The sequence below is a fragment of the Aliidongia sp. genome, from assembly GCF_035943795.1.
In the GTDB taxonomy this organism is placed as follows: Bacteria; Pseudomonadota; Alphaproteobacteria; order ATCC43930; family CGMCC-115725; genus Aliidongia.
The window spans coordinates 52,409-104,361 of the sequence record NZ_DASZBY010000036.1; the positions used below are offsets into that span (position 1 = coordinate 52,409).

Sequence of the window (51,953 nt, forward strand, 5' to 3'; positions counted from 1 at the left end):
GAATATTTCCTTGGTCAATGGGTTCAGGTCGTGCTCGTTCGCCACGAGCAGAAAGGCGGCGAACTCCTCGCGGGTCGGCGGTTGCTGATTATTGCCGGCCGGCATGCAGGTGGCGCGCACAGTGGCCTCGAATGCCTGGGGCTCCATGCCGTAGCGGGTCGCCATGGTGATCAGAATGGAGCGCGGTGGCGTGATGGTCGCGACGGACATGGAGCGTTCCTCAGCGGATGACGGTGGTCGAAGATTCGGTGACGGTGGCGCCGGGAAGATCACGGACGCCCGCCCGAACCTGCCGGTCGAAGATCTTCTGGACGGCATCGCGCACTGCGGCTTCGTCGATTTTTCGGGCGTGGCGGATCGCGGCGGTCAGATCGATGATTTCTGCGGTGAACACCTTCCGGCCCGATGCCTTGATGCCGTAATCGGACGCGATCGGGGCCGCCGTCGTGGCTTGGGCCTGGCGCACAAGTTCTTCGGCGGCGTCCCGGGCGTTGCGGTTATCGATCTCGGCCTGCAGGGCGCGCTGGCGCGCTGCGGCGTTCTCGCTGTCGATCTTTGCCTGCGCCTGGGCGGCCTCGCGCTGGGCCTGTTCCCGCGCGGCGCGGTCCTCGCTGGCCGCAGCCTCGCGCTGCGCCTTCTCCATCAGGCGCTGGGCTTCGTCCCGCTCGCGCTGGGCCTGCGCTTCGGCGGCGATCCGGGCACGCTCTGCGGCCTCGGCCGCCTCGCGCTGGCGCCGGGCTTCTTCCTCGAGCCGGCGACGTTCGGCCGCCGCCTTCGCCTCTTCCTCGCGACGGAACTGATCGATCATCTTGACGACCCTGTCGGCCGCCTCGACGACCGGCGCGGCCAGGGCCTGGAAATGCCGATCGACCGTCCGGCCATCCTCCAGAAACGGCTCCTTGCGGACCTTCCGCGTCTCGTCGATCTTCTTGGCATGCTCCTTGAGCATCTTCGCGAGCGTGGTCGCCCGGCCGGCGGTGTCGGCGTCGGAGACCTTGGCGCGTTCGGTGGCGGCAACCAATTCGTTCGACCGGGCGGCAAGGCCGCTGGTCTCTTCGGTCAGCATCTCGGACAGCGGCGCGGCGCCGGAATTGTGGCCAATAGTCGGGGAAATCTTGGGCAGGGCGGACATGTTCAATTCCTCCTATTCGTCGATGTCGTCGAAAATCGAGCGATTGCCGCGCTCGTCGAGTAGCGTTCCATCCGATGCCCAAAGCGGGCTGCCGTTCGAATGCTTCTGATCCCGCCAGCCCGGATGAACCTCATCAAGACGCGCTGCTTTTTCGGCGATTTCCTGTTCGGAATTGGACATATTCTTTCCTCCTCAGAAGGGCAGCGGGATTGCAGACATCTCGACGCGCTGCTTGGGGTTGGCTTCGGGCGAAGACGGCGCGAACTCGGAAGCCCATCTCCGATCCGCCAGCAGAAATTCGTATTCCGATCGGTCCAGCGGCCGGCCGAGCAGCAGGTGCGGCCGCACTGCAGGCGAGCAGTAGTCGGGCTCTTCCGTATCGGGCTTGTTGATCCAGATCGACCACATCGGCGATCGGTCCAGCGTCTCGCCGGTGAGCGGATCCCGCGAAGGTCCGTATGCGACCTTGCACGCGACCTCGACCGCCCCCTTGCGCATGCGAACCGCATAGAGGCCCGGCGCATCATGGGCGTAGACGAGAGTCGATCCCGTCTTCACCGCCCGATCCCCGCCATCTGCACGATCTCCCGGGCGATCCAGCAGACGAACACTGCGGAGACCAGGGATAGGGACAGCTTCTCGATGAGGCTGGGCTTCTGACGGTCGAGCCAGGAGGCTTCGTCGGGGGTGCGGAGGTCGGTCATGGCGAGGGGAAACCTTCCGGATTGTGGCAGGTCGGGCATTCTCGGAAATGCGGATCACCTCGACCGAGGCCGTAGCATTCCCAGCCGCCGCCCTCGCAGGCGGCGCAGACCGCTGGCTCTGCCTGGGCCGGACGTGGCAAGCGGATCTCGTCGGCGATCATAATTTCCACCCAAAGCCATGCACGCTGATGAGGACGCCGAAGACCGCGACCACCAGGGCCGGGCCGTACCATTCCCGGACGACCTGGCGCATGCGGGACCGATGACGGCGGGTGCGGTTGGTCACCATTGGTCGTCCATCCACTTGTCGGATTCCGCCTTGGTCATGGTCTCCGAGGGCTCGTCCATACGGGTGAGCCAGAGCCAGAGGCGAGTGAGGAGGCGCTTCATTCCGCGGCACTCCTGAACTCGACCGCATCCCGCTCCCGCATGCGCTCATGGGCGGCGTAGAGGCCGTCGCGGATCTCGGTCATCCATTCGCTGTCGCCCGGCGCCAGGAAGTCCTTGTTCTCGATCATCGCGAGGTCGTAGCGCAGGTCGTCGATCTCGGCCTGGATCGGGTCGGACGATCGCGTCGGGACGAATTTCGGCAGCAGCTTCGGCGCCGGGAAGACCTGATTGGCGAGTGTCTTGATGTTGGTGTCGAGCGCCGCCGCAATGCCGACCAGGTAGTCGAGCCGTGGCAAGCGCGTGCCGGCCTCGTATTCCTTCAGCAGCTTGCAGGGGATCGCGGCGGCCTTCGCCAGATGTGCCTGGGAGAGACCCTTGCGGGCTCGCAGGATGGCGATGCTGTTGAGGGCGCTCACGACCGGCCCTCGGCTTTGGCGATGGCGGCGCGCGCGGCCGTGAGCGCCTCACGCCAAACATCCATCGTGTCGCCCTGGTCGGTGATGTCGACCAGTTCTTTGATCGCGGCGAGCAGATCCGGCGCGGCTGCGATCAGGTCGGCATTCGCCAACGCCTCGTCATGCTGTTCAGCGGGCCAATCCGACGCATCGAAGATATCGATGCTGACAGAATGGCTGCCAGGACGACGAAATCTTGGCCTGGTCTCGATGCCATTGACGAGACCGTCATCATTCGACCAAGGCCCCGGCGTGTGCTTCGCGACGCTCACGACAGCCACCACCAGACAAACCCGACGATGCAGGCCATCAGCGCGAGGATCCGCCCCGCCGCGACATCGGCCGCGCGCTGGGTCGCCGCCGCCATCTCGTCTTCCGCGCCGTCGGCCATGACATCGCTATCGGGCCATTCCGAGAGCAGGGTGAAGCCGTTGCTCCCATCGGAGACGGGCTCGCAGATATAGGGGGTGCGAGGGGCCATCATGCGGCCTCCACGCCGAGGGTTGCCGCGATCAGATCGGGCGTCCAGTTGGCGAGCGGCAGGCTGGAGATGTAGGACAGGGCCTCGTCGTAGGTCTTGAACCACACGGAGTCGCTGGCAGAGATCCCGCGCTTGTAGACGCCGATACCGCGGGTCCCCATGGAGACGAGGGCCTTCTTGTAGCCCTTCTCCTTCATCGCCCCCAGCATGTCGGTCTGGTATCGGGTCAGCGTGGTCATCGCATCGGCGACGCGGAGGGATTCGGCGGACGGGATCATCTTCGTGTGCCTCACATCGGAGCGCCGGTGCGCTGGGGATGAGAGGATATTGCGATAATCGCAATTAGAATGTCAATGCGTTTTTCGCAATTTAATTCGCGCAGGTTTTGCGGGAACATGGAGCCACTGTTATCTCAGAGGTTCTCAGCATGATCATCAACGGTGTCTATGCGATGCCGCGACCCACTTTGCGCGGAGCGGCCTTCCTGGCCTTTCTCAATCCAATGACCGAAACAGCCGCAGATGCGCCATGGGCGCGCATCTCCTCATATCCAGCAGAAGTGGCCTTCGGCTACGCGGCCGGTTTCTTATCTCAAGGGGCGGTAAAGGGGCTCATTCTTGGAATTGTTGTTTACTGGATTGGCAGGCTTCTGGTGAGATTAAAACCAAAATTCCCAAATAATTTCGCCAAAATAGTCGGAAAAGGAGTTTATTTTATCGCCATAGCTCTCGGATTTTACGTTGCTGCCATGGCAGTAAGTATGATTATATTTATGTTTAACAACAATGATTCGTCCATTGTTGGAATTTACAGCGTATCTCTTTTAATACAGATAGGTTTTTGGTACTGGTTTCTTGGCGCTGGAGTAAAATATTTTATTAGCAAATGACATTTAAGCGTCACCACCAAGCACAACGCGATGTTTAGATAATATCTGTGAAGACTCTAGTTTAATTTCTTTTGACGGATTGAATTGGCTAAGTATTAGAATTCCTCCGCCTTCCCGGACGAAGCGCTTCACCAATGCGCGCGGTGGCTCGCCATCAGCTTTCGGCTTGATCTGCACCACTACGAAGCAGCCTGGCACCACAGCTTTTCCAGGATGAACATACAATGTCTCGCCGGGCATGTATCGAGGGACCATGGAGGTTCCCGCCACGTAGACCGCATAGGCCTCGGCGGACCCTGTAAGGATGCTCGGACGCTCGATGATATCAAGAGTTTGCCCGTTCATCTCGAACCAGTCGTCTTCACCTCCGACAGCTCGGCCGCGCACGGGCAAATCTTTGGCGAGGCCTCCTAGGCGGTAAGGTGATTGTTCGGCGGCGGTAGTTTTGTTCACGCCGCGCTTTCCGTTTTTGGTCGGAACATAGGGATCGATGGCTTCACCTGGCGGTCCGTACATCACGTACTCAAGCGGTACCTGCAGAAAGTCGGATACCAGAATAGGCTCACGCCCTTTCAATTGACGCATGCCACCGATCATCCGGTTCACGCCGGACGGCTCAATACCCAACACCGCCGCCATCTCAGCCTGCGTCTTATTGAGTTCCTGCAGGCGCTTCAAAATCCACTTCCTATTCATGGCTTCCAGTGTTGCGGGATTCGCAAAATTTGTCCGTTGCGAAGATCGCAAGTTTCTCTTGACGGCGAGATTGCGATTATCGCAATATTACGGCCATGAAAGCTCCAGCCGAAATTGTCATCGAAAAGCTGGGCGGCCATCAGGCCGTCGCATCGATCTTGGGGATTCACGTTTCACAAATATTCCGATGGACCTACCCGACCGAGCGCGGAGGAACGGGCGGTTTCGTGCCGACGAAGCATCAGCAACCGCTTCTTGATTTTTCGCGACGAAAAGGGAAGGGGCTTGAACCTGGAGATTTTTTTCTCACGGCCGACCGCGTACCTAGCGGAGCCGCAGCATGACGACCGTCCTCTGGATCCTCGGCATCGCGATCGTCGCGGCACTGATCTTCCGTCACTGCATCAATTTCGGAGATTTCTGGGGAGGCAACTGGCCGTGACCGGATCAGTCGTCCTCACGTGTGCGTGCAGGCGCACGGAGCAGCTTCGACGGCTCGTTGTCGTTGGCGCACATTCCGGCCTGCAGCTTTCGGATCAGCTCGTCGGCGAGTTCGCCCAGCGATCTGAAACCCACCCGGCGATACGGCCCGCGTCCATCCGCCAAGATTTCGCGGTCCGCATCGTCTCTGGGTTTGTCCATCTGAACCTCATCCGCCGGCAGCGCTCGCCGAACGCCCTCAACATGAAGGTGTTCGATGAGCATTCCAATGCGACCGGGTACGACGAGATTGCGCGCCATGTCTGACTCGATGTCGGCGGCGATCGGCCAGAGCGTGAGCCAAGCCCTGCGGTCGGCGAGGCCCAAGGACACGGCAAAGCACGTGGCGCGGGACATCGGCGCCGACGTGCGGACGGTCGAGCGCTGGCTGGCCGGGAACGCACCGCTGGCGGGCCATCTGGCCGAGCTCGTCAAATGCTATGGCCAGCGCTTCGCCGGCATCGTCCTGGCGCCCTGCGGTTCCTGGACCGAACGCCTGCGGATGGAGGCCGAGATCGATGTCCGGATCGCCGAGGCCGACGCCATGCTGGCAGAGCTCAAGCAGATGCGTGACGCCAGGAAGGCGGAGCCGCTGTGACATGGCTCATCTCCTGGACTGCATGGGCTTTGGCCTGGATCTCCAAGCACTCCGGCTGCGCGGCCAAGTGGCTGCTGCGGCGGATACGGAAGGACTGAACCCCAGCGGGCCGTGGGTATCCGGCCTTTCCTCCCAGGACTCTGCGGGGCGCTTGAGGCGCTGTGAACCGAAGGCGCCCGCAGCCTTTTGAGAGGGTAGGGGAAGACCTCCCCGAACGCACCAACCCACGACACGGCGCCCGGTTGCGGCTGTGTCAAAGATTTTCCGGAGAGCCAGATGACCCGTCAGATCCGCACCGTCGAAACCCTGGCAGCGCACCGCGAGAAGATGGACCGGAAGCGGCATGCCCGATCGCTCAAGGGTCGCCGGAACATGTCGTATGTCGCGCCCAAGGAATGGGTCCGCGTCACGCCTTGCTCGGCATAGGGGTTGGTCGCCATGACCCAGACCAAGCCCTCAGACGTCGGCGGCATCGCGGGCGAGCAGCTGCGATCGATCATCGACCGGGTCGAGCGCCTCGACGAGGAGATCAAGGCCCTCAACGAGGACAAAAAGGACGTGTTCGCCGAAGCCAAGGGCAACGGCTTCGACACCAAGATCATCAAGCGGATCATCCAGATCCGGCGCCGCGATCGATCCGAGCTCGACGAGGAAGAGACCATGCTCGAAATCTACATGCGCGCGCTCGGCATGCTGCCCGACTTCGACGAGCAGGAGGCGGCATAGGCCATGGAGCCGATCGTCATCACCCTCGACGGCGTGCCCTGCGGTAAGGGGCGCCCGCGTTTCTCGCGCAAGACCGGAGGCTGCTTCACGCCGGCGAAGACCCGGAATTACGAGAGCGACCTGAAGGTGATGGCCCAGATCGCCATGGTGGGCAAGAACCCGCTCGAAGGCGCGCTCCAGATTTCCATCTATGCCGCGTTTCCGGTGCCGGCCAGCTGGTCGCAGAAGAAGCGCGCCGCGGCGCTCGCCGGCGAGATCCGTCCGGCCGGCAAGCCCGACTACGACAACGTGGCAAAGATCGTCGGCGACGCGCTGAACCAGATCGTCTGGCGCGACGACTCCCAGATCGTCTCGGCCGCCGTCCACAAGCATTACAGCGAAAAGCCGACGCTCAAGCTGGCCGTATGGGGAGCATCTTCATGACCGCCCGTCTCGTCACCCGCATCCGCCAGATCCAGCTTGAGCGCATCGCCGCCACCCTGGTCTGCGAGCGCTTTCCACAGGCCGAGGTCAGCTCGGTGAAAGACCTGATCGTCGTCAAAAACGGCGACCGGGTCGGCTGCCTCTACTTCCGCGCCTCCGAGCGTCACCTGTCTAAGGAAAAGCGCGCCGAGCATGGTCGGCTGCGGGCGCACAAGCTGCAGGTCTTCGTCTGCCAGTCCGAGATGGACATCCGGTTCGCGCTCGATGCTCTGCCCCGGTTGCGGAGGATCGAGGCATGAAACCCATGACCAAGACCCAGGCCCGCGCGGCCGGCCTCGCCGTGTACCAGGGTGCTCCCTGCATCCGTGGGCACGCCGGCAAACGATTTGCGGGGAACGGCGAATGCGTCGATTGCCATCATGACCGCAATCACGTCCCGAGCCGCTTTCGTGCCGTAAGTGCGGACCGCCCGAAGTCCGTCGCCCATCCCCACGTGATCGAGAGCGACTTCATCCAGGTCCCGACCCTCGCTCGTCTCAAGGCGGGGAAGTGATGGCCGATCGTCAGTCCCAGAACGCGCGTCTCCAGGGATCACCCTGCGCCCGATGCAGCGGCACCGAACGCTATGCCAACGGGCATCGCTGTGTGGCCTGCCAGTCGGCACGGCGACCACGCTCGATGAAGATCAAGCTGGAGCCGGCCGCATCCCGCGCCGAAGCGATCAAACTCGGCCGCGTCCATTATTACGGCGCCCCCTGCAAGCGCTGCGGAGGGACGAAGCGCTACAAGCAGAGCTGGGGCTGCGTCGCCTGCGCGATCGCGGCCAGCACCGCCCGCCAGCACGGCCTGCGGGAGGCCAAGTGGCTGCCCAACGGCGAGCCCGTCCCTGCCGGGTGGGTCGAGCGCGAACCCCTTGGCCATCACGCTCACTATGGGCGACTGATCTGCCGGCAGGTGCCGGCATGACCGACTCCCCCACCTATCCCAAATACTTCGCCCAGGTCGGCACCAAGGCCAGATGCATCCAGGGCCATGACGTTGCTCTGTTCATCGAGCCCTTGATGGACGGGGAGACGTTCCTGATCGACCGGCACCTGGGCTCCTGGCTCATCCCGATTGAATCCCGTCACCACGGGCTCTGCACCTGCGGGAAGCCGTTCTCGATCGGGCATGGCGTGGCGGCTCAGGTCATGGTCGGAAATGACTGGGTGCCGCACCGGGGCGGGGTGCTGTGATCGCGATCGATCTCTTCTCGTGCATCGGGTGCCATGTGATCGGCTTCCAGCGCGCAGGCATCGAGACGATAGCCCTTTGCGAAAAGCGCCCGGCACGCCGCGCCATTCTGGCCAAGAATTTCCCGGAGATCGACATCTATGAGGCCGTCGAGTGGTTTCCTTCCATCCCTGCGGACATCATCATCGGCGGTCCGCCCTGCCAACGAACAAGCGTCGCTTCAGCCATTCACGGCTATCGGAGTGGCGCGAGCCTCTGGCCGTGGATGCTCAGTGCCGGGATCAACGCCTGCGCAGAATGGTTTGTCGTGGAGCAGCCGCCCGGAAATTCGTCGTGGGAAGCCGAAGTCTCTGCAGATCTTTCGGGAATTGGCTACCACGTCGCGCGATTTGAGTTTGGCGCTCACGATATTGGTGCGCCGTATATTCGCCGGCGAGTGTTCCTGGTTGCCTGCACCAGCCTGCAGAGACTGGCGCTCACCCGGGCTGCGCTCCCATCCGCGATTGACACAGTCAAGAGGGCAGCAGATGCCCGAGGTTCTTGGTCAGCGGATCAGCTCGGAACTCTACGAGTGGATGCTCAATCTGCCGGAGAGATGGACCGAGACTCCCGAGCCAACAGGGTCAGAACCGAGCGCATAGAGGCCCTTGGCGACAGCAACCCTCCGGAGATGGCCGAGGTCATCGGGCGCGCAATCATGGCCTCGGTGTCAGCATGATCGTCTGCATCCCCCATCCCCTCCGCCACACCCTGCACAAGGCATGGCACTTCCTGGCCCACAAGCACCGCGCCGCCATGGTGGTCAGCGTCTCGTGCTTCGTGTTGCCCGGCGCCGCAATTCTTGGGGTGATCCTAGACGCCTACATCGCTCCGGACTGGTCTCAGCCGATGGATGGGTTTGCGGAGCGGGGCGTTCCGATGTCGGTCCCGGAGCCATCGACGATCGCTCTGCTGCTGCCGGGGATCCTGGTCGTGGGCTGGATGATGCGGGGGCGCAAGTGACCCGACGCATGAACGGGAACCAATGGAAGCGCGCCGCGAATGCGGATGAGGAGCCGTGCATAGTCTGCGGTGGATCGCTCGACTGCGATCAATGCGATGGATCGGGATGCGATTATGGCGAGACCTGCATTCTGTGCGGGGGCTCCGGTCTTTGCTGGATGTGCCAAGAAAAGATCGAGCCATGACCCCTCTCAACGACTCCCAGATAGCCCAGAGGGTGGCGGCAGAGCCCGAAGCCGAATTCAGCCTGCGCGCTGCGGGGAAATTCGCGGAGAAGCAGTACGAGATCGCCCTCTCGAAGCTCCAGTGGACGCCCTCGTCACCTTCCATAGACGGCGTCATCGCGCTGCTGCGGACCTATCTCGAATTCGGGCCATGGACTCCCGAGCAGATCGACCGCATGTGCGCCGCCAAGCGCAAGCATCTTTCAGGCCGAGGCGCCCGATGAGCGCTGTGCAGGATCTCGTCACCCTCCAGAACCCCTTGCTGCGGGAGATGCCGAACAGCCTGGAGGCCGAGCAGTGCATCCTCGGAACGGTGCTGTTCAACAATGCCGTTCTGGAGCGGGTCGATTTCCTGTCGCCCCTGCATTTCTACGTGCCGGCGCATCAGCGGATCTTCGAAGCCATCCTGTCGATCGTCGGGGAAGGCAAGGTCGCGACGCCGATCTCTCTGGGCCCCTATTTCTCCAACGATGCGGGGCTCCGCGACGCAGGCGGCACCAAATACCTGATCGACCTCTACAAGAACAACATGGGGCCGATGAACGCCGCCCAATATGGCCGGATGATTGTCGACGCCCACACCAGACGGGAGATCATCGAGGCCATTACCGATGCTCAGGCCGACGCGATCGAGCCGGCCCTGGAGGACGGCGCCGACAAGGTGCTGGAGCGCCTGCAGGAGCGCCTGGCGCTGATCGAGGCTGCAAGGGACACCACGGGCGAGCTGGGTCACGTCGCATCCGCCGTTGATGAGTCGATCGCCGCCGCCGAGCATGCCTACCAGAACCGCGGCAAGGTGACGGGCATCAGCACCGGCATCCGCATCCTGGACAATCGCATCGGCGGCCTGCAGCGGGGCGACCTGCTGATTATCGCCGGCCGCCCGGGCATGGCCAAGACGGCACTCGCCACCAACATAGCCCAGAGCGCCGCCAGGGCCTATGCGGCGCATGTGGATGAGCGGGGCAAGCGCATCCTCGACAGCGGCGGTGTCGTCGCGTTCTTCAGCCTGGAAATGTCCGGCCGCCAGCTGGTCGACCGCATGCTGGCCGGCGAGTGCAATATCTCGACCGATCGCATTCGCGGCGGCGGCATCAGTCAGGAGGACTTCCAGGCCCTCTACGAAGAGAGCGCCCGGGTGCGCCGCCTGCCGTTATTCATCGACGACCAGACCTCGATCACGATCGGCAGCATGAAATCCCGGGCCCGGAACGTCCGGCGCAAGCATGGCCTGGACCTGATCATCGTGGACTATCTCCAGCTCATGCGCGGCACCAGCAACCGGCGGGACGAGAACCGCACCCAGGAGATTTCCGAGATCACCCGCGGCCTCAAGACGATCGCGAAGGAACTCGACGTTCCGGTGATCGCACTCTCGCAATTGAGCCGCGATGTCGAGCGCCGGGAAGACAAGCGCCCAGTCCTGGCCGACCTGCGGGACAGCGGCTCGATCGAGCAGGATGCCGACATCGTCATGTTCGTCTACCGCGAGGAATATTACCTCGCCAACACCGAGCCGGCGAAGCGCGAGAACGAGAGCCAGGACAAGTTCGAGGCGCGGCGGGTGGAATATTTCGAGCGCCTGACCGCGTCGGCAGGCAAGGGGGAAATCATCATCGCCAAGCAGCGCCACGGTGCGACCGGCAGCCTCAGCCTCCGGTTCGATGGCCCGCGCACCAAGTGGTACGACCAGTATGAGCAGGGAGCAGATTATGAGTGATTCAGCGCTGCCGGATCCGCCCGTGTCGCCAGACATCGATATCACCGGACTAGACGGGTTCATGTTGAACGTCCAACGCCTGTTCGCCTCCGAGCTTTGGGCACTCTCGACCGGGGACGAATTCAAGGCGGCCTTGGGCCTGTGGGGCAGGGCGTGGCAGCAGTCGCCGGCCGGCTCTCTGCCCGACGACGAGCGCGTTCTGTCGGCATTCTCTGGAGCAGGAAGCAAGTGGAAGAAGGTTAGGGACGTCGCGCTCCGGGGGTTCGTCAAGTGCTCCGATGGTCGCCTCTACCACGCCGTACTGTGCGAAGATGTGCGTAATGCCGCCAAGAAGAGGGAGGCATTCAAAGAGCGTACGAAAGCCGCTACGGAGGCAAGAAAGAGCCGCGTAGCGCAACGTGGCGACGACGTAACGTTGACGATAGACGATGACGTAACGTTGAACGTAACGAGCGTTCAGGGACAGGGACAGTTAAGTAAGAAGGAAGAACAGGGCAAGGCATTGGCACTTGTACCGGTAGCCGCGAGCGCCGGGTCGCCTCCTGCCCAGCCGATGCCCAGACCAGACATCGTCTCGATGGCAGATCGAGGAGCCGCGATCGTGGCGGCCGATCCTGAGTTGGCTGCAGCGAAAGCCATCATCGCCGCATTCGACGAGGTTCAGGAGGAGGTTTTCGCCGAGCGCCGTCGGCCATACCCGGCATCGTCGGACCTGACTGCGGCAAGGCTTTGGCTGGAAGCCGGCGCCGATCTGGAGCTCTGCCGGTGGGTGTTTTCCGCCCAGGCCCAGAAGATGCTTTCTGCAGGCAAAGAGCCGCCCAAGTCGTTGAATTTTCACAACGAAGATATCCGGAATGCCATCGCGTCGCCGCCGAAGCGAGATTTTCCGACCGGGATATCGCCTGCCGAGCAACCCCGCACCGACCCGGTCCGAGAGAAGTGGTTCGGCCGTCTGGAGAACTATTTCAAGACCGGCCTGTGGCTCCCGTCCTGGGGAGAGAAGCCCTGCGCTCCAGGCGGCATCCGCAGCGAGCGGGCCGAGTATCCGGAGGACCTGGCGAACGAGCTTCGCCCAACCTCATCCCGAGACGACAAGACGGAGGCGGCATGATGACCGACTACTACGCCCAGGCCATGCGGGAGTCCGAGAAGCGCATCGAGGAGTTGGAGCGCAAGGCAAGGATCGCCGACGTGGCCGCGGTCTTCGGGCTCGCGTTCGTTGGAATGATCGCGGCCGCCCTGTCGTGGTGGTGTCTGGCATGATCCCGATCCGATCCAACCTTGCACGCATCACCTCGAGCGGCTTCACGGACGACCAGAAGCGCCAGAGCGAATTCGAGATCGCCCGGCAGCTCTTCACCGAGCGCAAGGCGGTGGTGATCCCGTTCGACCATCCGCAAATGCAGGGGGCATTCCGGGCGATCGTCGAGGGGTTTGGGGAACAGCATTACGGGGCGAGACGCAAGTGAATTTGGGGGTGAAGATGACCGAGGTTTATGCGCTTCCCGCCGCGGCCGAACCGCATCCCATGTCGGCGATGGAACGGGTTCTGCAGTGGGTGTTCGCGGAGCAAAGGTGTAGAATGCCATGGCGGGTCGACCCGTCGATCTGCTTCGATGGCGGCCTAACCGCGAAGCCCCGCCGACGCGCTCAAGGGGGATGGGCGAATGCCGAGGCGAGTGCTGGCATGAAGGCGGGACGAGGCAGTGTCACGCTGACCAAGAATATCCACCCCCAAACCCACATCGTGATGGACGCGGTGAAAAACCTGCCGCCCCGACAGGCAGCGCTGGTCATCACCCACGGTCGCAAGCTCACCCGGCCGGACGAACTGCGCGGGCTGGAGCCGCGGTTGCGTCCCGTGTGGCGCCGGCCGGAAATCCGCCAGCCCCGCATCCAGGGCAAGGACCGGAACGGCCACTACGGATTCTGCGTGCTGGAGTGGGAGATCTCCCCGGCGACGATCGCGGATGCCCGGGAAGCCGGCAGGCTGTGGCGCGAGGCCGTGGCGAAGCTGGAGCGGGAATTGGACGGATTGACGATCAACGGCTGGCTCATCGAGTCGGCGGAACGGAGGGTGGCGTGATGGTACATGCGCTGGATATGCGAACCGAAGATCTGCTGAAGATGCTGAAGGCTTGTTATGGGAAGGATCGGGTCGAGGTGGAGATTTCTGCTTGCGACGACGAGTCAGCCCAGACCATCCGCGCCTTGACCCAATCCCTCACCAGCCTTCGTGCCGTGCTGGCGGCCGAGAAGACCATCTGCGCGCAGCGCCAGGCGATCGTGATGGACCTGTCCGGTCGCCTGAACGCCATGGCCGCCGACATGGACAAGCTCAAGGCGGAGAAAGACGCGTTGGTCCGAGAACTGGCCGACATCAAGCCACGAGAGCCCGCGCCGCCGAAGGACAATCCGTTCGCGCGCCGGCACGATGGAAGGGGAGGGATCTGACTATGGTCGACTACGTACTCCACGCCGAGACCGGCATCATCACGAACACGCCCGTCCCGACGGTCTCTCCCGTGCGCGTGCACAAGCTGGTCGGGATGCGGGACGGCAAGCCTGTCGAGTTCGAGCACCATGACCTGGGCGTTCAAGTCCGCGGGATCAACGGCAAGCCGGCGAGTTACTACGTTAGCCAGTTCACGATCGACGGCGAGACGCTGTGCGTGTGCGACTGCTTCGCGGACATGATCGACCAGGTTGCCGATCCCATTGCGGCGCGGCGCAGCGAGGATATGTCGGCCCTGGCACAGTTCGGCATCGTGGATATTCGGGATGCGTGAAGCCGAGGATCTGAGCTTCCTGGACTACGTCTATCACGATCGAAAGGCGCTCCGGTATCTGGAGACTGGAGATATCGGAACAGCAATGGCCGTCGCGGTGATGGCCGTCAAATATCGCAAGATCTGCAAGGATATCGGCACGGACTTCGATGCGACGGCCGATCGCCTCTATGCAGAGCTTGGGGCCGCTCGGTGGGCTCTGATGACGGGCACTTGAGCGCGATCGGACGTGCTGGGCATGAACAACCCGATCCCCGCCCGCCAAGTTCCTAGGGCAATTTTGTGTCTTGCCATTGCGCAATAATGGATGCACAGTTGCGCGGACCATGACCGATCCTGTTGGGACTAAGAAGCGCACAGCGACGCGCAAGGGCGATGAGGCGCGTCCGGTCGGTAGGCCCAGCGCATACCAAGCGGAATACGCAGAGCAGGCCAAGAAGCTCTGCCTGTTAGGCGCAACGGACGCGCAACTGGCCGATTTCTTCGGCGTGAGCCGTGTGACGATCGACGCATGGAAGAATACGCATCAGGAATTTCTTGACGCCCTAAAAGATGGAAAAGACGCGGCCGACGCAGCCGTCGCGCATTCCCTGTTCCACCGGGCGACCGGCTACAGCCACAAAGCGGTCAAGATCGTGGCCGATGCGAAGACCGGAATGGAGCACATCGTTCCGTTCACCGAGCACTACCCGCCGGACACGACGGCCTGCATTTTCTGGCTGAAGAACCGGCAGCCCAAGGCGTGGCGAGACAAACAGGAAATAGAGCACGGCGGCACGCTCACGCTGAGCGCTCTGGTCGAGTCGAGCTACAAACTCAAGGACTGACATCGTTTGAGCCTTGCGGCGGCGGACAAAATCCGGATCTGGAGAGAGAGGCCGGATGTATTCGTTCGAGAGGTGTTCGGCGTCGAGCCCGATCCTTGGCAAGTGGATGTGCTGCAGGCGTTCGCGACGAACCAACGCCTATCGATGCAGGCATGCAAGGGTCCGGGAAAGACGGCGCTGCTCGCCTGGGTGTGTTGGAACTTCCTGCTGACGCGACCGCACCCGAAGATCGCGGCCACGTCGATCACGGCTGTGAACCTCGCCGACAATCTCTGGACCGAGATGGCGAAGTGGCAGCACAAATCCCCGCTGCTGCTGGCGGCGTTCGAGTGGCAGAAGACGCGCATCTTCTCGCGGCAGCATCCGGAAACGTGGTGGATGTCGGCCCGGTCCTGGTCGCGAACGGCCAGCACCGAGGAACAAGCCCAGACGCTCGCGGGCCTGCATGCCGACTACATCATGTTCGTGCTGGATGAGTCCGGTGGAATGCCGGATGCGGTAATGGTCGCGGCCGACGCGGCACTGTCGAGTTGCATCGAGGGACACATCGTCCAGGCGGGCAACCCGACGAACCTCGAAGGCCCACTCTATCGGGCAAGCACGGTCGAGCGGCGCTTGTGGCATGTGACCCACATCACCGCGGACCCGGACGATCCGAAACGGACGCCGCGCGTCTCGGTGCAGTGGGCTCGGGAGCAAATAGAAAAATACGGGCGCGACAACGCCTGGGTGCTGGTGAACGTGTTCGGCCAATTCCCGCCGGGCTCGCTGAATTCGCTGATCGGTCCGGATCAGGTGGCCGAGGCATCGAAGCGCCACTACCGGGAGAGCGAATACCAGCACGCGGCGCGGATCCTGGGCGTGGACGTGGCGCGGTTCGGTGACGATGGTTCGGTGATCTTCCCCCGACAGGGATTGGTCGCCTTTACACCGCAGCTGCTGCGCAACGTCGATAGCATCCAGGGCGCCGGCGCGGTGGCGCGGAAATGGGCCGACTGGCAAGCCGATGCGTGTTTCGTCGATGACACGGGCGGTTACGGCGCTGGCTGGATTGATGGCTTGCGGCAGCTTGGGCGCAATCCGGTCGGTGTCCCGTTCTCGGGCGCCGCTCGAGATCGCCGATACTACAACAAGCGGTCCGAGATGTATTTCGAATGCGTCGAGTGGATCAAGGCAGGCGGGGCGATTCCGCCCATCCCCGAGCTCGCCGCGGCGCTGACGCAGACCACCTACACATTCAAGGGCGACGCGATGATCCTTGAGCCCAAGGACATCATCAAAGCGAAGCTCGGCTACTCGCCAGATCACGCTGACGCGCTGGTGATGACCTTTGCCCACATCGTGGCGCCGCGACCGGTGGGACCGCTCATCTCGAAGCCGTTCCAGGCCCAACACGAATACGACCCTCTCGCCTGAGGATCACACCGATGCACGAAGAAGCCCTGCGACGCGTGAAGCTGTCGATCGAGCGCCAGATGAGCGGCGATTTCGCCAATGCGTTCGACTACAGCGAAGAGATGGAGATCAAGATCATCATGGGCTCGGCCGTCGTCTGCACCGTGAGCGGCGTGTTCGCGATCGACGAGGCCGGCAACGCTGCGGCGTTCGACCGGCGGAAGCTGCACTGATGGGATTCTCCTCGCCGAAAACGCCGCCCGTTCCCGCCCCGCCGCCGCCCCCGCCCACGCCGCCCACCCTGGCAAGCGATCAGGTGCAACAGAGCGGCAATCAGGCGGCTCAACAGGCCGCCGCCGCTGCAGGGGCGGGATTTGCCGGCACGCTCACCAATTCAGGCGGCGCGCTGGGCCAGACCGGTACGCCCGCCACCGCCTCCAAATCGCTCCTGGGTCAGTAGGACGCCATGAATCCGATGATCGTCGGCACGCTGCTCTACGGTGCGCTCTATCTCGCCGCCGTCTTTGTTGCCGCCTTGGCAACGGGCAAGCACGCCGCGATGGACCTGTGCCTGTTTGCCATGGTCGTGACGTACCTGTCGTTCCTGGCCCAGATCGAGCCGACCGACGACATCATCACCGCGCGGGTGCGGTTCGGGATCGTGCTCGCCAGCCTGTGCGCCGGCCTCGCCGCGGGATTGGCGCTGCTCTGATGTCAGCCGTGAAGCAGGACGGTTTCGCCTACTACGAAACTGCATCTGCCACGCTCCTCGCCCAGCAGCCGCCGACCGCGTCCAACGACGAGACGGCCGGCGCCAACTGGACGGACATCTACAGCACGCTTGAATCGCGTCTCGGCGGATTGAGGAACTGGCGCCATAGCTGGTGGACGCATTGGTCCCAGCTCGCCGAATACATCCTGCCGTTCCGCTATCACTGGCTCGTCACCGCGAACACCATGCGGCGCGGCCAGCAGCTGAACCAGTCGATCAAGGACGGTGTTGCCACCTGGGCCATGCAGATCTGCGCGGCCGGGATGGTCGAAGGGCTCATGCCCTCGACGCGCAAATGGTTCAAGCTCGGCATCGGCCATCCCGGCGTCTCGCTCGACGACGAGGCCAAGGTCTGGCTGGAGGACACCGAGAAGCGCGCCGAGATGGTGCTGGCGCAGTCGAATTTCTACAATGTGATGGCCCAGGCGGCCCAGGACCTGGTCACGTTCGGCACCGCGCCGGTGATCATGTACGAGGACGCGGAGGACGTGATCCGCTGCTACTCGTACTGCGCCGGGGAATATTACCTCGCCGTCGGATCGCGGTTCAGCGTCGACACGCTTTATACCGAAGTCACCATGACGGTCGTGCAGATCGTGGAGAAGTTCGGCCTGGACTCCTGCCCGGTCAGCATCACGAAGCTGTGGGAGACCAAGGGCGGTTCGCTCGAGACCGAGTTCGTCGTCTGCATGGCGATCGAGCCCAACTTCCCGATCTCATCCAGCACCAATTCCAAGATCGAGGTCGTCAAGGGCGGCTTTGCCTATCGCGAAATCTATTGGCTCAGGGGCCAGCAGACCACGCGCGAACTGTCCCGCCGGGGTTTCAACGAAAAGCCGTTCGCCGCCGCGCGCTGGGCCGTGGTCTCGAACAATGCCTACGGCCGTTCCCCTGGCATGGATGCGCTGGCGGACACCAAGCAGCTGCAAGTCGAGACCATGCGCAAGGCCGAGGGCATCGAGAAGCAGGTCCGTCCGCCGATGGGCGCCGACGTGTCGATGAAGAACGAGCCCGCATCGATCCTGCCGGGCCACATCACCTACACGAACACCGAAGCGGGGAAGAAGGGTTTCTATCCCCTGTTCGAAGTCAAGCCAGATCTGGCGGCGCTGTCGGAAGACCTGAAGGAAATCCAGGCCCGGATCGAGAAGTATTTCCTGGTCGACGTGTTCATGGCCATCAGCCAGATGGAAGGCGTGCAGCCGCGCAACAACCTGGAGATCGCCGAGCGCAAGGGCGAGAAGCTCCAGCGCCTGGGGCCGATCATCGGGCTGTGGAAGACCGAGTTTGCCGGCCCGCTGATCGAGCGCCTGCTCGGCATCATGCTGCGCCGGAACATGCTGCTGCCGCGGCCGAAGTCGCTGCTGAACGTGCCGCTGAACATCAGCTACATCGACATGGTCACGATCGCCCAGCAGGGCACGCAGACCGCCTCGATCGAGCGCGTGCTGGCCACGGCAGGCAATCTCTCGGCCGGTGCTCAAGCGGCGGGCGTTCCGGATCCGCTGCGCATCTTCAACCTCGACAAGACGATGCGCGTCTACGGCGAGAATCTCGACTTTCCCGAGGAATGCATGCTGTCGGACGATCAGGTGGCGCAACTGGACCAGGCCAAGGCCGCAGCCGCCCGGCAGCAGCAGGTCCAACAGGCGTCGCTCGCCGCCGTCACGGGTGCCAAGACGCTCAGCCAGGCCGACATCGGCGGCGGCCAGAACGCCCTTGGCGCGATCCTCGGCACCGGCGCCACGCCCGGCGGGCAGACCATTCAATGAGCGACCTGACCGAGCGTGAGATCTTCGCGTGCATGCGGGAGAATTTCTCGGGTGCCGCCGATGATTGCCGCCGTCTCGCAGCCGGGGAGCGGTTCGGGCTCTATCCGGCGTTCCGCGAGAAGATGGAGATGATCGAGGGCTGCTGCCGCCAGGCGTCGATGTGGCGCAGCGATGGCCGGTTCCTTCCTGTCGCCCATCAGGTCGCATTGGCCCAGCAGAAATGCCGGCAATGGCTGGTCGAGAAGCATCCGGCGCTCCGCTACATGGCGCTGGCGACGATCCTCGATGGCTACGCGCACATGTGCGACGAGCTGGAGACCAAGGCGACCGGAACGACGGGGCCGATCCTGCTGAAGCCGCTGGAAGGCGAGCATCGCACGGGCAAGCCGGTCCAGGTCGTGCGTCCGAGCGGGCTGATCGTGCCCGCAGGTGTCTCGGTTTGAACGAAGACGACGACCTGCCGGAAGAGGACGCGCCCGAGTTCGACAGCGCCACCGACCCGAAGCAGCTGAAGCGCAAGGTGCAGCGCAAGAAGTTCGAGGCCGACGAGGCTGGCGATTTCTGGCGCCACGCCCTCTCGGTCGAGACCGGCCGTCGTGAAGTCTGGAAGATCCTTGAGGCGGCCGGGACGTTCAAGACCAATTTCAGCGCCTCGCCGGTCGGTTTCCCGGATCGGGACGCAACGATGTTCATCCTGGGCCAGCGAGAGCTTGGCCAGTGGCTCTGGCGCGCGCTGACGGTCCATGACCGCGACGGCGTGTGGCTCATGCAGAGCGAAAACGACGAAGCCTTCAAGGCGCTGCTGCAGCCGGCGCGCAAATCGAGGACCGTGAATGTCGATTGATCCCGGCGGCGCACCAGCCGTCGCCCAACCCGTTGCCGACGGCGCCGTTGCCCCTGCGGCTCCCGTCGTCGAGCAGGCGCCCGTTGTTGCTGCGGAACCCTCCCCCGTAGCGCCAGCGGATGCCGCGCCGATCGTCGAGACGCCAGTCGAGCCGTCCGACCATACGAAGACCGCGTCCCTGCTGGAAGAGGCCGGCAAGGTCGAGGACCCGGCCAAACCTGCCGAGGAGCCGAAGCCCGGAGAAGAGCCGCCGACCGAACCGCAGGCCGAGAAGCCTGCGATGGTCTACGAGCCGTTCAAGACCCCGGAAGGCGTCACGCTGCTGCCCGAGCAGGTCGACAATTACACCAAGGTTCTGAGCGAGCACGGCATCAGCCAGGAAGCCGGCCAGGCATTGCTCGATCGCCATCTGGCCGCCTGCACCGAATACGCGGCCATGGTTGACAAGGGCGTGCTCGAACGCCAGCACCAGGCCTTTGCCGATTTCCGCGCGAACGAGGCGAAGAAGATCATGGGCGATCCGGTGCTGGGCGGGGCCGGGTTCAACACCACCAAGGTCGCAGTCGCCGAGATGCGGGACCATTTCGTGTCCGACGCGCCGCGCGGCAGCGACCGATACAAGGCCGAGATGGCCGAGTTCAACCAATTCCTTTCGAACACCGGCGCCGGCGACATGCTGCCCCTCTGGCGGCTGCTGAACAACGTCGCGCGCAAGTTCAAGGAACCCGCACCGGCCGCCGTCGACTACCGGCCGCCTGCGGATATCGGGCGACCCCCGAAGCTTTCGGGCCGAGCCATGCTCTACGACAAGTCGGGCCAATAACGGCCCATTGATCGCCTACCCCACACTGAAATCAGGAGAGCCTAAATGAGCGGTCAGTGGCCGACGCTTCTCGACGTGTCCCTGCGTCTCGACCCCCAGGGCAAGATCCATCACCTGGCCGAGATGCTGAGCCAGAGCAACGACTACTTCAACGACGCGGTCTGGATGGAAGCGAACGAGATGGCCGGCCATCAGTTCGCCTTCCGCACCTCGATCCCGGCGGGTTCGTGGCGTCAGATCAACCAGGGCGTGCCCTACAGCAAGTCGACCAGCGCGCGCGCAACCGTCGGCGTCGCCTCGCTGGAGGATTACAGCCAGGTCGATCGCCTGCTGGCCGAGCAGTCCGGCGACATCGAGGGCTTCCGCTATTCGGAAGACGTGGCGTTCCTGGAAGGCATGGCCCAGACCATGGTCCAGACCCAGTTCTACGGTAACACGGCTGCGACGCCGGCCGAGTTCATGGGCCTCTCGCCGTTCTACAACACGGTCTCGACCGCGACCGCGCAGAACGCCGCGAACGTGCTCGACGCCGGTGGTGTGAACAGCGCCAACGCCTCGATCTGGCTGATCTGCCATGGCGCCGGCAAGATGTACAACGTCTATCCGCGCGGGTCGAAGGCCGGCCTGAACATGGAAGACAAGGGCGACATCGTGCCCGGCTATGACAGCTTCGGCAACCGCTTCGAGGCCTTTACCTCGTGGTTCCGTCAACAGGCCGGCTTCGTGCCGCATGACTGGCGCTATGGCGGGCGCATCGCGAACATCGATGTCACGGCGGCGGGCCTCGCCGGGCCGAACGCCTACGACATCTTCGCCGGCATCCGCCAGATGTTCATGCTGCCGCCCAACATGACGGCGGAATCTTCGGGCATCACCTCGACCGATGCGCCGAACGATCCGGGCACCGGCATCCGCCCGGTCCTCTACTGCAACCGTACCGTCCGCTTCCGCATGGACATCCAGGCGATCCGCGACCGGAACGTGCTGCTGACCTCGACCGACTATGCGGGCAAGCCGGTCATGAAGTTCAACGATGTGCCGATCCGTGTCGTCGACCAGCTTCTGAACACCGAAGCCCGCGTCGTCTAAGCCGTCGCACCAGCAAAAGGATCAGTCCCATGTTTCTCGACGGTCAGCTCCAGTTCGTCACGCTCGCCGGCCAGTCCCTGGTCGGCGCGGCGGGCGTCGCAATCCCCTCGAACGGCGTCATCGATCTGCTCGGTGAAGGCGTCGGCATGCCGCCGGCCAACATCATCGGCAATGCCTCGACCTTCGGCGAAGACCCGGGCGTCGGCATCGGCAGCGCGGCGCCGATCATCCAGTGCTCGGTCGGCACCGCCTTCGCCACCGGCAACGCGGCGACCCTCAATGTCGCGCTGCAGCTGGCGGCCGACACCGGTGCCGCCGGCAATTACCAGCCGAGCACCTGGACCACCATCGAAGAGACCGGCCCGCTCGCCGTGTCGCTGCTGACGGCGAACCAGATCATCGCCCGGCTCAACTGGTCGCCGACCCTTCCCGGTCTGCGTCCGCGGTATGCGCGCCTGCTGTTCCAGGTCCCGTCGGGCACGAACTTCACGGCGGGCTCGATCGCCTTCGCCGGTGTCGTGATCGCCCGCGACGACCAGGCGAACAAGCAGGCCGCCAAGAATTACACGGTCTGAGGCGATGGACATGGACACCACCCCCGAAGAAGTCACGGAAGCGACGGCGAAGCGCGGCCCGGGTCGGCCGCCTTCCGCCAAGCCGGTCGACGTGGCCGATCTGCTTTCCACTCGGGAAGCGCAGGCCGCGATCGAACGGGCCGCGTCGGCGCAGATTGCGCTGTTCATGGAGAAACTTGCCATCGAGCAAGCCAAACTCCAGCCGGCCCATCAGACCGGCATCGTCTCGGCCGAAGTGCTGATGCTGGCCCAGACGATGGCGGTCGAGATCGCCAAGCTGACGGACCAGGGCTCGAACCACAAGATCGAGCGCGTCGACCCCGCCGAGCAGCAACGCCGTGAAAACGCGTTCGCCCGCATGGAAGACCTGATCATCGAGGCGCTCGAACAGGGCCTGGAGCCCGAGTACGAGGCGACGAAGGCGGTCTACCTAGACGAGGTTCTGGTCCAGCCGATCTTCAAGGACCTGAACACGCACCGCAACATGAACACGCGTCTGGTCTGGCAGTATGCGCCGAACGAGGCGTTGAAGCCGGTCAATGACATCGCCCGGAAAATCCATGCCGCGTTCATGGAATCGATCGGCGGCCCGACGCAGCTGATGAATTCCATCGGCGGTCGGTCGATCGAAAGCCGCATTCCGAAGCGTCAGGCCGCAGTCGTCGTGCTGGGCCAGAACCAGGAAGTCCCGCATGTCGGCCGGGCGCGTGCCGGCCTGAAGTTGCGCGGGCAGGGCGTGCCGGGTGAGGTGCCGAACCTGCCGATCCTGGGCACGATCGCCACGCCCGAGCGCCGGAGCGCCTGATCGTGGCCCAGCGCACGCTCGACTCCATAGGGGACGAGAACGCGCGCCTCAAGCTTCAGCTCATGCGCTATGAGCGGGCAGAAGAGCGCGAGCTTGTTCAAGAGGTTCGCCAGAAAGCGGCCGACAAACTGCGCCGTCTTCTGGCAGCCAAGGGGGAAGTGCCAAAATACGAAGTTCTTTCCCCGCTCTATATAGGTGAAAAGCTGGTTCAGTCGAGGATCCATGACCACACCACATGGCCTCGCTGGCAGCCCAACGTGATCGAGTTTTCCGGCGTTCCCAATGATGCCCTGAAGCCGGTCAACGTAAGAGCCAAACGAATCATGGAGGCTTATGTCACTTCGGTCGGTCCTGAGGCGATGTTCTTCTATGACGGAGCCCCAAATCCGGGGACTTCAGTCGATCGTCCCCGCAAGTCAGTGGTTGATTGGATCAGGGCATACTTCTCGGCGCGCGCCAGCGCTCGTCGCATGAAGAAAGCCAAGATGGCCCTCTATGATCACCCTTCGAACAGATCCGTAGCTCGGAGGGTTCACTGATGGGCATCCCCGCCGGCCCCGGCATCTCGGCGACTGGGACCAAACCCGCTGGCGACAAGGCCAATGCGGTCCTGTCGGGGATCATTGCGGGCGTCGGCCCGACAGCGCCATTCGCGTTTGTCGGGCCGTTCAACGCGCTGATCTGGGGTTCGATCAATACCGCGCTCACGACCACGGCCGGCAGCAATGCCGCGACGGTAGTGTCCGGGACCGGGCTTGCGATCGGCCAGACGATCAACAGCGTCAACGTCCCGTCCGGCACCACGATCCTCACCGTCACCGGCACGGCCATCACCATGGCCTTCCCGCCGGTCATCGCGGGATCGACGGCGCTCGCCACCGCGCTCGGCGGCACCGATGCGTTGGCCCTGTTCAACAGCACGGCTTGGGCGGGCACCATCAACCTGGAGCGTTCGTTCGACGGCGGCTCGACTTGGCTCACCTGCAACATCGGCGGTTCCGGCACGGCGGCATCCTACATCGGCGCCACCCAGGCCGGCGTTCCGGTGTCGCTCACCGTGGCCGAGCCGGAACGGCAGGTGCTCTACCGCTGGAACTGCGTCGCCTACGCGTCGGGCGTCATCAATTTCCGCATCTCCGAGACCGGCGCCGCTGCGACGGGCTGGGGCATCATTCCAACCTGAGGGTCACGACCATGAAAATGAAATGGGCCTTCGGGCTTCTGGGGCTGCTCGGTCTTGCCGGCGTCGCCGCCGCGCAGACGATGCCCGGGCTGTTCATCGCCTCGCCGACCGGCAACGAGCAGATCAACGTCATCAACGGCGGCCCGGCAATCGCCACGGTCACGCTGCGGCAGATCCGGGATGCCTCCGGCTACCAGATCGTCACCCAGGCCACGAGCCAGACGGTTCAGGTGGCCAACACCAGCTCGGTCCTGGACCTGACCGGCGCCACGGTGGCCACGACCGCGACCGTGAACCTGCCGCTGGCTCCGATCGACGGCCAGCGCATCCAGGTCTTCAGCCAGGCCGGCGTCACCACCCTGACGCTCGCGGCACCGGGCGGCCAGACCATCGTTGGCGGCGCCACCGCTTTGGCCGCGAACGGCTCGGTCGAATACATCTACCAGCTTTCCACCACGACCTACTTCCGCATCCAATAGCGCCCGCTGGGCAGGAGAATCACGATGAAGAAGCTTCTTTCCCTGGCGCTTGCCGGGTTGCTGCTGGTTGCCGGCGGGGCGTTCGCGCAGCAGATCCCGGTGCCGCAGGTCCAGTCCCTGGGCTCGACCGATCTGGTTCCGGTCATTCCCGGCGGCCAGCCGCAGGCCGCGACCTATTACGCCACGGCCGGCCAGGTCGCGGGCGTGTTCGCCTATTCAATCCAGGCCCCGCTGACCGCGTTCACCATCACCGATGGGAATGGCGTCTCGTTCCTGTTCCTCAACCCGGCTGGCACGCTCGCGACCGGCACGCTCACGATGATGGCGGTTCCGAGCGATGGGCAGAATTTCTGCCTGGAATCGACCCAGACCCAGACCGCCATCACGATCTCGGCGAACACCGGCCAGTCGCTCGGCGGCACGCTCGCCACCCCGACCGCACTCGTGGCGAACACCCGGTACTGCTGGCTTTACAGCAGGTCGGCCGCGACCTGGTACCGCTACGCCTAGACCCACACTGGTCGATCTCGGGAGCAGGCCGATGACGGACAAACCCAAGCGCTGGATCAAGTCCGCCACGGCCGGCGCCCACGGCCAATTTCGGGCCAAGGCGGAAGCGGCCGGCGAATCCACCGCCGAGTTCGCGAAGGAAAAGGCCGATGCGCCGGGCGTCCTGGGCAAACAGGCGCGCCTCGCGGAAACGCTGATGGGCATGCACCACAAGCGCCGCGCCGCGCTCTACACCAAGGGAAAGTGACCATGGCCGAGGAAAAGCAGCCCGAGGGCAAGCGCATGAGCGGCAAGGAAGCGCTCTACGGCAAGAAGGACAAGGGCGAGAAGAAGCCCGAGGCCAAATCCGAGGACAAGCCGGCGGAGAAGAAATCCGAAGGCGACAAGCCCGAGGGCAACGAGCGATCGGACATGGCCAAGCGCCACGAGACCGAGATGAAGGACATGCACCGTTCCCATCTCGAACAGCGCCGGGCCATGTTCTCGCGCCATGAGACCGAGGTATCGGCCATGAACGCCAAGGACCCGCAGAGCGCCGGGGAAACCTCGGCCCCCGCGAACGAGCCGGCGGACGACGGCCAGCCCGCACCGGCGGCGGCCTGATCATGGCGTGGTCTAACCTCGTCGATCTCGCCCAGACGCCGGACGAGCAGGAGGACGCCTACCCAGGCATCCCCTCATCCTCCGGATCAATCTATCCCTATGGCTTGCGGATCGCGCTCTGCGACGAAGAGATGGCCAAGCTGAAGCTGGATCCCGAGGACTGCAAGATCGGCGACCTCGTCGACTTCCGCGCGTTCGGCGTGATCACCAGCATCAGCCAGAACGATGGTCCGTCCGGTCCGTGTGCCCGGGTGGAAATCCAGATCCAGAAGATGGCCCTTGAGGAAGAAATGACCGGAGACGATGCGGTGTCGCAGTCGCCGGCCAAGTCGCGTCGGAGCGCGCTCTATCGTGGCTGAAACCATCCTCGGCACCCGCGACGACAGTCTGTTGACCCATGTGGAGCGCCTGAACGGCTTTCGCCAGTTCCAGGGCCTGGAGGACGAACCCATGAACGAAGCGCAATTCGCCCAATTGATCGCGATCCTCACCCCGATCTCGGAATTTGCCCAGAAGGCGCTCGACCAGATCAATACCGGCCGCCTGCCGGAGCCGAACGACGAGCCGCTGGCACCGCTCGCGTCGGACCACGCCGGCACCGAATTGACCGACGTGCATTCCATGGCGGCCGGCGAATCCCTGCCGGTTCCGACCCATGAGGAAGTCGTGAACGAGCCGGTCGTGCTGGCGCCCCGGGCCGAGACGATCGTTCCTCCGGTTCCGGTCGAAGAGCCGCATCCCAACGCCGTCGCCGACAATCCGGCCTGACGCGATCTCCCACGTCTTCGGTCTGGCACAGGGGCGCTTCGGGCGCCCCTTTTGCTATGCGCATCAGCCCTCGCTGACATGATCGGATTTTCCATGAAAATCTTCCGCCGCATCCTGGCCACGGTCGGCGCGGCTATTCTTTCGGGCGTCGTGTTCATCGGCTCGGGCTCGATCGGCGCGTTCAATCCGCAAACGCCATCCATTCCCTACGCGGTGCAGGCGTATCGGGCGACGGCGATGCTCTCGTCGAACATCCTGCTCAATTACATCGACGTGACGTGGCTGGGTGCTGATCCGACCGGCACGGTTTCGTCTTCTGCGGCCTTCGCGGCGGCAGAATTGGCGTGCACGACCGGCCTCGGGGCGACGATCTACGCGCCGCCGGGGAAATATCGCGCCTATCTGGATGTGTCGCACAACAACCAGGCGCCGTGCATCTGGCGGGCCGACAATGCGGCGTGGCTCCCGATCAACACCTCGCAGACCAATAGCACGCTGGTCTACGCCAACGACTGCGACATCACCTATTCCGGGACCGGCATCAAGTTCATCGGCTGGAATTTCGATGGTCGGGTGAACGGTTCGGGCGCCGGCGACATCAATTATCTCCTCTACCTGAACTGCGCCAAGATCGAGCTGCAAGGCACGGTCATCGGCGTTTCCAAGGCCGCCGGCATCTACGGGTTCTTCGCGCAATATTTCCGCGACCAGGATTCGACGATCACGACCGGCACCGGTGCGATTGCCTGCCCGGTAGGCGGCCCGGTCAGCGGTTGCCCGTGGGGCGCCTATTTCACCGGCAACGGCACCGGCCAATCATCGAACGAGTTGTCGTTCCTGCGCACCCGGTTCAACACAGGATATAACGGGGTCGGTATCTTCGGCACGGCGACCGCCACGTCTTTCAATCGGGTCGAATTCCAGAATTGGACCGTCTGCGGCGCATCGGTCGGCGCAGATCCTGGGGGCGCCGAAGCCAGCAATGTCGCGTTCTACTCGCCGTATTTCGAGCTGAACACGACCCACCTCTGCATCGGTGCTGCCCAGAACATCAGCGTCTATTCGCCGACGTTCCTGGGCGATGTCGCGATCACGGCGGCGCTGACGAGCAATCTCACCGTGGTCAATCCCTACGGGATCACGACCAGCGCAACGCTCAACCATCCCTCCGGCAACACCGATACGGTCTCATTAAATTGGATCGGCGGCACGTTCGGCCCGACCCTGAACGTCGGGCACCCCGGTCCGACCCAGATCAACATCGTACCGGGCACCTATGCCACCGCCTCAACCGGCATGACCTTCGGCGCCGGCGCGAACCTGCACTCGGGCACGGTCACGCCGAACAGCAATATCACCGGCAACGTCGGCGACACCTACGTCAACCAGGCCGGGGGCACATCGACGACCTTTTACGTCAAGGAAACCGGCAACGGCACCAACACCGGATGGGTGGCGAAATGAGCATGACCCGCTTCAAGCTCGCGCTCGCGGCGGCGCTCCTGTGGTCATCGCCGGTCCTGGCCCAACAGACCTTGCTCCAGGGTGGCCCGACCACTTCCGGTCATGTGCCGATGTACAGCACCGGCAGCAGCTACCAGCCGGTCGTCCAGGACAGCGGCACGGCGGCGGGCGGTGCTCCGGGTGTCGGGCTCGGGGAATTGGCGCTGGCGGCCCGCGGTACGGGAACTGCACCCTATTCCGGGCTCGGCACCGGACCCTTGGGCACGAACCTCTGCGATTACGATGCGCCGACGACCAATCCGACCGGCTACCATTACCTGTGCTTCAGCGCCAATGCGCAGGGGGGCGGCCTCATCGCCTATGGCGCGGGTGGAGGTGCCTCGTCCCTTCCGCTGAACATGAACATCAATGGGGCCTCCTACTCGTTCCCATTCACCCTGAGCGGTGTGGTCGGTCCGAATTCATCGGCGATCGGCGACATCACCCTGTTCAACAACACGGCAGGGAGCCTGCTCGCCGATAGCGGCGTGCAACTGTCGGCTCTGGCCCGGCTCGCCTCGCCCAATTTCACGGGCATCCCGACGGCGCCCACGGCCACCCCAGGCACCTCCACCACCCAGATCGCGACCACGGCCTTCGCATCGTCGTTCCTGGCCTCTCCGGCTTTCACCGGCACTCCAACGGCGCCCACCGCACCGGCCGGCACGTCGACCACGCAACTGGCGACTACGGCGTTCGTGACTAGCGTGGCCAACAACGTGACGATGACCCCTGTTACTGCAACCGGAACCACGACGCTTTCAGCCGCGCCGCAATATGTCGCCGTCAACAAGGCGGTGGGTTCCGCAACGCCGATCGTCTTGCCGGCCTCATCGAATTTCCCGAACTGCCCGAGCGTCGCTCGATCCTGTCCGCAGATCATCGTGACCGACCAGGGGATGACGTTCTCCGCAACGAACGGTGCTGCCGTCAGTGCGGCCGACGGAAAGACGGTCGGCGGCCTCTCGTCCTATTCGATGCTGAACGCAGGCCAGTCGAACATCTTCACTTTGACGGGCGCTGCCTGGATCGTGAACTGATGGCCGTCACCGCGACGGACATCGTCAACCAGGCCCTGCAGCTGGTCGGCGGTGATATTCAGCCCGTGACGGGTGTGTCGCCATCGTTCGATGATTCCGATGCCGGCCTCGCGGCGCAGCGGCTCTATGTGCCTGCCGTCTCGACCGTGGCCCGTTCGTTCGGCTTCGATTTCTCACGCAACGCGGTCCAGCTCCAGCCCAGCGGCAACACGCCGCCGGCACCCTGGGCGTTCGAATATCTCTACCCGCCGATCAGCATCGAAATCCGCCAATTGATGCCGACGGCGATCGATCCGAACGACCCGATCCCGGTCGATTGGGTCACGGACAACAATATCGTGAATGGCCGCTCGACCAAGGTCATCCAAACCAATTTCAGCCCGGTCATGGCCGTCTACACGAACCAGCCCCCGGAATCGCTCTGGGATCCGCTGTTCCGTGAGGCGGTGGTTCGGCTGCTCGCGAACGAATTCTCGATGGCGCTCGATGGCAAGCCGGACATCGCGAACATGTCGCTCGAGCAATACACCGACTTCATGCAAGTCGCCGTGACCCGGCAGGACTAGACCATGGCCTTCAGTGTCAATTCTCCGTCCGACATCATCAACAATGCCCTGGTCAAGATCGGCCATCAGCAGCAGCTGGGCTCGCTCTGGGATGGCTCGGACGAGGCGCAGAAAGCCTTGGCGATTTACGGCCAGACCCGGGATCAGCTGCTGCGCACCGGCGATTGGGATTTCGCCCGCCGGGATATCTCGGTCACGGCGACCAAGACCGCGCCGCAGATCCCGGGCGGCTACGGCTACATCCCGCCGACCCTGTGGGATCCGACCGTCAATCCGCCGCTGCCGTTCCTGTTCCAATACGCCTATCCGGACAATTGCCTGAAGGTCCGGTCGATCCGGCCGACGCCGCTGTTCGTACCGAACTTCGACCCATGGCCGCGGGTGTTCTCGACCACGAACGACAACAGCGCCGCGTCGGCCGGCGCGAAGACGATCGTGTGCAACATCGGGCCGACCATGATCGTGACCTTCACCGGCCGCATCACGGACCCGACCGTCATGGAGGCCTCGTTCATCGAGACGCTGACCGACGAGTGCGGGCGCCGTCTGGCCTTGGCGCTGGGCGGTGCCGCCGACGCGGTCAAGGTCGAGGGCAGCGCCGAGCAGGTGTCCGGCGCCATGGCCGACATGACGCAGGGGTAACGAGCTGTGTGGATGGTCGCGGATGTCGCAAACCAGGCGCTTGACGCTGCAGGCGTCGCTTTCACCATCGCCGACCTGGAGGAAGGCACGCACCAGGCCCAGGTGACGCTCCGGGCCTATGGGCAATGTCTGCGCCAATTGTTCCGGTCGGCGCACTGGAGCTTCGCGCGCAAGGAAGCGCCGATGCTCCTGCTGGCCGACGCCACGGGCCAGACGCCGGATTTCCCGACCAAGGTCATCTTTCCCTGGTCCTACAGCTACGCCCTGCCGACGGATTGCATGAAGGCGCGCTTCGTGCCGATGAACCGGAACGGGCAGGGCGCCGGCAATCCTTCGGGCAATTTCCAGATCCCGAACACGCCCTTGACCACCGGCGGCGGCCTCAACCCGCATGTCGGGCGGCAATTGATCCCCTCGCGATTCCTGGTGGCGACCGATTTCAACAACCTCCCGCCGGGTGGCGCGCAGAATTACGATACGCCCGGCGTCAGCCCGACCTCGCGCACCGTGATCCTCAGCAACGTCCGCAATGCGGAATTGGTCTATACCGCGTTCCTGCCCTATCCGACCGTGTGGGATCCGGAATTCCGCGCCGCGTTCGTGGCCTACCTGGCAAGCGAAATCGCGCTCCCGCTCGCCGCAGACAAGAAATTCGGCATGGCGATGCGCGACAGCCAGATCCGCATCGCGCGCGAGAAGATCATCCAGGCGCGGATCACGGACGGCAACGAGGGTTTCGCATCAACCACCGACCACACGCCCGATTGGATGTCAGTGCGCTCGACCGGCGGCGGCTGGAATTCGAACGGGGCTGGATGGGGCGGTGGATCGTTCGGCGACATCGGCGTCCTGGGCCTCGGCTGGGATTCCTGCGGTTTCTCCAGCGGGGAATCCTTCTAGGTGGCCGTTCCCAAGATCATCCCGTCCTTCTCGACCGGCGAGATCTCCCCGAAGCTGCTGGGTCGCGTCGATTTCGCGAAGGAACAGTCGGCCGCCGGCACCATGCGCAATATGTGGGTCGCCTATCAAGGGGGCGCCACCTCGCGCGCGGGAACGAAATTCTCGGGCTATTCCAAGCAGACCGGCAGAGCCGTGCCGCCGCGGCTCATCACGTTCCAGTTTTCGATCAACCAGGGCCTGGCGCTGGAGTTCGGCAACGAATACATGCGGGTGCTGTCGAACGGCGAGTTCGTCACCAACCCACAGATCGCCATTGCAGGCGCGTCGCAATTCAACCCCGCCACCATCACCTTCGCCAATACCCAAGGCGTCTCGGCCGCGACGGCGAACAATGGCGGCGTCACGGTATCCTATGCGCCCGGCGATCAGATGGAGTTCGGCGGCGGCACCTATACCTCGATCGCGCTGCTCCAAGTCACGAACACCAAACTCCTGGCCCTGCTCAAGAACGCCGGCGGCACCGGCTATGTGGCGGGCGATACCATCCATCTCGCCGGCGGCGTGCAGACCACGCCCGTCGTGCTGACGGTCAACACCGTCACGGCCGGCGCCATTACGACCTTCACCATCACGAACCCGGGCGTCTTCGCATCGAACGCGCCGGGCGGGAAATTCACCCAGGCCAGCACGTCGGGCTCGGGAACCGGCGCCACGTTCCAGGCGGCATTGTTCGGCCCCAATGCGCTCTCGGTCGTCGTGCCTGGTGCCTATTCGGTCGTTGCCCCCAGCCCGGCCCCGCAGATCGTTTCCAGCGGCCTCGGCCAGGGCGTCACGTTCACCCTTACGTTCGCGCCGGTCCCTCCGGTCATGGTTGGAGATTGGATCTCGGTTGCCGGCGTGCGCGGCATGACGCAACTGAACGGCCAGACCTTCGTCGCCGCATCGGTCGTCGGCAGCGTCGTCACCCTGGAAGACGTGTTCGGCAACCCGATTGATTCGACGGGCTTCGACCCCTATGTCTCGGGCGGCACCGGCGCCACGATCTACACCATGACGACGCCGTGGGGCGAGGACGACCTGGTCTATCTCAAATGGACGCAGTCGGCCGATGTCATGTCGATCTGCTGCGTCAACCAGAAGACCGGCACGGAATATCCGCCCCAGGACTTGAAGCGCATCACCGATAGCAATTGGACGATCGCGCCGCCCAATTTCTCATCGACCATCGCCGCTCCATCGGCGGCGAGCGGCACGACCACGGGAGCAGGGACGACCGACTACCAATATGTCGTGACCGCGATCAACACGGCGGACGGCACCGAAAGCAATCCCTCGCCGATCGCGGACGTGCCCTCGTCGGTCAATATCGCGACCGTAGCCGGCGCCATCACCATCGCCTGGAATCCGGTAGCGGGCGCGTCGAGCTACAACATCTACAAGGCGCCCCCGGCATTCATGGGCACGGTCCCGGCCGGGTCCTTGTTCGGGTTCGCCGGGCAGGCGTTCGGCGCGCAGTTCATCGACAACAACATCACGGCGGATTTCCAACAGACGCCGCCTCAGCACGAGAACCCGTTCGCGCGCAACGCGATCATCGCGCTGCCGATCCTGAACCCGGGCACGAACATCACCGCGATTTCGTCCATCGTCCTGACGAGCGCCACCGGCTCGGGTTTCTCGGCGGTCCCGGTCGTGGTCGGCGGCCAGCTCGTCGCGGCGATCATCGAGGACGGCGGCCAGGACTATGTCTATGGCGTCGACACGCTCACCATTACCGGCGTGTGGGATTCGCCGCCCAGCGTCACCTATAAGGTCGGGCCCGGATCCGGCACCTATCCGGGTGTCGTCGCCTATTTCCAGGAACGCCGCGTCTACGGCTCCTCGACCAACCAGCCCGACACCTACTGGTTTTCCCAGCCGGGCGCCTTCACCAATTTCGACGCGCGCACGCCGACGATCGACAGCGACGCCATCACCGGCACGCCCTGGAGCGTCGAGGTCAACGGCATCCAGTGGATGATCTCGATGCCCGGCGGCCTGGTCGTGCTGACCGGGCTTGGCGCCTGGCAGTTGACCGGAGCGGGCGGATCGTCGCTCAATCCCCAGCCGATCACACCAGCCAACCAGCAGGCCCAGCCCCAGGCCTACAACGGCTGCTCGGCGACCATCATGCCGATCAAGATCGATTACGACATCATCTTCAATCAGGCCAAGGGTTCGATCTTCCGGGATATTTCCTACAACTTTTTCACGAACATTTATACCGGGACCGATCTCACCGAGCTGTCGTCCCACCTGTTCACCGGCTACACGTTCAAGCAGGCGGCCTGGTGCGAGGAACCCTACAAGCTGATGTGGGCCGTGCGCGACGACGGCTCCATGCTGAGCATGACCTATCTCAAGGTCCAGGAAGTCCAGGGCTGGGCGCGGCACGACACGCAAGGCCTGTTCCAGAGCATCTGCAGCGTCACGGAACCGCCCGTGGATGCGCTCTACCTGGCGGTCGAGCGGACGATCGATTTCAACACGTCCTACATGATCGAACGGATGGACAACCGCATCTGGTCGACGGCCGAGGATTGCTGGTGCGTCGATGCCGGACTGTCGCTGGCTCAACCGGCACCACCCTTCACGCTGACCGCGGACTCGGCTTCGGGCGCCGGCGCCATCGCGAATGTGTCGGTTTTCCTGGGCGGGCAGGATTATTCCGGCCTGACCACCGCCTCGATCGTCGATGACGACGGGCAGGGCGCCGGCACCGGCTGCACGCTCGGCTTGACGATCGTCGGCGGCATCATCACCGGCGTTGCGGTCCTGACCCAGGGCAAGAACTACAGCTTCCCAGTGATCGTGCTCACCGATCCAACCGGGGCGGGACAAGGGGCCGTGCTGCCGATCACGCTCGACACCAGCACGGTCTTCACCGCGTCCGGGCCGGCGTTCCAGGCGAGCGATGTCGGCTCGGTCATCCGGATGGGCGGCGGCATCGCCCAGGTCCTGAGCTTCTTCGGTCCAACCCAGGTCGTCGGCAATATCCTCTCGCCGATCGTCGCCACCGTGCCCAGCACCAGCGGAATGGTCCAGACCCAACCCGCCGGGTCCTGGACGATCACGCCGCCGACCCAGGTGATTTCCGGGCTCAACCATCTGGCGAACACGATCGTTACGGGCGTGGCCGATGGCAATGTGTTGTCGCCGCGGATCGTGACGAGCGACGGTCGCGTGTTCTTGGATCAGCCATCGAGCGCGGTCACGGTCGGGCTCGGGTTCAAGGCACAGATCCAGAGCGTCCAGCTCGATACCGGCGCGCCCACGGTCCAGGGCCAGCGCAAGGCGATCAAGGAAGTGACGGCGCGCATGGAAATGTCCCGCGGCGTCGTGATGGGCGCCAACCAGCGCGACGGCAGCACCTTGAGCCCGCCGCAGATCGACGTGCCGTGGCGCAATCTTGACCCCGTTCCAGACTATGTCTCGGGCGCGCCCAGGAAGCCGTTCAATGCGCTCTGCGCCCCGCTCTATACCGGCGACCGGCGCATTCCGGTGAAGGGCGGCTTCTCCAAGGCCGGTCAGGTCTGCATGCAGCAGTCAAATCCCCTGCCGATGAACGTGCTGGCCTTCGTCCCGCAGGTCCTGTTCGGCGACACGCCCGAGGAAAGCCCGCAGCCGCGCAACCGGGGGCGCCAGCAGTGAGCTACCTGATCCAGCCGGCGACCCTCGCGCACGTGCGCGCGCTGGCGCCCAGGTTGAGGGAGGGCGACCGGGCCGAGGTCGAGGCGGTGGGAGCAAAGCCGCGCCACCTGATGCACAAGCTCTGGCGCACGTCCCACACGAGGCGCACCGCGTTCGTCGATGGCGAGATCGCGGCGATGTGGGGCTGTGCCGGAACGCTTCTCTCGCCGATCGGAGAAATCTGGCTGCTGACGGCGCCCCCGGTCGAGCGCGTGCCTGTCGCTTTTGTCAAGGAAGCGCGACGCGGCATCTCGGAAATGCTTGAAACCCATGCTATCCTGGTCAGCGGGGTGCTCGCGAGCTACGGCCGGGCAATCCGCCTCATGGAAATTCTGGGTTTCGAAATCGGCGCTGAATATTCAATGCCGTGCGGAGCCTTGTTTCGGGAGCTTCGGATGGAGCGGTCCGCTTGAAGCATTTCACGCTGATTGCCGACCGGATGCCGATCGCACCGCTCCTGGGACAGATGGAAGATCACCCGGAGTTGTGGGACGCCTACCAGTTCCGCAAACAGGCCGATGGCACCCCGCATTCGGGCATGTCGGACATCTGGGTGCGTTACCGGCCGCAGAACGAATTGACCGACCATGCCAGCTACAAGGTGCCGCATCTGGCGGACTGGTGGCCGGCCTGGTCGAAGCTGCCGGCCTTGAAGCCGATCGTGTTCGACCTGATGCGATGCGTCGAGGGCACGGCGCTCGGGGGAATTTTCATCACCCGGATTCCGCCGGGCGGCGAGATCCTGCCGCATACCGACGACGGCTGGCACGTCGAGACCTTCTCGAAATTCTACGTCTCGCTCAAATCCTCGCCCGGAGCGACGTTCTGGTGCGACCACGACGGGGTCCGGGAAAGCCTGGAGCCGAAGCCCGGCGAGTGCTGGGTGTTCGACAATCGAAAGCGCCATGGCGTGAAGAACGACAGCAGCGAAGACCGGATCACGCTGATCATCTGCATCCGGACGGAGCATTTCCGATGAAGCTTTCCCTGCTGCCGGCCGAAGAACAGCCGGTGACGATCGACACCAAGATGGCCGACGGCGTGTTCGCGAAGTCGATCCTGGTGCGCGAGGCCGACACGGTCATCCCGCAGCACGCCCATGCCTACGACCATTCGAGCTTTCTGGCATCGGGCGCCGTTCGGGCCTGGGCCGACGACGTGCTGCTGGGGGATTTCCAGGCGCCCGAGGGCATCCTGATCCGCGCTGGTGTGAAGCACCGCTTCCAAACCCTGGCTCCCTTCACGGTGATCATCTGCATCCACAACCTGCATGGCGAGGAAGCGGTCAAGATCCTGGAAGAGCATCAACTCGACGCGGCCGATCTCGTGGAGGCTTTCTAGTGCCGGTAGGATTTTCAGCGGCAACCTATGCGGCCGCGGCCGCCATCGCGGGCGCCGCCGTTTCCGCTTACGGACAGATCTCGTCAGCCAACTCGGCGGCGTCCAGCGCGAATTATCAAGCCCAGATCGCCAAGAACAACGCGACGATCGCGAAGCAGAACGAGGAATACGCGACCGAGGCGGGATCCGCTCAATCCGAAATGGTCGGCATCAAGGGGGCGGCGGCCGGCGGCCGGATCAAGGCGCAGCAGTCCGCGAACGGTGTCGACGTGAATAGCGGATCCGCCGTCGCCGTGCAGAAGGGCCAGCGTTCGGCCGGCGCGCTCGACCAGCAGACCGCGGCGAACAATGCCTTCCTGCAGGCCTATGGCTATCGATCCCAGGTCGCGACCGATCAGGCCGTGTCCGGGCTCGACAGTTCGGAAGCCAGCAGCGATCAAACGGCCGGCGCGTTGGGTGCGGGCGGCACTCTGCTGAATGGCGCGTCGAGCATCGGGTTCAAATGGCTCGGTTCGCAGAATCCGTCCAGTGGCGGTTTTGGCGCGACCAACCAGATCGGGGCGAGCGGCTCTGCCTCGCAGACCGACGGCGGATTTGCGGTGGGTCCCGTCTAGATGGCCGTCGTCAACGACGAATCCGGGATCCCGACGGTCACGCCGCAGGACAATCTCCCGAACGACTACCTGAACGTCCAGTCGAACCCGAACCAATTTGGGGCACAGATCGGGCAGGGCGAGGAAAAGCTGGGCGCCGGCGCGCTCACGGCGGGCAAGTTCTTCGGCCAGGTCGCTGCCGACAATGCGACCAACGGCTACCAGGACGCGGCTTCGAAGATCCTTCATGGTGATCCGAACAAGATGGTTCCGGGCCCGGACGGGCAGATGCAGCCGGATACCGGATATCTGGGGCTGAGGGGTCGCGCCGCCTTGGATGCGCGGCCGCAGGTCGAGCAGCAGCTTGACGATCTGATGACGCAGACCCGTTCCGGTTTGCAGACCCCGGACCAGGAACTGCAGTTCGACAATTTCTCCCGGCGGTATCGCTCGTACCTGGGCGGCCAGATCGGGTCTCATGCCGACCAGCAGGCAAATCAGTGGTACGGCGAGGTGAACCAGGCCTCGGCCAATCTGGCGCTCAACCATATCGCGACGAATGCCGACAATCCCGACGAGGTCAACCACGGCACGGCCGATCTGATGAGCGCCCGGATCAAGCAGGCGCAGCTCCAGGGCGGCGGCGACCAGTTGGTTTCGCAGGCGCTCGCCAGTTCCCGCCAGGACGCGGTCAAGGCGCAGGTTGAGGCGCTGGCGGTGAAGAACCCGATGCAGGCGATGAGCGTGCTCGACCAGAACAAGGACGCGGCCGGGCAGGCCTACGAGCCCTTGGCGCAGCAGTTGCGGACGCGCGTCAACCAGCAGGTCGGCGTGACCGTGGCGAAGCAGGCCATCGCCGAAGCCGGCTCGAACATGGGCGGCGTGCCCAATGCCAACGGGCTGATGCAGATCCCGAACGCCTCCCCGCAGAGCGTGCCGATCAAGCAGGCGATCCTGGGCCAGGAGAGCGGCAACAACTCGAACGTGGCGTCCAGCATCAACGGCGCGGTCGGCCCAGGGCAGATCATGCCGGCGACCTTCGCGGCCTATGCCCAGCCCGGCGAGAGCATCACCAACCCGGCGGACAATCGCGCGGTGTCGGGCCGGATCATCGACGACCTGTCGGCCAAGTTCGGCGGCGACCCTGAGCGGATCGCGGTCGGGTATTTCTCCGGACCCGGCAACGTGGCGCCTCCGGGAAGCCCGACGCCCTGGATCAACAACCGGATCGACGGCAACGGCAAGTCGGTCTCGTCCTATGTCTCGGACGTGATGCAGCGGACAGGTGTCGCGGGCACCGGATCGAGCCTCAAGGCCGGCGCCTATGATCGCGTGCTGTCGATGACGGCGGACAATCCCGAGGCCCAGCGCATTGCGCTCTCCTATGTGAACGAGCAGTCGAACGCCGCGAACGTTGCCGCGATGGCCGATGCCAAGGCACGGACGGATGCAAGCAACCAGGCGGCAAACGGCTACGTCACCAAGATCCTGACGGGCAATGCTGCAGCTGTGGTGCCAGCCATCGCGCAGGATCCGAACCTGACCTGGGAAACCAAGGAGCGTCTGACCGACATCGCCGACAAGCACATGAAGGGCGAGATCGACCACGACACCAAGAGCTATGGTCCGGGCTTCTGGGATGCCTACAAGTCCGTGACGGCGCCTCAGGGCGATCCCACGCGCATTGCCGACCAGAACCAGATCCTGCGGCGGGCCGGCCCGGGCGGGGATCTATCGCTGTCGGGTGCCGAGAAGCTGATTGGCGTCATGCAGGGCAAAGGCACTGCTGAAGGCGAGGCCGAGAGCCAGTTGCAGAAGCAGTTCTTCCTATCGGCCAAAAACCAGCTGTCCGGCGCCGACGATGGTATGCACATCAAGGATCCGAAGGGCGACCAGCTCTACCTGACCTTCATGACCCAGGCATTCCCGGCGATCCAGGCGGCGAAGGCGGCAGGGAAAAGCACGAGCGAGATCTACGATCCGAACGGCCCGATCGCGAAATTGGCCGAGCCCTTGAAGCGCAATCCTGCGCAGCGGATGGCCGACATGATGCAGGGTGGCGACGTAGCGGCGCGGGGCTTGAAGGACATCATCGCCGACGTGCAGGCGAACAAGATCAGCTCCGATGCCGGCAAGGCTGAAGCGATCAGGCTCGGTCTCGTCGCGCCCGATGCCGCAGCCGCTCCGACCGTGCCGGTGATGCAGTAATGCCCGACGGTTTGCCGACCTGGGACCAAGCGATCAGCGCGGCACCGCAAGCCGCGCCGCCGCCGACCCTGCCGACCTGGGACAAGGCGTTTTCGGATGCGACCGCGCCGAATCCGTTCATGACCGCGCTCAGTGCCGGCGCCGAGATCGCCAACAACGGGCTTGCCGCCGAAGCCGGTGCGGGCGCCACGGTTCCTCCGTCGTCCGCCGCGACCGATCAGTTCCTGGCGACGACGGCGGTCGGCCGGGTGCTCGATGCGTTCGGCCAGGGCGCCAAGCAGGGCTGGGGCGCCGAACCGCTCGGCATGTCGCCCGATACCGAGGCTTTCATGAAGAAGGCCGGCCTGTTCAACGATTTCCAGGATGGCCATACCGGCATCATGAAGTCGTTCAACGAGGCGATCCTGCGCCCGGCGGCAACCACGCTCGACGCCGGGATGCGCGCCGGAAGTGCCGTGTTCGGCGCCTATAGCGGCGCGGTCGCACAGGCGGGCGCCGAGGTCGGCGCGCCCCGTCTTGGGCGTGATCTGGCGGCGCTCCCTGAGTTCATGATGGGGCATCCCGAGGGGATCAGTCCGGTTCCCCATGCGATCGACCTGCCGGCAGCCCGCTCCCTCGGCGTCATCGGAGAGGGCGAGGGCGGCTATTTCGATACGTCCGTCCCGACGCCGCGCACGCTGGACGATCGAGCGGCCGCAGCGAAGACCCAGGCGCAGGCCCTCCAGGAACAGGCACCCGAGAACGCAGGCGCCGGAGAAGCCACCCCGCCGGCAACGCCGCCCGACATCCACGCCATCGCCCGCCAGATCGCGCCGGACACGTTCAGTGAATATGATGCGCTCGCTCAGCAGCAGGCGGATATGCGGAACGTCGTATCCGGGCGCGTGGCGGACAGCCAGGCCGAGGTCGCGGACCAGTTCAAGGCCAAGCTCGACCCGGCCCAGCAGACGGTCGATGACCTGCAGCGCCAGCTGGAAGGCTTCCAGAAGGCCGGCAACGAGTCCAAGGCCAAGCTGGTCACGAACCGGCTCGCCAAGGCCCAGGACGCGCTGGACAGCGTGCAGTCCGACATGGCGGATGCGCAGGATGCGGCGGCGCGCGCGGCCCGGACCGACCTGGCGGCCGACATGCAGAAGATCGACTTCCGCATGCGCGATCTGGCGCCGGATGTCTCGGACGCCTATCGCCGGGCGCAGGGCTATATCGAGGATGGCCAGGAACCGCCGGTGTCGGCGAGCGCGGAGCCGACTGCTGCCGCTCCGATCGAGCCCCAGGCGTCGCCAGAGCCCGTTGCCGCACAGCCGCAGGAGACGGCCCAGCCCGCCGCCGCGCCGGCCGATGCCGTTGCCCAGCAGGCCGACGCTGCAAGCGCCCCCGCGGCCGCTCCCGAGCCCTCGCCGAGCATCGTCGCGGACGTGACCCGGCAACTGGACCAGGCCGGGCGCCCGTCTGACGAATCCTATGCTGCGGCCCAATTGGTCGCCGCCCATTACGAAGCGCGCGCGTCCCGGTTCGGTGGGGATCTGGGGACGCCCGAGGAAATGTACCAGCGGGACGGCGCTAAGGTGGTCGGCGGTGACACCGGCGGCCGCAACGGCGCCGCGCAGGGCAAGGCGTTCATCAAGAACGGCAAGACCACGATCACGCTGTTCGAGAAGGCCGACGCATCGACGTTCCTGCACGAGACCGGCCATCACTGGCTGGAAGAACTGATGTCGGATGCCAAGAACGAAAAGGCGCCGGACGACCTGAAGGCTGACGCGCAGACGGTCCGATCCTGGTTGGGCGCCGAGGACGGTGCCGACATCAAGCGCGGCCAGCACGAGAAGTTCGCCCGAGGGTTCGAGCGCTACCTGATGGAAGGCGTCGCACCATCGAAGGAACTGGCCGGCGTGTTCGCCAAGTTCAAGGACTGGCTGACCAAGATCTACCAGACCGTGTCCCGTCTGAAAGCTCCGATCAACGACGACATCCGCGATGTGTTCAATCGGCTGATCTCGGCCAATCCGGAGAAGACCGTCATTGCGCCGGAGCGCGAGATCAGCAAGAATTTCGCCGACATCCACGAAGCCGAAGCCGCCAGCACTCCCCCGGAGAAGGCGGCCGCGGTCGCGGATGGTATCGACAGCGAAGTGCTGCATATCGCGGCCGAGAAGAAACCGGATATCCATGGCGAACTCAGTGGAACAGGCCCAGGCAGCCCTGGCGGAGAGCCGCCGGCGGACTCAGGTGCTTCAGGTGGCGCAGATGCGGCCGAACCAGTCCCCGCAGGATCTGGCGGTGCTGCAGAACCTGGAGCGGTCCCAACGGGCGGCGACGGCGCTCAGGGTGAAGGCGCTGACGTTCGAACAGCAGCAGGCAGCGCAAGCCGGACTGCCGCCGGAAGCGATCGGGGAGAGCAGCCCACCGGCCCCCACGCCATTCTCCCCGAGCCCGAATCCCAATACGTAGACAAAGCCGGGAACATCCGGCTCGACAATCTCGGCACGTCCGAGGATGTCAACGCGGCCATGCGGGAAGAGGCCGAACTCCACAACGACTTCTACGCCGCGCGCCGCGGTGTCGTCTCCGATCGAGACGTGATGGATCTGGCCGATGCCATGGGCGTCCAGGCCAGGGAGATCAACCTCCAGAAGCTGCGCGACATGTCGGTGAACGACGGCATTCCGTTGGCGGCCCGCGTTCGGGTCGGGCGCCTGATGCTGGTCGATGCCGCGACGGCGGTTTCCGACCTGATGCGCAACGGCGATCCTGGCAACCCGGCCGACATCGAAGCCTACGTCACCTCGCGCAACCGCCTCATCATGATCCAGGAGACAGTGAGCGGCATCACGGCGGAGATCGGTCGCGGCCTTAGGGCGTTCCAGAGCCTGGGTGCCGGCGCGGTCCAGGAAGCCAAGGCGATCGGCGATTACCTCAAGGAAAATACCGGCAAGACCCTGTTCCAGATCCAGAACGAGATGAAGCTCGGCAAGAAGCTCGACACGCCGGCAAAGGTGGCGGGGTTCATCCGGGACGTGAACAAGCCGAGCCTGGGCGACAAGCTGCTGGAGGTCTTCACCAACTGGCTGATCTCCGGCCCGATCACCCACATGACCTATTCCGAGGGCAATTCCCTCCTGGCATTCTACAAGGCGACGTTCGAGACCGGCACGGCGGCGGCGATCGGTTCGGTTCGGGAATTGCTTGGCAAGGGCGATGCGGACCGGGTCTATTGGGGCGAGGTGCCGGCGCAGGTGTTCGGCCGGTTTCGCGGTCAGCGGGATGGTTGGCGAGCGGCCTATGACGCGCTCAAGACCGGGACCACGATCGCGCTGCCCGGCGAGAACATGGCCGGCGCCATCGCGGAGATTGCATCCCGCACCGCGCGCGAAGAGGGCCTGACCAACGAGGCCAGAACCCAGCGCATCGCCGAACTGACGGCGAACCCCACCCTGGAAATGTCCGAAGAGGCGCAGAAGATGGTCGGTGACGCCATCTCCGCTGTGGGGGCAAACCCGTTCGTGCAGCGCAAGGCCATCGGCGGCCCCATCGGCTCGATCGTGCGGGCGCCGGGCGAGCGCATGGTGGCGCCGCTCCACAGCCTGTTCCGGTCGCTGGCCTATTCCCAGGAGATCGCGCGCCTCGCCTACCGCACGGCAGCCAAGGAAGGGCTGGAGGGCCATGGCCTGGCGATGCGCATTGCCGAACTCACGACCCATCCGCCGCTCGACATGATGCAGGCAGCACGGGACGAGGCGACCCAGAGCACGCTCATGGGGAAGGGTGGAGATCTCACCCAGCACGTCACCCGGCTGATGAACTGGAACCCGAACATTCCGGGCCTGGGCAATACCCGGCTGCTGCGCTTTATCGATCCGTTCGTCACCGTGGCGTCGAACGTGATGGACCAGGGCGTCGTTCAGCGGGGATTGCCTGGGCTGCTGTCCGGCGACATCCGGGCCAGCCTCGCGGGCATCAACGGTCCGATCGCCCGGGACACCACGGCGGCGCGCATCGTTGCCGGAACGTCGCTGTCGGTCGTAGCCGGGGGGCTGGCGGCGGAAGGGCTGATCACGCCGTCGGCACCGACCGATCCGAAAGAGGCGGCGATGTCGCGCATCGTCAACGGCGCGCCGCATAGCCTGCGGATAGGGAATATTTCGCTCGACTTGAGCCGGCTCGGGCCGCTCGGCATGCAGGTCGGCATCGCGGCGGATCTCTATCATTTCGTCCACGCGATCGGCCGGGAAGATGCCGGCAAAGTCGCGAGCCTGCTGGCCCATTCGTTCGCTCAAAATTTCCTGGACGAGAGCTTCATGAAGGGGCCGGCCGATCTGCTGAAAGCGGTCGAGGATTCCGATCGGTTCGGCGCTGCCTATGTCCGGAATTTCGTGGCGACCGCAGCGGTGCCATTCTCGGTCGGAATGGCGCAGATCGCCGGCCAGGTCGATCCCTACGCCCGCGAGGCCCGCACGACGCTCGACGCGATGATTGCGAAGATCCCGTTTGCCTCAGAAACTCTTCACCCCCGCTACGACATCTGGGGGCAACCCGTATTGAACCGCGAGTATGTCGGCGTCTATTCCCAGCGCGTCTCGAGCGACCCGGTCAATCAGGCGCTCACCAAGCTGAACATCTTCCCCTCGCGACCGGAACGGAAGATCCGCGGCGTGCAGTTGACCGAACAGCAATACGACGATTTCTCGCGCATCAGCGGGCGCATGTCAAAGGCGCAATTGGACCAGTTCATCCGTCAGCCGGGATTCCAATCTATTCCGGAGACGGCCCAGGCTGAGACGATCCATTCGATGCTGAACCGCTCCCGTGAGGCGGCGGCGGATTGGGTGATGATCCACAATCCGCAGATCATGCAAGACGCCATCAAGGCCAAGACCGCCCCTCTGCGCACGGCGCAATAGTTTCCACCAGTACAGTATCCAGGAAGAGCAGAACCATGATCGATGAAGCGATCCGGGCCGACGCCGCACGCCGTAGCGTGACCGACATCCTCTTGGGCTCGGTCGCGGGCGTCACATCGCCATGGTGGGCCAATTTCCACGACTTCGCGACATCCCTCCTGCTCTACGGATCGCTGTTCCTGCTGTTCGTCCGGGTCTACGGCCTGGCCAAAGACTGGTGGCTCGGCAAGAAGCTCGATCTCGGCGACTGAATGACATGCCCTGCCCTTCTTGCCGGCGCGGTGCTGACGCTCGCCCTCGCTCGGGCATTTCTCATCGCATTCGTCAAGGAATCGACGCGCTAGGGCGGAGCGCGAACGACCCCGCCTACCTCAGAGGGACCTCATCATGCTGATCAATATTCCCACGCCAAGTCTTCCGGCGGGTGGGTGGAAGACCTATGCCCTGGCCGCGGCAACCGTCGTCTATGCCGCCACCGGCTATTACCTGGGCTTCCTGACCCAGGACCAGGCCATCAGCACCGTCATCGGCGGCACGGGCCTGGCCACGCTGCGCAGCGCCATCAACACCGCGACGGCGATCCTCAAGGATCACATCAGCGCGACCGCGTCCCAGACCCAGGTCGTGGCGGCGGTGGCGGCTCAAACCCAGCCCCCGGTCATCGTCTCGCCGCCGGCCGCGCCCGTGTCTCCGCCGGCCCCCCTCGCAGCTCCCATTCCCTCGCCGAGTGTCGGCGCCAGCCTTGGAGGAAATTGACCATGCGTAAGCTCTCGTTCCTGTGTGCCTTCGTCGGCGGCGCCGGGCTCGCCGCCTGTTCCGCCACGCAGGTCGCGGACATCCAGACGGCGCTTGCTTCTCCCGCCGGGCAGGCCCTGGTCATCGGCCTGGAGAATTTCGATCCCAGCGTCTCGGCCGTCGTCGCGAAGCTGAATGCCGGCATCGCGGCCACGGCCAGCGACAAGGCGATGCTCTGCGGCGCCATGAGCTGGGCGAACGGCCTGTTCGTTCTGTCGGCTCCGATCGCCGGCATCAGTGCCGCCGACCAGACGACCGAGACCGCGGCCATGGCGGGAGTCAACTCGGTCTGCAACACGTCGACCACCGATGTCGCGAGCGCCGTGAACTCGGTCCTGACGGCCTACACGACCACGACGAACGCGCTCAAGGGCGCCGGCGTCACCGCTCCCGCCACCTGATGCGGTGCGCGGCGCTGCTTCTCCTGCTCGCTCTTGGAGGCTGCACCGCGCCCGTCTGGGTCGGTGCGGCCCTGGGGTTCGGAGCCTCCGCTCTCAAGCTCGATGACGATCTGCTGCTGGCCTACCTGCGGGCCAAAGGCTCCCTACCGCCGGCATCTGCCGCGCCACAACCCTAAGGAATTTCACGATGGCCGCGTTTCAGAAATTCAATGCGTTCGCCGCGGCCATGCCGAACGGCAACGTCAACCTCGGCGCCGACACGCTCAAGCTGATGCTGACCAACACGGCGCCGGTCGCGGCGAACGTCCAGTATTCGGACATCAGCGCCACCGAGTTGGCCAATGGCAACGGCTACACCACCGGCGGCGCCGCGGTCACGATCGCGGGCTCGACCCAGACCGCCGGCACCTACAAGCTCGCCTGCACCACGCCGGTCGTCACCACCGCAACGGGCGCCTTGGGTCCGTTCCGCTATGCCGTGCTGTACGACACCACGCCCACGACCAAATCGCTTATCGGCTTCTGGGACTATGGCTCGGCGCTGACGCTCGCGAGCGGCGATACCTTTACGGTCACGTTCGACGCCGCCAACGGCATCTTCCAGCTGGCCTAGGCGATGGAGCATATCGTCGGCAGCCTGCGGATCCGGGACCAGGATACGTGCCGGATCGACCCCGACGGCTCCATGCAGGTGGCGCTGCACCCGGTCGGCTGGGAACTCAAGAGTCACAGGCATAATTTCAGCCACGTGACGATCGTCGTCCATGGCGCCTATCGCGTCGGGCTCTATGAGGACGCGGCGCACGCCAAGCCGATCTGGGAACGCGAGATCGAAGCCCCCGCATGGTTCGACGTGCCGGCCGATGCCTTCCACTCGGCTGTCTGCATCAAGCCCGGCGCCATCCTCTGCGTCTTTGCCAGCCGTGAAGAAGAGTCGCCGCACCGCGTCTCGATGATCCCGACGGGCTTCTGGCAAGCCAGCGGACTCGCTCCATGAGCATTCAGCCGACCGTCGTCTGGCGGGTTCGCAAGCTGGGCTCAAACCTGAACGGCGGCGGCTATGACCCGTCGATTTCCGGGGCCGGCACCGACTATTCCCAGCAGGATGCAGCCCAACTCACGCTGACAGATATCGCGTGCTCGAACACGACGACGGTAACGAGCGCCACGGGCGGCTTTACCTCGGCGATGATCGGCAATGCCATGTGGCTCGCCGGCGGCGGTGCTACCGCTGGTGCGTATTTCATCACCGCAGTCGCCAGCAGCAACAGCATCACGATCGACCGCGCGCCGGGCACGATCGCATCCGGCGGCGGCAAGGTCGGTGGTGGGTGGGCTGATCCGTGGGTCAACCCTCTGGCAGTCGCCGTTGCAGGAAATCAGATCGGAGTGCGGGGCTCGGGCTCGCGCTTTCCGACGACAGACGATTACGCCAAGACGGGCTTTCAGCAGGGGCCCTACGGCAACACGACCAACGGCAATGTCCGGTACTTCGGGGAGAACGGCCGGCCGCGCATGGCGAGCGACGGCCTCCAGTTCTACACCGCCTCGTTCATCAGCTTTACGAGCATCTATTTCTCGTCAAACGGCACGAACTATGCCAGCCCCTACGGTATGTTGAGCATCGCCTCCGCTGCACCGCTCGGCACCTGCTACCTTAATGACTGCACGATCGACCAGAACGGCTATGACATCATCGGCTGTTCGGGCTCATGGCAGCAGTTGGGATGCGAGGTGACATCGACAGTTGCCCCGCGCGGAGGCAGCACGCTCTACGGCATCGATACGGGGCCGTTCGGAGCGCAGATCCAGTGGTGCAACATCCACGACACGGTGGGTCATGGCGTCCGGATGCTCAACCGCCTGGGCAACCACGTCTCAGACTCGATCATCGCTAAATGTCGCGGAGATGGGCTCACGTTGGACAGTTCGGTGCAGAATACCGATACGGGCTCTTGCGCGATCCAGAACGTGACGATCGATGCAAACACCGGGAACGGCATATTGATCGATGGACCGAACGCCTTGCAGGAAGTTGCTGTCTTCAACTGCCACATCACCAATCATACAGGGTCGGGCAAGTACGGTCTGACGTGTTCGTTCGGCACCCTCACGTCGAATGATGCGCTCAAAGGCTATGTCGATAGAAACAACTTTTTCGGCAACACGACGGACCGGAATACGATCAGTGCTGGCCCGAACGACACGGCCTATGACCCGCAGTACGCGGCCCAGAGCACTGAGGGCTACAATGTCAGCCTCAACAGCCGGGCCAAGGGGCAGCCCATCCTGGCCTTTCCGCAGGCGCTTGCGGGGATGACAGCTTCTGAGAGCTATGTCGATGAGGGCGGCGTGCAGCGCCAGGAAGGCGCGGCATGACGATCGGCGCAACCTCAGTCTGGCGCGTCCGGACGGGCGGCAACAATCTAAACGGCGGTGGCTACGATGCTGCCATCTCAGGCGCTGCCACGGACTACAGCCAGCAGGACACGGCGCAGTGGACCTCCAGCAGCGTCACCAGCAGCGGCACGACCTGCACGGACAACACCAGCGCCGGCACGCTCACGAGCGCCATGGTCGGCAATGCCGTTCAGCTTAGCGGCGCCATTTATTTCGTCACGAGCGTCCCCACCGCGAACACCTTTGTTGTCGATCGGGCGCCGGCCGTCACGGCGGTTGCTGCGAAGCTAGGCGGTGGATGGGCCGATCCGTTCGCGAACCTCACGACAGCCATTGTGCAGCCTGGAAACACGGTCTGGATTCGCGGTTCCGGCTCGCAATACCCCACATCCGATGACTATGCGCGCGGTGTCGGCATCATCACGATGGTCAACGGCAGCTTCGCTGTGGGCAATATTCGTCTGCGCGGCGAGAACGGCCGGCCTCGGATTTCGTCCAGCTCGGTGCTCTACCAAAGCTGCTCGCTCAATACCTTCCAGGATATTTATTTCAAGGCAACTGGCATCGGAAGTGGGCTTGCTGCCACGGGCATGATCAACACGAACAGCGGGACGGTCGGTTCGACCTGCTCATTCGTGAACGTCATGTTCGACCAGGGTGGTTTTGACCTGACGATGCTGTCGGCCTCGGCAACGATGCTGTGGTGCGAAGTCACCTCGACCGTTACGCCTGGCTCGGCTGGCACTCAATATGCCGTGTTCGTCGTGCAAGAGGCCTGCTCGATCTACGCCAGCAATATCCACGATACGGTCGGGCTCGGCGTGCGAGCGCTCGGGCGCCTGGGCACCTGGATCAAGGGCAACATCTTCTCAAATTGCCGTGGCACCGCGCTCACGATGCCGGAGTCTGTCACGACCGACACCGGCGGCTCGACGGTCACGAACAACACGTTCGACGCCAATCAGGGCGATGCGATCCAGATCCAGGGCGTGACGGTCCTCCAGCAGACGACGATCCTCAACAACATCTTCACGAACCACGTCACGGCAGGAACCTACGGCATCAATGCCAATTTCGGCACGCTGGCGGCGAATGACCGGATCAAGGGATATCAGAACTACAACAATTATTTCGGCAACACGAACGACGTTCACAACGTCAGCAAGGGTGCGAATGATCTAGCGCTCGATCCGCAGTACCAGGCGCAAGCGACCGAAGGCTACAATATCGGGACGAACCTGAAGGCCAAGGGCTTCCCGCAGGCAGCGTACGTCAATAGCTCCAGCGGCATGACCGCGACCCAGGCCTATATCGATGTGGGCGCCGTACAGCGGAAGGAAGGAACCGCGTATGCCCTGGCGGCGGCACAAGGCTCCTACTCCCTCACGGGCAAAGCTGCAGCACTCAGCGCCGGGCACAATCTCGCGGCGGCCATGGGCTCCTACAGCCTCACCGGCAAGACTGTCGCATTCAAGGTCGCGCGCACCCTAGCCGCCGCGCGCGGGACATACTCGCTCACGGGCAATGCCGCGACGCTGGCCTACACGCCCCACGGCGGCGGCACCGCCTATGCCCTCCCTGCCGCGGCTGGCGCCTACAGCTTCACCGGACGAGCGGCAGCGCTCACGTCCGCGCGACACCTGTCCCTCGCCATGGGATCGTACAGCCTGACCGGCAACGATGCGCTGCTTACTAGCGGCGCGCCTGTCGCCTATGCCCTGGCGGCGGCCATGGGCTCCTACGTCTTCACCGGCCGCCCTGCGACGGTCGCCTACCAGAACAACCCCAGGCCCGCGCCCGTCACCGCAACCGATATCGTCAATCAGGCAATCCAACTCATCGGCGGCGATCAGCCACTCGTCACCGGGGTTGCCCCGTTCTTCGACAGTTCCGCCTCGGGCAAATCGGCGGCTCTCCTTTATTGGCCGGCGGTTCAAACCGTCAGTCGCATGTTCGGGTTCGATTTCGACCGGACGACGATCACGCTGGTTCCGACCGGCAACACCCCGCCACCACCCTGGACCGTGGAATATTTCTACCCGCCGATGGGCATCGAGATCCGTCAGGTGATGCCAGTCACGCCGCCGGACCTGAACGACCCATTGCCGAACGACTGGTCGGTCGCCAACAACACCGTTGCCCAAGTGCCGACGAAGGTCGTTCAGACCAATTTCTCACCCGCCCAGGCCGTCTATACGAACCAGCCGCCCGAAGACCTGTGGGACGCATTGTTCCGGGAGGCCGTCGTGCGCCTGCTGGCCAGCGAATTCGCCATGTCGATCGCCGGCAAGCCCGACCTCTCCCAGATGCTGTTCGAGCAATTCAATGAATTCCTCAAGGCGGCGATCTCTCGACAAGACTGATTCATGGCCCACCCTGCGCTCATAGCCGCATGGGCGATCGAGGATTGCCGGACGATCGGCATAGGCCACACCAGCCATCCATGCCGCCGATGCAAGGGGCGCGGCTTCCTCTGGATCAAGTATTTCCCGTGCCATAAGTGTGCGGGCTCGGGCTTCACCCTCGTTGACATGAAGCACTCGGCCGAGCGGATTGAGCTGGCGATCGGCATCCTACTCCAGCGCATCCAGGATCAGGCTCGCTTGGTCGGGCTGGGCTCGTGGGAGGGTAGGGAACCTAGCGTGCATGAGCAGATCAGAGATGGGACTCGGCAACGGGGCGAAGGGTCATAGGCCGACTGATTAGGGCTCACAGGATACCGGCTGCGCCCAGCAGGGCGCACGAGATTGAGGCCATGGTATCGACCTAGCCGTGAGATGCTTGCTCACGATCAAGCTGGTAGTATGCCCGCGACATCTCCGCATGATCAGCATTGGCGAGCGTCAACAGGTCCATGATGGACAGATTGTACCAGATCTCCAGCCCGTACAGTCTCTCCTGGTGCGACGGGATGACGTACCACTCGCCCCCGGCCCCGCGCTTCCATCGGAATGTCGTCTTCTCCATCCTCACCCCTCCTTGACGGTCTCGACCGGGCCGACAGCTTCGTCCAGCATTTCGCGTTTGACCGCTTTCCAGATCAGTTCGGCGCGGTCGTCATAAACCGAGCAGCAGCCGCACGAGAATGAATATTCTTTTCCCCTACCCCGCATATTGACATTCCCAGCATTACCGATGCCGCGTTTCATTGCGAAGTGACCTCCAACACTTTTGTCGCAAATGGGCGCCCCTTTTCCTGTGCGCCGAAGTGCGTATAGCCTGCACTCACAGCCATTGCGTGAGCCACGAGCCACGCAACGTCCCGTGCCCTATCTTCGGGTAAGCAAACGCAAAATCTTCCGTCAACAATCAAATTCACCAAATCTTGATCGACTCTTTGGCCGGTCAAATTTGGTATCATCACTCCGTCTAACACGACGGGCCAATATTCGAATGGTCCGATCAAAAAATCCGCTTTAGGCTCAAGAACCGGAAATTCCACGATGTCGGCCATTTATCTATCCTTCTGATTCGTCAGGTACCTCAGGGGCCTCTGGAGTACCATCAGGTGCGTCGAGCCTTCCAAACGACACGCAATCAACCACGACATTACCCCGTCGGCTCTGTGCCGTAGCTCGAACGTGACGCCGGGCTCTGAATTGAACCTTCCCGTCTCTTACGCGAAAATCCATCTCGTGGACCAAACGGCAATCGCAGCATCGCATTTTGTATCCGTTCGGAACGGGCTGCTGCCATTCCGTCCAACCCTCTTCGTCTACGTCATGCTGTTGATAGCGTTTCATCTCGCGAACCATCGTTTCGTGGTTGGACCATCAGGCGTGATCATGGAAGGATGTTTGTACGGACCTAGATCGATCAGTGGCGTGCTTGATCCAGTCGTCCGCCTTCATCTGGAAGGTAACTTCCCATTGCGGACCGATCATCTCTCCGCTACGGACTTCCCAGGTCCGACGAAGCCCAACCACAGGAAGTCCGTAGGTCAGCGCCACTGCGACGGCACGCGGACCTTCTGCCTGGTCGCCGTGGAAGGCGATCGTCGGTTCCGCGTAGCAATGTCCCTTGCCGCCCTGGCACGACTCGAAGGTCTCGATGCCTTGTGAGCGCAAGACGCAGACGAAGTGGCGAATGCCGTCATCAAGCTCAGGCCAGCCGAAGGATTCTAGGCCGTCCAGCGTGCCGATCGGAAGTGCATTTCTTGGGTCTGCGCTCATGTTCGATGTCTCATGACTAGAATGACCGCATGATAGGCATGTCTGGAATTCCACTCCGTATGCGTCTTCCCTGATCATCACCGTTCCACCGCATGAACATGCGTTGGGGATGGTCAATTCCATTTTATGGATCAGGCGTCCAGGCCCGTCAGGCCCGGCGTGCGGCTCCGGCTGCTGGTTGCGGTAGATCATGATGGGTCCCTTTTGCTTTGCCCGATGATCTCCAGGCAGCGCGGGCATGTCACCGCCTCGTCGCGGATCGTCCACGTCGCCACCTTCATGTTGATCGCGCGCGGGCTCGTGAAGCAGAGCGCCGACACAGCTCCATCCTCGCGGATCCCTTTGGCTCGATGATAGATGCGAGGGCCGGGCGCC

Annotated in this window: 75 protein-coding genes (2 of these 75 running past the window's edge); 59 read left to right on the forward strand and 16 right to left on the reverse strand. The window is 64.0% G+C overall.

The window, feature by feature from the left end; genetic code table 11:
* From VGV37_RS06140 to VGV37_RS06180, 9 genes are all read right to left on the reverse strand, one after another.
* Positions 1–210 carry the beginning of a RecT family recombinase gene (locus VGV37_RS06140; protein WP_326878751.1) on the reverse strand. It extends 903 nt beyond the left edge of the window, so only the first 210 of its 1,113 coding nucleotides appear in the window; it begins with the start codon at positions 208–210; the stop codon falls past the left edge of the window.
* 10 nt (positions 211–220) lie between these two features.
* Complete coding sequence (locus VGV37_RS06145) at positions 221–1,132, reverse strand: hypothetical protein (protein WP_326878752.1); 912 nt, start codon at positions 1,130–1,132, stop codon at positions 221–223.
* Between the two features lie 12 nt (positions 1,133–1,144).
* Positions 1,145–1,312 (reverse strand): hypothetical protein, encoded by a 168-nt coding sequence (locus VGV37_RS06150; RefSeq protein WP_326878753.1) that lies wholly within the window; start codon positions 1,310–1,312, stop codon positions 1,145–1,147.
* Between the two features lie 12 nt (positions 1,313–1,324).
* Positions 1,325–1,690, reverse strand: coding sequence for a hypothetical protein (locus VGV37_RS06155; RefSeq protein ID WP_326878754.1), 366 nt, complete (start codon positions 1,688–1,690; stop codon positions 1,325–1,327).
* Positions 1,687–1,836, reverse strand: a complete 150-nt coding sequence (locus tag VGV37_RS06160; protein ID WP_326878755.1) for a hypothetical protein — start codon at positions 1,834–1,836, stop codon at positions 1,687–1,689. The genes VGV37_RS06155 and VGV37_RS06160 overlap by 4 nt, the downstream gene beginning before the upstream one ends.
* 386 nt (positions 1,837–2,222) lie before the next feature.
* The gene (locus VGV37_RS06165; RefSeq protein ID WP_326878756.1) at positions 2,223–2,642 is read right to left on the reverse strand and encodes a helix-turn-helix transcriptional regulator; all 420 of its coding nucleotides are present in this window, start codon (positions 2,640–2,642) and stop codon (positions 2,223–2,225) included.
* A complete protein-coding gene (locus VGV37_RS06170) occupies positions 2,639–2,953 on the reverse strand; it encodes a hypothetical protein (protein WP_326878757.1) in 315 nt (104 codons plus the stop codon). Before VGV37_RS06170 ends, VGV37_RS06165 begins: the two co-directional genes overlap by 4 nt.
* Positions 2,950–3,165 carry a hypothetical protein gene (locus VGV37_RS06175; protein ID WP_326878758.1) on the reverse strand — a complete coding sequence of 72 codons (216 nt, stop codon included), beginning with the start codon at positions 3,163–3,165 and terminating at the stop codon, positions 2,950–2,952. The genes VGV37_RS06170 and VGV37_RS06175 overlap by 4 nt, the downstream gene beginning before the upstream one ends.
* Positions 3,162–3,440, reverse strand: a complete 279-nt coding sequence (locus VGV37_RS06180) for a hypothetical protein (RefSeq protein WP_326878759.1) — start codon at positions 3,438–3,440, stop codon at positions 3,162–3,164. The genes VGV37_RS06175 and VGV37_RS06180 overlap by 4 nt, the downstream gene beginning before the upstream one ends.
* A 149-nt stretch (positions 3,441–3,589) precedes the next feature.
* Here VGV37_RS06180 and VGV37_RS06185 point away from each other — a divergent pair, with 149 nt between their 5' ends.
* Positions 3,590–4,051 carry a hypothetical protein gene (locus tag VGV37_RS06185; protein WP_326878760.1) on the forward strand — a complete coding sequence of 154 codons (462 nt, stop codon included), beginning with the start codon at positions 3,590–3,592 and terminating at the stop codon, positions 4,049–4,051.
* A 3-nt stretch (positions 4,052–4,054) separates the two neighbouring features.
* Here VGV37_RS06185 and VGV37_RS06190 read toward each other — a convergent pair whose 3' ends face one another.
* Together VGV37_RS06190 and VGV37_RS06195 are read right to left on the reverse strand one after the other, a co-directional pair.
* On the reverse strand, positions 4,055–4,729 hold the full coding sequence (locus VGV37_RS06190; RefSeq protein ID WP_326878761.1) for a S24 family peptidase: 675 nt from the start codon (positions 4,727–4,729) through the stop codon (positions 4,055–4,057).
* A gap of 465 nt (positions 4,730–5,194) precedes the next feature.
* On the reverse strand, positions 5,195–5,488 hold the full coding sequence (locus tag VGV37_RS06195) for a hypothetical protein (RefSeq protein ID WP_326878762.1): 294 nt from the start codon (positions 5,486–5,488) through the stop codon (positions 5,195–5,197).
* On the opposite strand from VGV37_RS06195, the gene VGV37_RS06200 reads away from it, so the two are divergent.
* The 58 genes from VGV37_RS06200 to VGV37_RS06485 all read left to right on the forward strand — a co-directional run bounded on the left by VGV37_RS06200 (position 5,487) and on the right by VGV37_RS06485 (position 49,769).
* Positions 5,487–5,825, forward strand: coding sequence for a hypothetical protein (locus tag VGV37_RS06200; RefSeq protein ID WP_326878763.1), 339 nt, complete (start codon positions 5,487–5,489; stop codon positions 5,823–5,825). The two genes, VGV37_RS06195 and VGV37_RS06200, sit on opposite strands and share 2 nt — an antisense overlap.
* 276 nt (positions 5,826–6,101) lie before the next feature.
* Positions 6,102–6,251 carry a hypothetical protein gene (locus VGV37_RS06205; RefSeq protein ID WP_326878764.1) on the forward strand — a complete coding sequence of 50 codons (150 nt, stop codon included), beginning with the start codon at positions 6,102–6,104 and terminating at the stop codon, positions 6,249–6,251.
* A gap of 12 nt (positions 6,252–6,263) precedes the next feature.
* A complete protein-coding gene (locus VGV37_RS06210) occupies positions 6,264–6,551 on the forward strand; it encodes a DUF2312 domain-containing protein (RefSeq protein WP_326878765.1) in 288 nt (95 codons plus the stop codon).
* A 3-nt stretch (positions 6,552–6,554) separates the two neighbouring features.
* Positions 6,555–6,974: a RusA family crossover junction endodeoxyribonuclease gene (locus tag VGV37_RS06215; RefSeq protein ID WP_326878766.1), complete on the forward strand. Its 420-nt coding sequence runs from the start codon at positions 6,555–6,557 to the stop codon at positions 6,972–6,974.
* A complete protein-coding gene (locus VGV37_RS06220) occupies positions 6,971–7,273 on the forward strand; it encodes a hypothetical protein (protein WP_326878767.1) in 303 nt (100 codons plus the stop codon). The genes VGV37_RS06215 and VGV37_RS06220 overlap by 4 nt, the downstream gene beginning before the upstream one ends.
* Positions 7,274–7,278: 5 nt before the next feature.
* Positions 7,279–7,527: a hypothetical protein gene (locus VGV37_RS06225; protein WP_326878768.1), complete on the forward strand. Its 249-nt coding sequence runs from the start codon at positions 7,279–7,281 to the stop codon at positions 7,525–7,527.
* 125 nt (positions 7,528–7,652) lie between these two features.
* Complete coding sequence (locus VGV37_RS06230; protein WP_326878769.1) at positions 7,653–7,940, forward strand: hypothetical protein; 288 nt, start codon at positions 7,653–7,655, stop codon at positions 7,938–7,940.
* On the forward strand, positions 7,937–8,209 hold the full coding sequence (locus VGV37_RS06235; RefSeq protein ID WP_326878770.1) for a hypothetical protein: 273 nt from the start codon (positions 7,937–7,939) through the stop codon (positions 8,207–8,209). Before VGV37_RS06230 ends, VGV37_RS06235 begins: the two co-directional genes overlap by 4 nt.
* Positions 8,206–8,925, forward strand: a complete 720-nt coding sequence (locus tag VGV37_RS06240) for a DNA cytosine methyltransferase (protein ID WP_326878771.1) — start codon at positions 8,206–8,208, stop codon at positions 8,923–8,925. The genes VGV37_RS06235 and VGV37_RS06240 overlap by 4 nt, the downstream gene beginning before the upstream one ends.
* Positions 8,922–9,209, forward strand: a complete 288-nt coding sequence (locus tag VGV37_RS06245) for a PEP-CTERM sorting domain-containing protein (RefSeq protein WP_326878772.1) — start codon at positions 8,922–8,924, stop codon at positions 9,207–9,209. Before VGV37_RS06240 ends, VGV37_RS06245 begins: the two co-directional genes overlap by 4 nt.
* A gap of 181 nt (positions 9,210–9,390) precedes the next feature.
* Complete coding sequence (locus VGV37_RS06250; protein ID WP_326878773.1) at positions 9,391–9,657, forward strand: hypothetical protein; 267 nt, start codon at positions 9,391–9,393, stop codon at positions 9,655–9,657.
* A complete protein-coding gene (locus VGV37_RS06255; RefSeq protein ID WP_326878774.1) occupies positions 9,654–11,153 on the forward strand; it encodes a replicative DNA helicase in 1,500 nt (499 codons plus the stop codon). Before VGV37_RS06250 ends, VGV37_RS06255 begins: the two co-directional genes overlap by 4 nt.
* Positions 11,146–12,264 (forward strand): DUF1376 domain-containing protein, encoded by a 1,119-nt coding sequence (locus VGV37_RS06260; RefSeq protein WP_326878775.1) that lies wholly within the window; start codon positions 11,146–11,148, stop codon positions 12,262–12,264. Before VGV37_RS06255 ends, VGV37_RS06260 begins: the two co-directional genes overlap by 8 nt.
* Entirely contained in the window at positions 12,264–12,416 is a 153-nt protein-coding gene (locus tag VGV37_RS06265) for a hypothetical protein (RefSeq protein ID WP_326878776.1), read from the forward strand. The genes VGV37_RS06260 and VGV37_RS06265 overlap by 1 nt, the downstream gene beginning before the upstream one ends.
* Positions 12,413–12,622, forward strand: coding sequence for a hypothetical protein (locus VGV37_RS06270; RefSeq protein WP_326878777.1), 210 nt, complete (start codon positions 12,413–12,415; stop codon positions 12,620–12,622). Before VGV37_RS06265 ends, VGV37_RS06270 begins: the two co-directional genes overlap by 4 nt.
* A gap of 14 nt (positions 12,623–12,636) precedes the next feature.
* Positions 12,637–13,239 (forward strand): hypothetical protein, encoded by a 603-nt coding sequence (locus VGV37_RS06275; RefSeq protein ID WP_326878778.1) that lies wholly within the window; start codon positions 12,637–12,639, stop codon positions 13,237–13,239.
* The gene (locus tag VGV37_RS06280; RefSeq protein ID WP_326878779.1) at positions 13,239–13,607 is read left to right on the forward strand and encodes a hypothetical protein; all 369 of its coding nucleotides are present in this window, start codon (positions 13,239–13,241) and stop codon (positions 13,605–13,607) included. Before VGV37_RS06275 ends, VGV37_RS06280 begins: the two co-directional genes overlap by 1 nt.
* 2 nt (positions 13,608–13,609) lie before the next feature.
* Positions 13,610–13,942 carry a hypothetical protein gene (locus tag VGV37_RS06285; protein WP_326878780.1) on the forward strand — a complete coding sequence of 111 codons (333 nt, stop codon included), beginning with the start codon at positions 13,610–13,612 and terminating at the stop codon, positions 13,940–13,942.
* Complete coding sequence (locus tag VGV37_RS06290) at positions 13,935–14,159, forward strand: hypothetical protein (protein WP_326878781.1); 225 nt, start codon at positions 13,935–13,937, stop codon at positions 14,157–14,159. The genes VGV37_RS06285 and VGV37_RS06290 overlap by 8 nt, the downstream gene beginning before the upstream one ends.
* 109 nt (positions 14,160–14,268) lie before the next feature.
* Complete coding sequence (locus VGV37_RS06295; RefSeq protein WP_326878782.1) at positions 14,269–14,769, forward strand: helix-turn-helix domain-containing protein; 501 nt, start codon at positions 14,269–14,271, stop codon at positions 14,767–14,769.
* 6 nt (positions 14,770–14,775) lie between these two features.
* On the forward strand, positions 14,776–16,185 hold the full coding sequence (locus tag VGV37_RS06300; protein ID WP_326878783.1) for a hypothetical protein: 1,410 nt from the start codon (positions 14,776–14,778) through the stop codon (positions 16,183–16,185).
* Positions 16,186–16,196: 11 nt separating this feature from the next.
* Positions 16,197–16,397 (forward strand): hypothetical protein, encoded by a 201-nt coding sequence (locus VGV37_RS06305; protein ID WP_326878784.1) that lies wholly within the window; start codon positions 16,197–16,199, stop codon positions 16,395–16,397.
* A complete protein-coding gene (locus VGV37_RS06310; protein WP_326878785.1) occupies positions 16,397–16,624 on the forward strand; it encodes a hypothetical protein in 228 nt (75 codons plus the stop codon). Before VGV37_RS06305 ends, VGV37_RS06310 begins: the two co-directional genes overlap by 1 nt.
* A 6-nt stretch (positions 16,625–16,630) precedes the next feature.
* The gene (locus VGV37_RS06315) at positions 16,631–16,876 is read left to right on the forward strand and encodes a hypothetical protein (protein WP_326878786.1); all 246 of its coding nucleotides are present in this window, start codon (positions 16,631–16,633) and stop codon (positions 16,874–16,876) included.
* Complete coding sequence (locus VGV37_RS06320) at positions 16,876–18,708, forward strand: portal protein (RefSeq protein WP_326878787.1); 1,833 nt, start codon at positions 16,876–16,878, stop codon at positions 18,706–18,708. Before VGV37_RS06315 ends, VGV37_RS06320 begins: the two co-directional genes overlap by 1 nt.
* Complete coding sequence (locus VGV37_RS06325; protein ID WP_326878788.1) at positions 18,705–19,151, forward strand: hypothetical protein; 447 nt, start codon at positions 18,705–18,707, stop codon at positions 19,149–19,151. The genes VGV37_RS06320 and VGV37_RS06325 overlap by 4 nt, the downstream gene beginning before the upstream one ends.
* The gene (locus VGV37_RS06330; protein WP_326878789.1) at positions 19,148–19,552 is read left to right on the forward strand and encodes a hypothetical protein; all 405 of its coding nucleotides are present in this window, start codon (positions 19,148–19,150) and stop codon (positions 19,550–19,552) included. The genes VGV37_RS06325 and VGV37_RS06330 overlap by 4 nt, the downstream gene beginning before the upstream one ends.
* Complete coding sequence (locus VGV37_RS06335) at positions 19,542–20,375, forward strand: hypothetical protein (protein WP_326878790.1); 834 nt, start codon at positions 19,542–19,544, stop codon at positions 20,373–20,375. Before VGV37_RS06330 ends, VGV37_RS06335 begins: the two co-directional genes overlap by 11 nt.
* 45 nt (positions 20,376–20,420) lie before the next feature.
* The gene (locus VGV37_RS06340; RefSeq protein WP_326878791.1) at positions 20,421–21,464 is read left to right on the forward strand and encodes a major capsid protein; all 1,044 of its coding nucleotides are present in this window, start codon (positions 20,421–20,423) and stop codon (positions 21,462–21,464) included.
* Between the two features lie 29 nt (positions 21,465–21,493).
* Entirely contained in the window at positions 21,494–22,039 is a 546-nt protein-coding gene (locus VGV37_RS06345) for a hypothetical protein (protein ID WP_326878792.1), read from the forward strand.
* 10 nt (positions 22,040–22,049) lie between these two features.
* Positions 22,050–22,844 (forward strand): hypothetical protein, encoded by a 795-nt coding sequence (locus VGV37_RS06350; protein ID WP_326878793.1) that lies wholly within the window; start codon positions 22,050–22,052, stop codon positions 22,842–22,844.
* A gap of 2 nt (positions 22,845–22,846) precedes the next feature.
* Positions 22,847–23,383, forward strand: a complete 537-nt coding sequence (locus VGV37_RS06355; protein ID WP_326878794.1) for a hypothetical protein — start codon at positions 22,847–22,849, stop codon at positions 23,381–23,383.
* Positions 23,383–24,027 carry a hypothetical protein gene (locus VGV37_RS06360; protein ID WP_326878795.1) on the forward strand — a complete coding sequence of 215 codons (645 nt, stop codon included), beginning with the start codon at positions 23,383–23,385 and terminating at the stop codon, positions 24,025–24,027. Before VGV37_RS06355 ends, VGV37_RS06360 begins: the two co-directional genes overlap by 1 nt.
* 11 nt (positions 24,028–24,038) lie before the next feature.
* On the forward strand, positions 24,039–24,506 hold the full coding sequence (locus VGV37_RS06365) for a hypothetical protein (RefSeq protein ID WP_326878796.1): 468 nt from the start codon (positions 24,039–24,041) through the stop codon (positions 24,504–24,506).
* A gap of 24 nt (positions 24,507–24,530) precedes the next feature.
* Positions 24,531–25,016, forward strand: coding sequence for a hypothetical protein (locus tag VGV37_RS06370; RefSeq protein WP_326878797.1), 486 nt, complete (start codon positions 24,531–24,533; stop codon positions 25,014–25,016).
* A gap of 31 nt (positions 25,017–25,047) precedes the next feature.
* Positions 25,048–25,263: a hypothetical protein gene (locus tag VGV37_RS06375; protein ID WP_326878798.1), complete on the forward strand. Its 216-nt coding sequence runs from the start codon at positions 25,048–25,050 to the stop codon at positions 25,261–25,263.
* A 2-nt stretch (positions 25,264–25,265) separates the two neighbouring features.
* Positions 25,266–25,619 (forward strand): hypothetical protein, encoded by a 354-nt coding sequence (locus VGV37_RS06380; protein WP_326878799.1) that lies wholly within the window; start codon positions 25,266–25,268, stop codon positions 25,617–25,619.
* Between the two features lie 2 nt (positions 25,620–25,621).
* Complete coding sequence (gene gp10, locus VGV37_RS06385) at positions 25,622–25,978, forward strand: capsid staple protein (RefSeq protein WP_326878800.1); 357 nt, start codon at positions 25,622–25,624, stop codon at positions 25,976–25,978.
* Positions 25,971–26,387: a hypothetical protein gene (locus tag VGV37_RS06390; RefSeq protein ID WP_326878801.1), complete on the forward strand. Its 417-nt coding sequence runs from the start codon at positions 25,971–25,973 to the stop codon at positions 26,385–26,387. Before gp10 ends, VGV37_RS06390 begins: the two co-directional genes overlap by 8 nt.
* Before the next feature lie 93 nt (positions 26,388–26,480).
* Complete coding sequence (locus VGV37_RS06395) at positions 26,481–27,851, forward strand: hypothetical protein (protein ID WP_326878802.1); 1,371 nt, start codon at positions 26,481–26,483, stop codon at positions 27,849–27,851.
* 2 nt (positions 27,852–27,853) lie between these two features.
* On the forward strand, positions 27,854–28,930 hold the full coding sequence (locus VGV37_RS06400; protein WP_326878803.1) for a hypothetical protein: 1,077 nt from the start codon (positions 27,854–27,856) through the stop codon (positions 28,928–28,930).
* Positions 28,930–29,496, forward strand: a complete 567-nt coding sequence (locus VGV37_RS06405; protein ID WP_326878804.1) for a hypothetical protein — start codon at positions 28,930–28,932, stop codon at positions 29,494–29,496. Before VGV37_RS06400 ends, VGV37_RS06405 begins: the two co-directional genes overlap by 1 nt.
* A 3-nt stretch (positions 29,497–29,499) precedes the next feature.
* Complete coding sequence (locus tag VGV37_RS06410) at positions 29,500–30,138, forward strand: hypothetical protein (RefSeq protein WP_326878805.1); 639 nt, start codon at positions 29,500–29,502, stop codon at positions 30,136–30,138.
* Between the two features lie 12 nt (positions 30,139–30,150).
* A complete protein-coding gene (locus VGV37_RS06415) occupies positions 30,151–31,038 on the forward strand; it encodes a hypothetical protein (protein WP_326878806.1) in 888 nt (295 codons plus the stop codon).
* Complete coding sequence (locus tag VGV37_RS06420; RefSeq protein ID WP_326878807.1) at positions 31,039–34,728, forward strand: hypothetical protein; 3,690 nt, start codon at positions 31,039–31,041, stop codon at positions 34,726–34,728.
* The gene (locus VGV37_RS06425; RefSeq protein WP_326878808.1) at positions 34,725–35,180 is read left to right on the forward strand and encodes a hypothetical protein; all 456 of its coding nucleotides are present in this window, start codon (positions 34,725–34,727) and stop codon (positions 35,178–35,180) included. The genes VGV37_RS06420 and VGV37_RS06425 overlap by 4 nt, the downstream gene beginning before the upstream one ends.
* Complete coding sequence (locus VGV37_RS06430) at positions 35,177–35,746, forward strand: aspartyl/asparaginyl beta-hydroxylase domain-containing protein (protein ID WP_326878809.1); 570 nt, start codon at positions 35,177–35,179, stop codon at positions 35,744–35,746. Before VGV37_RS06425 ends, VGV37_RS06430 begins: the two co-directional genes overlap by 4 nt.
* Positions 35,743–36,108 carry a hypothetical protein gene (locus VGV37_RS06435; RefSeq protein WP_326878810.1) on the forward strand — a complete coding sequence of 122 codons (366 nt, stop codon included), beginning with the start codon at positions 35,743–35,745 and terminating at the stop codon, positions 36,106–36,108. The genes VGV37_RS06430 and VGV37_RS06435 overlap by 4 nt, the downstream gene beginning before the upstream one ends.
* A complete protein-coding gene (locus tag VGV37_RS06440) occupies positions 36,108–36,722 on the forward strand; it encodes a hypothetical protein (protein WP_326878811.1) in 615 nt (204 codons plus the stop codon). The genes VGV37_RS06435 and VGV37_RS06440 overlap by 1 nt, the downstream gene beginning before the upstream one ends.
* Complete coding sequence (locus tag VGV37_RS06445) at positions 36,723–38,909, forward strand: transglycosylase SLT domain-containing protein (protein ID WP_326878812.1); 2,187 nt, start codon at positions 36,723–36,725, stop codon at positions 38,907–38,909.
* Complete coding sequence (locus tag VGV37_RS06450; RefSeq protein WP_326878813.1) at positions 38,909–43,810, forward strand: hypothetical protein; 4,902 nt, start codon at positions 38,909–38,911, stop codon at positions 43,808–43,810. Before VGV37_RS06445 ends, VGV37_RS06450 begins: the two co-directional genes overlap by 1 nt.
* A gap of 35 nt (positions 43,811–43,845) precedes the next feature.
* Positions 43,846–44,061 carry a hypothetical protein gene (locus VGV37_RS06455; RefSeq protein WP_326878814.1) on the forward strand — a complete coding sequence of 72 codons (216 nt, stop codon included), beginning with the start codon at positions 43,846–43,848 and terminating at the stop codon, positions 44,059–44,061.
* 136 nt (positions 44,062–44,197) lie between these two features.
* Complete coding sequence (locus tag VGV37_RS06460; protein ID WP_326878815.1) at positions 44,198–44,566, forward strand: hypothetical protein; 369 nt, start codon at positions 44,198–44,200, stop codon at positions 44,564–44,566.
* Positions 44,567–44,568: 2 nt separating this feature from the next.
* Positions 44,569–45,006, forward strand: coding sequence for a hypothetical protein (locus tag VGV37_RS06465; protein ID WP_326878816.1), 438 nt, complete (start codon positions 44,569–44,571; stop codon positions 45,004–45,006).
* Positions 45,007–45,193: 187 nt separating this feature from the next.
* Positions 45,194–45,619, forward strand: a complete 426-nt coding sequence (locus tag VGV37_RS06470; protein WP_326878817.1) for a hypothetical protein — start codon at positions 45,194–45,196, stop codon at positions 45,617–45,619.
* 72 nt (positions 45,620–45,691) lie between these two features.
* Positions 45,692–46,003 carry a hypothetical protein gene (locus tag VGV37_RS06475; RefSeq protein WP_326878818.1) on the forward strand — a complete coding sequence of 104 codons (312 nt, stop codon included), beginning with the start codon at positions 45,692–45,694 and terminating at the stop codon, positions 46,001–46,003.
* A complete protein-coding gene (locus VGV37_RS06480) occupies positions 46,000–47,385 on the forward strand; it encodes a right-handed parallel beta-helix repeat-containing protein (protein WP_326878819.1) in 1,386 nt (461 codons plus the stop codon). Before VGV37_RS06475 ends, VGV37_RS06480 begins: the two co-directional genes overlap by 4 nt.
* A complete protein-coding gene (locus VGV37_RS06485) occupies positions 47,382–49,769 on the forward strand; it encodes a right-handed parallel beta-helix repeat-containing protein (protein ID WP_326878820.1) in 2,388 nt (795 codons plus the stop codon). The genes VGV37_RS06480 and VGV37_RS06485 overlap by 4 nt, the downstream gene beginning before the upstream one ends.
* Before the next feature lie 403 nt (positions 49,770–50,172).
* Here the strand turns inward: VGV37_RS06485 and VGV37_RS06490 are convergent, their stop codons facing one another.
* The 5 genes from VGV37_RS06490 to VGV37_RS06510 form a co-directional block, all read right to left on the reverse strand.
* On the reverse strand, positions 50,173–50,373 hold the full coding sequence (locus VGV37_RS06490) for a hypothetical protein (protein ID WP_326878821.1): 201 nt from the start codon (positions 50,371–50,373) through the stop codon (positions 50,173–50,175).
* A gap of 2 nt (positions 50,374–50,375) precedes the next feature.
* A complete protein-coding gene (locus VGV37_RS06495; protein WP_326878822.1) occupies positions 50,376–50,555 on the reverse strand; it encodes a hypothetical protein in 180 nt (59 codons plus the stop codon).
* Complete coding sequence (locus VGV37_RS06500; RefSeq protein WP_326878823.1) at positions 50,552–50,860, reverse strand: hypothetical protein; 309 nt, start codon at positions 50,858–50,860, stop codon at positions 50,552–50,554. The genes VGV37_RS06495 and VGV37_RS06500 overlap by 4 nt, the downstream gene beginning before the upstream one ends.
* Positions 50,861–51,179: 319 nt before the next feature.
* Positions 51,180–51,770, reverse strand: coding sequence for a hypothetical protein (locus tag VGV37_RS06505; RefSeq protein ID WP_326878824.1), 591 nt, complete (start codon positions 51,768–51,770; stop codon positions 51,180–51,182).
* Positions 51,767–51,953 carry the 3' portion of a hypothetical protein gene (locus VGV37_RS06510; RefSeq protein WP_326878825.1) on the reverse strand. 29 nt of this gene lie beyond the right edge of the window, so only the last 187 of its 216 coding nucleotides appear in the window; its start codon lies off the right edge, out of view; the stop codon is at positions 51,767–51,769. The genes VGV37_RS06505 and VGV37_RS06510 overlap by 4 nt, the downstream gene beginning before the upstream one ends.

Excerpts from the sequence above, each read along its gene's own strand:
- VGV37_RS06485 (WP_326878820.1), top strand. The coding sequence starts at position 47,382 with ATGACGATCGGCGCAACCTCAGTCTGGCGCGTCCGGACGGGCGGCAAC.
- VGV37_RS06320 (WP_326878787.1), top strand. The coding sequence starts at position 16,876 with ATGTCAGCCGTGAAGCAGGACGGTTTCGCCTACTACGAAACTGCATCT.
- VGV37_RS06150 (WP_326878753.1), bottom strand. The coding sequence starts at position 1,312 with ATGTCCAATTCCGAACAGGAAATCGCCGAAAAAGCAGCGCGTCTTGAT.
- VGV37_RS06250 (WP_326878773.1), top strand. The coding sequence starts at position 9,391 with ATGACCCCTCTCAACGACTCCCAGATAGCCCAGAGGGTGGCGGCAGAG.
- VGV37_RS06230 (WP_326878769.1), top strand. The coding sequence starts at position 7,653 with ATGAAGATCAAGCTGGAGCCGGCCGCATCCCGCGCCGAAGCGATCAAA.
- VGV37_RS06225 (WP_326878768.1), top strand. The coding sequence starts at position 7,279 with ATGACCAAGACCCAGGCCCGCGCGGCCGGCCTCGCCGTGTACCAGGGT.
- VGV37_RS06395 (WP_326878802.1), top strand. The coding sequence starts at position 26,481 with ATGAAAATCTTCCGCCGCATCCTGGCCACGGTCGGCGCGGCTATTCTT.
- VGV37_RS06380 (WP_326878799.1), top strand. The coding sequence starts at position 25,266 with ATGGCCGAGGAAAAGCAGCCCGAGGGCAAGCGCATGAGCGGCAAGGAA.
- VGV37_RS06360 (WP_326878795.1), top strand. The coding sequence starts at position 23,383 with ATGGGCATCCCCGCCGGCCCCGGCATCTCGGCGACTGGGACCAAACCC.
- VGV37_RS06415 (WP_326878806.1), top strand. The coding sequence starts at position 30,151 with ATGGTCGCGGATGTCGCAAACCAGGCGCTTGACGCTGCAGGCGTCGCT.
- VGV37_RS06460 (WP_326878815.1), top strand. The coding sequence starts at position 44,198 with ATGCTGATCAATATTCCCACGCCAAGTCTTCCGGCGGGTGGGTGGAAG.
- VGV37_RS06160 (WP_326878755.1), bottom strand. The coding sequence starts at position 1,836 with ATGACCGACCTCCGCACCCCCGACGAAGCCTCCTGGCTCGACCGTCAG.
- VGV37_RS06210 (WP_326878765.1), top strand. The coding sequence starts at position 6,264 with ATGACCCAGACCAAGCCCTCAGACGTCGGCGGCATCGCGGGCGAGCAG.
- VGV37_RS06255 (WP_326878774.1), top strand. The coding sequence starts at position 9,654 with ATGAGCGCTGTGCAGGATCTCGTCACCCTCCAGAACCCCTTGCTGCGG.
- VGV37_RS06490 (WP_326878821.1), bottom strand. The coding sequence starts at position 50,373 with ATGGAGAAGACGACATTCCGATGGAAGCGCGGGGCCGGGGGCGAGTGG.
- VGV37_RS06480 (WP_326878819.1), top strand. The coding sequence starts at position 46,000 with ATGAGCATTCAGCCGACCGTCGTCTGGCGGGTTCGCAAGCTGGGCTCA.
- VGV37_RS06235 (WP_326878770.1), top strand. The coding sequence starts at position 7,937 with ATGACCGACTCCCCCACCTATCCCAAATACTTCGCCCAGGTCGGCACC.
- VGV37_RS06455 (WP_326878814.1), top strand. The coding sequence starts at position 43,846 with ATGATCGATGAAGCGATCCGGGCCGACGCCGCACGCCGTAGCGTGACC.
- VGV37_RS06260 (WP_326878775.1), top strand. The coding sequence starts at position 11,146 with ATGAGTGATTCAGCGCTGCCGGATCCGCCCGTGTCGCCAGACATCGAT.
- VGV37_RS06400 (WP_326878803.1), top strand. The coding sequence starts at position 27,854 with ATGACCCGCTTCAAGCTCGCGCTCGCGGCGGCGCTCCTGTGGTCATCG.
- VGV37_RS06375 (WP_326878798.1), top strand. The coding sequence starts at position 25,048 with ATGACGGACAAACCCAAGCGCTGGATCAAGTCCGCCACGGCCGGCGCC.
- VGV37_RS06215 (WP_326878766.1), top strand. The coding sequence starts at position 6,555 with ATGGAGCCGATCGTCATCACCCTCGACGGCGTGCCCTGCGGTAAGGGG.
- VGV37_RS06470 (WP_326878817.1), top strand. The coding sequence starts at position 45,194 with ATGGCCGCGTTTCAGAAATTCAATGCGTTCGCCGCGGCCATGCCGAAC.
- VGV37_RS06335 (WP_326878790.1), top strand. The coding sequence starts at position 19,542 with ATGTCGATTGATCCCGGCGGCGCACCAGCCGTCGCCCAACCCGTTGCC.
- VGV37_RS06465 (WP_326878816.1), top strand. The coding sequence starts at position 44,569 with ATGCGTAAGCTCTCGTTCCTGTGTGCCTTCGTCGGCGGCGCCGGGCTC.
- VGV37_RS06285 (WP_326878780.1), top strand. The coding sequence starts at position 13,610 with ATGGTCGACTACGTACTCCACGCCGAGACCGGCATCATCACGAACACG.
- VGV37_RS06220 (WP_326878767.1), top strand. The coding sequence starts at position 6,971 with ATGACCGCCCGTCTCGTCACCCGCATCCGCCAGATCCAGCTTGAGCGC.
- VGV37_RS06185 (WP_326878760.1), top strand. The coding sequence starts at position 3,590 with ATGATCATCAACGGTGTCTATGCGATGCCGCGACCCACTTTGCGCGGA.
- VGV37_RS06205 (WP_326878764.1), top strand. The coding sequence starts at position 6,102 with ATGACCCGTCAGATCCGCACCGTCGAAACCCTGGCAGCGCACCGCGAG.
- VGV37_RS06500 (WP_326878823.1), bottom strand. The coding sequence starts at position 50,860 with ATGGCCGACATCGTGGAATTTCCGGTTCTTGAGCCTAAAGCGGATTTT.
- VGV37_RS06195 (WP_326878762.1), bottom strand. The coding sequence starts at position 5,488 with ATGGCGCGCAATCTCGTCGTACCCGGTCGCATTGGAATGCTCATCGAA.
- VGV37_RS06475 (WP_326878818.1), top strand. The coding sequence starts at position 45,692 with ATGCAGGTGGCGCTGCACCCGGTCGGCTGGGAACTCAAGAGTCACAGG.
- VGV37_RS06145 (WP_326878752.1), bottom strand. The coding sequence starts at position 1,132 with ATGTCCGCCCTGCCCAAGATTTCCCCGACTATTGGCCACAATTCCGGC.
- VGV37_RS06175 (WP_326878758.1), bottom strand. The coding sequence starts at position 3,165 with ATGATGGCCCCTCGCACCCCCTATATCTGCGAGCCCGTCTCCGATGGG.
- VGV37_RS06350 (WP_326878793.1), top strand. The coding sequence starts at position 22,050 with ATGGACACCACCCCCGAAGAAGTCACGGAAGCGACGGCGAAGCGCGGC.
- VGV37_RS06450 (WP_326878813.1), top strand. The coding sequence starts at position 38,909 with ATGCCCGACGGTTTGCCGACCTGGGACCAAGCGATCAGCGCGGCACCG.
- VGV37_RS06310 (WP_326878785.1), top strand. The coding sequence starts at position 16,397 with ATGGGATTCTCCTCGCCGAAAACGCCGCCCGTTCCCGCCCCGCCGCCG.
- VGV37_RS06370 (WP_326878797.1), top strand. The coding sequence starts at position 24,531 with ATGAAGAAGCTTCTTTCCCTGGCGCTTGCCGGGTTGCTGCTGGTTGCC.
- VGV37_RS06315 (WP_326878786.1), top strand. The coding sequence starts at position 16,631 with ATGAATCCGATGATCGTCGGCACGCTGCTCTACGGTGCGCTCTATCTC.
- VGV37_RS06435 (WP_326878810.1), top strand. The coding sequence starts at position 35,743 with ATGAAGCTTTCCCTGCTGCCGGCCGAAGAACAGCCGGTGACGATCGAC.
- VGV37_RS06200 (WP_326878763.1), top strand. The coding sequence starts at position 5,487 with ATGTCTGACTCGATGTCGGCGGCGATCGGCCAGAGCGTGAGCCAAGCC.
- VGV37_RS06270 (WP_326878777.1), top strand. The coding sequence starts at position 12,413 with ATGATCCCGATCCGATCCAACCTTGCACGCATCACCTCGAGCGGCTTC.
- VGV37_RS06290 (WP_326878781.1), top strand. The coding sequence starts at position 13,935 with ATGCGTGAAGCCGAGGATCTGAGCTTCCTGGACTACGTCTATCACGAT.
- VGV37_RS06305 (WP_326878784.1), top strand. The coding sequence starts at position 16,197 with ATGCACGAAGAAGCCCTGCGACGCGTGAAGCTGTCGATCGAGCGCCAG.
- VGV37_RS06245 (WP_326878772.1), top strand. The coding sequence starts at position 8,922 with ATGATCGTCTGCATCCCCCATCCCCTCCGCCACACCCTGCACAAGGCA.
- VGV37_RS06325 (WP_326878788.1), top strand. The coding sequence starts at position 18,705 with ATGAGCGACCTGACCGAGCGTGAGATCTTCGCGTGCATGCGGGAGAAT.
- VGV37_RS06180 (WP_326878759.1), bottom strand. The coding sequence starts at position 3,440 with ATGATCCCGTCCGCCGAATCCCTCCGCGTCGCCGATGCGATGACCACG.
- VGV37_RS06345 (WP_326878792.1), top strand. The coding sequence starts at position 21,494 with ATGTTTCTCGACGGTCAGCTCCAGTTCGTCACGCTCGCCGGCCAGTCC.
- VGV37_RS06295 (WP_326878782.1), top strand. The coding sequence starts at position 14,269 with ATGACCGATCCTGTTGGGACTAAGAAGCGCACAGCGACGCGCAAGGGC.
- VGV37_RS06275 (WP_326878778.1), top strand. The coding sequence starts at position 12,637 with ATGACCGAGGTTTATGCGCTTCCCGCCGCGGCCGAACCGCATCCCATG.
- VGV37_RS06495 (WP_326878822.1), bottom strand. The coding sequence starts at position 50,555 with ATGAAACGCGGCATCGGTAATGCTGGGAATGTCAATATGCGGGGTAGG.
- VGV37_RS06405 (WP_326878804.1), top strand. The coding sequence starts at position 28,930 with ATGGCCGTCACCGCGACGGACATCGTCAACCAGGCCCTGCAGCTGGTC.
- VGV37_RS06410 (WP_326878805.1), top strand. The coding sequence starts at position 29,500 with ATGGCCTTCAGTGTCAATTCTCCGTCCGACATCATCAACAATGCCCTG.
- gp10 (WP_326878800.1), top strand. The coding sequence starts at position 25,622 with ATGGCGTGGTCTAACCTCGTCGATCTCGCCCAGACGCCGGACGAGCAG.
- VGV37_RS06445 (WP_326878812.1), top strand. The coding sequence starts at position 36,723 with ATGGCCGTCGTCAACGACGAATCCGGGATCCCGACGGTCACGCCGCAG.
- VGV37_RS06280 (WP_326878779.1), top strand. The coding sequence starts at position 13,239 with ATGGTACATGCGCTGGATATGCGAACCGAAGATCTGCTGAAGATGCTG.
- VGV37_RS06265 (WP_326878776.1), top strand. The coding sequence starts at position 12,264 with ATGACCGACTACTACGCCCAGGCCATGCGGGAGTCCGAGAAGCGCATC.
- VGV37_RS06365 (WP_326878796.1), top strand. The coding sequence starts at position 24,039 with ATGAAAATGAAATGGGCCTTCGGGCTTCTGGGGCTGCTCGGTCTTGCC.
- VGV37_RS06505 (WP_326878824.1), bottom strand. The coding sequence starts at position 51,770 with ATGATCTACCGCAACCAGCAGCCGGAGCCGCACGCCGGGCCTGACGGG.
- VGV37_RS06340 (WP_326878791.1), top strand. The coding sequence starts at position 20,421 with ATGAGCGGTCAGTGGCCGACGCTTCTCGACGTGTCCCTGCGTCTCGAC.